The 57,098-nt window shown below is 64.5% G+C and carries 50 protein-coding genes (2 of these 50 cut by a window edge); 30 read left to right on the top strand and 20 right to left on the bottom strand.

The genetic code is table 11. The features are described from left to right. The 7 genes from AWB76_RS01870 to AWB76_RS01840 all read left to right on the top strand — a co-directional run. A protein-coding gene (locus AWB76_RS01870) for a DJ-1/PfpI family protein (RefSeq protein ID WP_061158410.1) crosses the window boundary here: on the top strand, positions 1 to 519 show its 3' portion. The gene continues 63 nt to the left of window position 1, outside the view; 519 of the gene's 582 nt are visible here — the last part of the coding sequence; its start codon lies off the left edge, out of view; its stop codon occupies positions 517 to 519. A 224-nt stretch (positions 520 to 743) separates the two neighbouring features. Next, complete coding sequence (locus AWB76_RS01865) at positions 744 to 1,043, top strand: hypothetical protein (RefSeq protein WP_157696035.1); 300 nt, start codon at positions 744 to 746, stop codon at positions 1,041 to 1,043. Positions 1,044 to 1,557: 514 nt separating this feature from the next. Next, complete coding sequence (locus AWB76_RS01860; RefSeq protein ID WP_061158408.1) at positions 1,558 to 2,391, top strand: IclR family transcriptional regulator; 834 nt, start codon at positions 1,558 to 1,560, stop codon at positions 2,389 to 2,391. A gap of 321 nt (positions 2,392 to 2,712) precedes the next feature. After that, positions 2,713 to 4,068, top strand: a complete 1,356-nt coding sequence (locus tag AWB76_RS01855) for an MdtA/MuxA family multidrug efflux RND transporter periplasmic adaptor subunit (RefSeq protein WP_061158407.1) — start codon at positions 2,713 to 2,715, stop codon at positions 4,066 to 4,068. Between the two features lie 15 nt (positions 4,069 to 4,083). Then, on the top strand, positions 4,084 to 7,203 hold the full coding sequence (locus AWB76_RS01850) for an MdtB/MuxB family multidrug efflux RND transporter permease subunit (RefSeq protein WP_061158406.1): 3,120 nt from the start codon (positions 4,084 to 4,086) through the stop codon (positions 7,201 to 7,203). A gap of 3 nt (positions 7,204 to 7,206) precedes the next feature. Further along, on the top strand, positions 7,207 to 10,542 hold the full coding sequence (locus AWB76_RS01845; RefSeq protein WP_061158405.1) for an efflux RND transporter permease subunit: 3,336 nt from the start codon (positions 7,207 to 7,209) through the stop codon (positions 10,540 to 10,542). A gap of 101 nt (positions 10,543 to 10,643) precedes the next feature. Beyond that, positions 10,644 to 11,321 (top strand): NAD(P)H-binding protein, encoded by a 678-nt coding sequence (locus tag AWB76_RS01840; protein ID WP_061158404.1) that lies wholly within the window; start codon positions 10,644 to 10,646, stop codon positions 11,319 to 11,321. On the opposite strand, the gene kdpE is transcribed toward AWB76_RS01840, so the two are convergent. Genes kdpE through AWB76_RS01820 form a run of 4 tightly spaced genes read right to left on the bottom strand, consistent with a single transcriptional unit; the run spans position 11,297 to position 14,251 of the window. Continuing rightward, positions 11,297 to 11,995 carry a two-component system response regulator KdpE gene (gene kdpE, locus AWB76_RS01835; protein ID WP_061158403.1) on the bottom strand — a complete coding sequence of 233 codons (699 nt, stop codon included), beginning with the start codon at positions 11,993 to 11,995 and terminating at the stop codon, positions 11,297 to 11,299. The two genes, AWB76_RS01840 and kdpE, sit on opposite strands and share 25 nt — an antisense overlap. Positions 11,996 to 12,039: 44 nt before the next feature. Next, positions 12,040 to 13,014 (bottom strand): quinone oxidoreductase family protein, encoded by a 975-nt coding sequence (locus tag AWB76_RS01830; protein ID WP_061158402.1) that lies wholly within the window; start codon positions 13,012 to 13,014, stop codon positions 12,040 to 12,042. Between the two features lie 52 nt (positions 13,015 to 13,066). Next, positions 13,067 to 13,456 (bottom strand): methylglyoxal synthase, encoded by a 390-nt coding sequence (locus tag AWB76_RS01825; RefSeq protein WP_061158401.1) that lies wholly within the window; start codon positions 13,454 to 13,456, stop codon positions 13,067 to 13,069. A 15-nt stretch (positions 13,457 to 13,471) separates the two neighbouring features. After that, complete coding sequence (locus AWB76_RS01820; RefSeq protein WP_061158400.1) at positions 13,472 to 14,251, bottom strand: SDR family oxidoreductase; 780 nt, start codon at positions 14,249 to 14,251, stop codon at positions 13,472 to 13,474. A gap of 210 nt (positions 14,252 to 14,461) precedes the next feature. On the opposite strand from AWB76_RS01820, the gene upp reads away from it, so the two are divergent. From upp to rng, 9 genes are all read left to right on the top strand, one after another. Then, positions 14,462 to 15,115 (top strand): uracil phosphoribosyltransferase, encoded by a 654-nt coding sequence (upp, locus tag AWB76_RS01815; RefSeq protein ID WP_061158399.1) that lies wholly within the window; start codon positions 14,462 to 14,464, stop codon positions 15,113 to 15,115. A 310-nt stretch (positions 15,116 to 15,425) separates the two neighbouring features. Continuing rightward, positions 15,426 to 16,154 (top strand): YebC/PmpR family DNA-binding transcriptional regulator, encoded by a 729-nt coding sequence (locus AWB76_RS01810; RefSeq protein ID WP_061158398.1) that lies wholly within the window; start codon positions 15,426 to 15,428, stop codon positions 16,152 to 16,154. A gap of 258 nt (positions 16,155 to 16,412) precedes the next feature. After that, on the top strand, positions 16,413 to 17,714 hold the full coding sequence (purD, locus tag AWB76_RS01805; protein ID WP_061158397.1) for a phosphoribosylamine--glycine ligase: 1,302 nt from the start codon (positions 16,413 to 16,415) through the stop codon (positions 17,712 to 17,714). A gap of 132 nt (positions 17,715 to 17,846) precedes the next feature. Next, the gene (gene hemF / locus AWB76_RS01800; protein ID WP_061158396.1) at positions 17,847 to 18,806 is read left to right on the top strand and encodes an oxygen-dependent coproporphyrinogen oxidase; all 960 of its coding nucleotides are present in this window, start codon (positions 17,847 to 17,849) and stop codon (positions 18,804 to 18,806) included. Next, complete coding sequence (locus AWB76_RS01795) at positions 18,797 to 19,474, top strand: nicotinate-nucleotide adenylyltransferase (RefSeq protein WP_061158395.1); 678 nt, start codon at positions 18,797 to 18,799, stop codon at positions 19,472 to 19,474. The genes hemF and AWB76_RS01795 overlap by 10 nt, the downstream gene beginning before the upstream one ends. A 2-nt stretch (positions 19,475 to 19,476) precedes the next feature. Beyond that, entirely contained in the window at positions 19,477 to 19,929 is a 453-nt protein-coding gene (rsfS, locus tag AWB76_RS01790) for a ribosome silencing factor (protein ID WP_061158394.1), read from the top strand. A 14-nt stretch (positions 19,930 to 19,943) separates the two neighbouring features. Next, positions 19,944 to 20,414 carry a 23S rRNA (pseudouridine(1915)-N(3))-methyltransferase RlmH gene (gene rlmH / locus AWB76_RS01785; RefSeq protein WP_061158393.1) on the top strand — a complete coding sequence of 157 codons (471 nt, stop codon included), beginning with the start codon at positions 19,944 to 19,946 and terminating at the stop codon, positions 20,412 to 20,414. Between the two features lie 66 nt (positions 20,415 to 20,480). Further along, a complete protein-coding gene (locus AWB76_RS01780; protein ID WP_061158550.1) occupies positions 20,481 to 21,095 on the top strand; it encodes a Maf family protein in 615 nt (204 codons plus the stop codon). A gap of 7 nt (positions 21,096 to 21,102) precedes the next feature. Beyond that, entirely contained in the window at positions 21,103 to 22,572 is a 1,470-nt protein-coding gene (gene rng / locus AWB76_RS01775) for a ribonuclease G (protein ID WP_061158392.1), read from the top strand. Positions 22,573 to 22,619: 47 nt separating this feature from the next. Here the strand turns inward: rng and msbA are convergent, their stop codons facing one another. The 3 genes from msbA to AWB76_RS01760 form a co-directional block, all read right to left on the bottom strand. Then, complete coding sequence (gene msbA / locus AWB76_RS01770) at positions 22,620 to 24,338, bottom strand: lipid A export permease/ATP-binding protein MsbA (RefSeq protein ID WP_374729904.1); 1,719 nt, start codon at positions 24,336 to 24,338, stop codon at positions 22,620 to 22,622. Positions 24,339 to 24,528: 190 nt separating this feature from the next. Then, on the bottom strand, positions 24,529 to 25,833 hold the full coding sequence (locus AWB76_RS01765) for an O-antigen ligase family protein (protein WP_061158390.1): 1,305 nt from the start codon (positions 25,831 to 25,833) through the stop codon (positions 24,529 to 24,531). Beyond that, positions 25,830 to 26,966, bottom strand: coding sequence for a glycosyltransferase family 9 protein (locus AWB76_RS01760; RefSeq protein ID WP_061158389.1), 1,137 nt, complete (start codon positions 26,964 to 26,966; stop codon positions 25,830 to 25,832). The genes AWB76_RS01765 and AWB76_RS01760 overlap by 4 nt, the downstream gene beginning before the upstream one ends. 345 nt (positions 26,967 to 27,311) lie before the next feature. Here AWB76_RS01760 and AWB76_RS01755 point away from each other — a divergent pair, with 345 nt between their 5' ends. Next, the gene (locus tag AWB76_RS01755; RefSeq protein ID WP_061158388.1) at positions 27,312 to 28,073 is read left to right on the top strand and encodes a glycosyltransferase family 2 protein; all 762 of its coding nucleotides are present in this window, start codon (positions 27,312 to 27,314) and stop codon (positions 28,071 to 28,073) included. A gap of 11 nt (positions 28,074 to 28,084) precedes the next feature. Here AWB76_RS01755 and AWB76_RS01750 read toward each other — a convergent pair whose 3' ends face one another. Both AWB76_RS01750 and dnaE read right to left on the bottom strand, forming a co-directional pair. After that, on the bottom strand, positions 28,085 to 29,146 hold the full coding sequence (locus AWB76_RS01750; protein ID WP_061158387.1) for a glycosyltransferase family 4 protein: 1,062 nt from the start codon (positions 29,144 to 29,146) through the stop codon (positions 28,085 to 28,087). Continuing rightward, positions 29,146 to 32,673: a DNA polymerase III subunit alpha gene (gene dnaE, locus AWB76_RS01745; protein ID WP_061158386.1), complete on the bottom strand. Its 3,528-nt coding sequence runs from the start codon at positions 32,671 to 32,673 to the stop codon at positions 29,146 to 29,148. The genes AWB76_RS01750 and dnaE overlap by 1 nt, the downstream gene beginning before the upstream one ends. 211 nt (positions 32,674 to 32,884) lie before the next feature. On the opposite strand from dnaE, the gene AWB76_RS01740 reads away from it, so the two are divergent. Both AWB76_RS01740 and gluQRS read left to right on the top strand, forming a co-directional pair. Next, a complete protein-coding gene (locus AWB76_RS01740; RefSeq protein WP_061158385.1) occupies positions 32,885 to 33,748 on the top strand; it encodes a sulfurtransferase in 864 nt (287 codons plus the stop codon). Continuing rightward, positions 33,748 to 34,617 carry a tRNA glutamyl-Q(34) synthetase GluQRS gene (gene gluQRS / locus AWB76_RS01735; protein ID WP_061158384.1) on the top strand — a complete coding sequence of 290 codons (870 nt, stop codon included), beginning with the start codon at positions 33,748 to 33,750 and terminating at the stop codon, positions 34,615 to 34,617. Before AWB76_RS01740 ends, gluQRS begins: the two co-directional genes overlap by 1 nt. A 55-nt stretch (positions 34,618 to 34,672) precedes the next feature. On the opposite strand, the gene AWB76_RS01730 is transcribed toward gluQRS, so the two are convergent. The 4 genes from AWB76_RS01730 to purT all read right to left on the bottom strand — a co-directional run bounded on the left by AWB76_RS01730 (position 34,673) and on the right by purT (position 38,442). Then, positions 34,673 to 36,163, bottom strand: a complete 1,491-nt coding sequence (locus AWB76_RS01730) for a DEAD/DEAH box helicase (protein ID WP_061158383.1) — start codon at positions 36,161 to 36,163, stop codon at positions 34,673 to 34,675. Positions 36,164 to 36,634: 471 nt separating this feature from the next. Then, entirely contained in the window at positions 36,635 to 36,991 is a 357-nt protein-coding gene (locus AWB76_RS01720) for an MliC family protein (protein WP_061158381.1), read from the bottom strand. A gap of 16 nt (positions 36,992 to 37,007) precedes the next feature. Then, positions 37,008 to 37,178 (bottom strand): DUF6726 family protein, encoded by a 171-nt coding sequence (locus tag AWB76_RS41485; protein ID WP_167357723.1) that lies wholly within the window; start codon positions 37,176 to 37,178, stop codon positions 37,008 to 37,010. 31 nt (positions 37,179 to 37,209) lie between these two features. Next, positions 37,210 to 38,442, bottom strand: a complete 1,233-nt coding sequence (gene purT / locus AWB76_RS01715; RefSeq protein ID WP_061158380.1) for a formate-dependent phosphoribosylglycinamide formyltransferase — start codon at positions 38,440 to 38,442, stop codon at positions 37,210 to 37,212. A 280-nt stretch (positions 38,443 to 38,722) separates the two neighbouring features. Here purT and AWB76_RS01710 point away from each other — a divergent pair, with 280 nt between their 5' ends. Continuing rightward, complete coding sequence (locus AWB76_RS01710) at positions 38,723 to 39,313, top strand: META domain-containing protein (RefSeq protein ID WP_082864338.1); 591 nt, start codon at positions 38,723 to 38,725, stop codon at positions 39,311 to 39,313. Positions 39,314 to 39,462: 149 nt separating this feature from the next. Continuing rightward, positions 39,463 to 42,960 (top strand): DNA translocase FtsK, encoded by a 3,498-nt coding sequence (locus AWB76_RS43230; RefSeq protein ID WP_082864337.1) that lies wholly within the window; start codon positions 39,463 to 39,465, stop codon positions 42,958 to 42,960. 24 nt (positions 42,961 to 42,984) lie between these two features. On the opposite strand, the gene AWB76_RS01700 is transcribed toward AWB76_RS43230, so the two are convergent. The 3 genes from AWB76_RS01700 to AWB76_RS01690 form a co-directional block, all read right to left on the bottom strand. Further along, entirely contained in the window at positions 42,985 to 44,037 is a 1,053-nt protein-coding gene (locus tag AWB76_RS01700) for a transporter (protein ID WP_063936294.1), read from the bottom strand. An 88-nt stretch (positions 44,038 to 44,125) separates the two neighbouring features. After that, complete coding sequence (locus tag AWB76_RS01695) at positions 44,126 to 44,689, bottom strand: antimicrobial peptide resistance and lipid A acylation PagP (RefSeq protein WP_061158549.1); 564 nt, start codon at positions 44,687 to 44,689, stop codon at positions 44,126 to 44,128. A gap of 31 nt (positions 44,690 to 44,720) precedes the next feature. Next, positions 44,721 to 46,037 carry a lactonase family protein gene (locus AWB76_RS01690; protein WP_061158376.1) on the bottom strand — a complete coding sequence of 439 codons (1,317 nt, stop codon included), beginning with the start codon at positions 46,035 to 46,037 and terminating at the stop codon, positions 44,721 to 44,723. Between the two features lie 202 nt (positions 46,038 to 46,239). Here AWB76_RS01690 and AWB76_RS38835 point away from each other — a divergent pair, with 202 nt between their 5' ends. Continuing rightward, a complete protein-coding gene (locus tag AWB76_RS38835; protein WP_074168899.1) occupies positions 46,240 to 46,392 on the top strand; it encodes a DUF3096 domain-containing protein in 153 nt (50 codons plus the stop codon). A gap of 157 nt (positions 46,393 to 46,549) precedes the next feature. Here AWB76_RS38835 and AWB76_RS01685 read toward each other — a convergent pair whose 3' ends face one another. Next, the gene (locus tag AWB76_RS01685; protein WP_061158375.1) at positions 46,550 to 46,798 is read right to left on the bottom strand and encodes a hypothetical protein; all 249 of its coding nucleotides are present in this window, start codon (positions 46,796 to 46,798) and stop codon (positions 46,550 to 46,552) included. 455 nt (positions 46,799 to 47,253) lie between these two features. Here AWB76_RS01685 and AWB76_RS01680 point away from each other — a divergent pair, with 455 nt between their 5' ends. After that, a complete protein-coding gene (locus tag AWB76_RS01680) occupies positions 47,254 to 49,128 on the top strand; it encodes a glycoside hydrolase family 15 protein (protein WP_061158374.1) in 1,875 nt (624 codons plus the stop codon). Between the two features lie 370 nt (positions 49,129 to 49,498). Then, the gene (locus tag AWB76_RS01675; protein ID WP_061158373.1) at positions 49,499 to 50,770 is read left to right on the top strand and encodes a polyhydroxyalkanoate depolymerase; all 1,272 of its coding nucleotides are present in this window, start codon (positions 49,499 to 49,501) and stop codon (positions 50,768 to 50,770) included. A gap of 91 nt (positions 50,771 to 50,861) precedes the next feature. On the opposite strand, the gene AWB76_RS01670 is transcribed toward AWB76_RS01675, so the two are convergent. Then, the gene (locus AWB76_RS01670; RefSeq protein WP_061158372.1) at positions 50,862 to 51,494 is read right to left on the bottom strand and encodes a TetR/AcrR family transcriptional regulator; all 633 of its coding nucleotides are present in this window, start codon (positions 51,492 to 51,494) and stop codon (positions 50,862 to 50,864) included. A 378-nt stretch (positions 51,495 to 51,872) separates the two neighbouring features. On the opposite strand from AWB76_RS01670, the gene rsxB reads away from it, so the two are divergent. The 3 genes from rsxB to AWB76_RS01655 all read left to right on the top strand — a co-directional run bounded on the left by rsxB (position 51,873) and on the right by AWB76_RS01655 (position 53,866). Beyond that, positions 51,873 to 52,718 (top strand): electron transport complex subunit RsxB, encoded by an 846-nt coding sequence (gene rsxB, locus AWB76_RS01665; protein ID WP_061158371.1) that lies wholly within the window; start codon positions 51,873 to 51,875, stop codon positions 52,716 to 52,718. Further along, positions 52,715 to 53,359 carry an endonuclease III gene (gene nth / locus AWB76_RS01660; RefSeq protein WP_061158370.1) on the top strand — a complete coding sequence of 215 codons (645 nt, stop codon included), beginning with the start codon at positions 52,715 to 52,717 and terminating at the stop codon, positions 53,357 to 53,359. The genes rsxB and nth overlap by 4 nt, the downstream gene beginning before the upstream one ends. Positions 53,360 to 53,434: 75 nt before the next feature. Next, on the top strand, positions 53,435 to 53,866 hold the full coding sequence (locus AWB76_RS01655) for a DUF1841 family protein (protein WP_061158369.1): 432 nt from the start codon (positions 53,435 to 53,437) through the stop codon (positions 53,864 to 53,866). A gap of 87 nt (positions 53,867 to 53,953) precedes the next feature. On the opposite strand, the gene AWB76_RS01650 is transcribed toward AWB76_RS01655, so the two are convergent. Then, on the bottom strand, positions 53,954 to 54,334 hold the full coding sequence (locus AWB76_RS01650; RefSeq protein WP_061158548.1) for a c-type cytochrome: 381 nt from the start codon (positions 54,332 to 54,334) through the stop codon (positions 53,954 to 53,956). A gap of 40 nt (positions 54,335 to 54,374) precedes the next feature. Further along, entirely contained in the window at positions 54,375 to 54,740 is a 366-nt protein-coding gene (locus tag AWB76_RS01645; protein WP_008350687.1) for a c-type cytochrome, read from the bottom strand. Positions 54,741 to 55,138: 398 nt separating this feature from the next. On the opposite strand from AWB76_RS01645, the gene AWB76_RS01640 reads away from it, so the two are divergent. The 3 genes in view from AWB76_RS01640 to AWB76_RS01630 are tightly spaced (at most 21 nt apart) and all read left to right on the top strand, a layout consistent with a single transcriptional unit that may run on beyond the window. After that, entirely contained in the window at positions 55,139 to 55,981 is an 843-nt protein-coding gene (locus tag AWB76_RS01640; protein WP_061158368.1) for an AAA family ATPase, read from the top strand. Positions 55,982 to 55,990: 9 nt separating this feature from the next. Then, a complete protein-coding gene (locus tag AWB76_RS01635; RefSeq protein ID WP_061158367.1) occupies positions 55,991 to 56,581 on the top strand; it encodes a GNAT family N-acetyltransferase in 591 nt (196 codons plus the stop codon). Between the two features lie 21 nt (positions 56,582 to 56,602). Continuing rightward, on the top strand, positions 56,603 to 57,098 hold the 5' end (the start) of the coding sequence (locus tag AWB76_RS01630) for a vWA domain-containing protein (protein ID WP_061158366.1). Its footprint extends 680 nt past the window's final position; 496 of the gene's 1,176 nt are visible here — the first part of the coding sequence; it begins with the start codon at positions 56,603 to 56,605; its stop codon lies off the right edge, out of view.

The following is a 57,098-nucleotide window of genomic DNA, read 5'->3' as shown; positions in this document are numbered from 1 at the left end:
CCGTTCCAGGCGCTTCAGGCCGTCGGCCATACGGTCGATGCGGTGTGCCCCGGCAAGCAGCGCGGCGACACCATTAAGACGGCGATCCACGATTTCGAAGGCGACCAGACTTACACCGAGAAGCCGGGCCACCGCTTCACGCTCAACGCGAGCTTCGACGAGGTCGATCCCGCCCGTTATGACGCGCTCGCCATCGCCGGCGGCCGCGCGCCGGAATATCTGCGCCTGAACGATCGCGTGCTGGAACTGGTGCGCCACTTCGCGGAGGCGAACAAGCCGATCGCCGCCGTCTGCCACGGCGCGCAGCTGCTCGCGGCGGCGGGCGTGATCGAGGGACGGCGCATTTCCGCCTATCCGGCATGCGCGCCGGAGGTGCGGCTCGCGGGCGCGACCTTCGCCGATATCGCCGTCGACGACGCCATCACCGACGCCAACTTCGTCACCGCGCCCGCATGGCCCGCTCATCCGGCGTGGATCAGGCAATTTCTCGCGCTGCTCGGTACACGAATCGAACTCTGAACCTTGCATCGCAGGGGAACCTCGCTGGCGCGCGTACGACGCGCCAGCATTCGATCGAAGCCGATGGGAACGGCATCGCATCGCATCGCATCGCATCGCATCGCAAATGCAGGGAATAGAACTTTCCCTCTACATTTAAGACACTTCTGGTTTTGGCAAAATTTCAGGTCGCATATATTCGCCAGCGTCCCTCAGCCTCCACGAAGTCTCGCACGATGCTTTTCATGAATGTCGCTATCGCCCTGGCCGCCGGGCTGATGCTTTTCGAGCCGTTCACGCGCGCCCCCGCATCCCGCTTCACGACTCCCCGCCTGCGACGCAACCTCGCCCATCGCGCTTTCTATCAGGCGGGCGCGGCATTCCTGGCGGCCCTGCTCATCGCGACGAGTCCGCCTGCGCCCGACCGCATTTCTCCGCTCGTGGTCTATGCGGTCGCTGCGTTGCTCGTCTGCGCGGCACTCTACTGGATCGGGCGCGGCAAGCGCCTGCTCAAGCAGCCGCGCGTATTCGCCGACCTGTATTGATTCATCCCGCGCGGCGCCCTCGCGCCGCGTGTGCTGTTCGCTTCCTTTCCCCGCTGCACCTCTTCCTTCCGGCATCCGTGCAACCACCGCGCGCGTCGTCCGCTGCGGCCCGCGCGCCTTCAGGTATATTCGCGCCAAGGCATTGTGGCGAACGCACGGACGAAAAAAAAGGCGCTACGTTGCCGTAGCGCCTTAAAAGTTCTAGCCATTCCGAGGGCCGTGCTAGAACCTGAGAGCCTGTATTTCGAGCCCGCGCGGCAAGCGCCAAACGCGCACATCACTTCCGGTTTCGAAATTCGGTTCCATTTTTTCCGGGATCGCTGCCCAAGTCAAGCAAAATCTCGCGGTCCGGGCAAGTGCCCAAGTTTCGTTCAACACGCAACGATCGCCCTAAAAGTTTCATCGCGGATGCTGCTTATCGCGAAGGCTTGCATGATTTGCAAGTTTCTCGATTCGGCCTTGTAGAATTGCGCCACGTCATCAAACAAAACGATGTTTCACAAAACAAACGCCTATGCAGAATGAACCGTCGACCGGCAGGGAACGCGTCCGGGAAAAGGACGGCGAGGAAGTCACCGCGCTCGCTCGCGGACTCGACGTTCTGCGCCGGATCGCCGCCGCAGACGCGCCCGTCAGTAATCGGGAGCTGACCGACTGGACAGGAATTCCGAAGCCCACGGTTTCGCGGATCACGGCGACGCTCGTCGGCGCCGGCTTGCTGCATCGCCTGCCCGACAGCGAGCGGTTCGTGCTGACCGCATCCGTGCTCGAACTGAGCAACGGATTCTTACGCAATTTCGATATTCGTGCGCGGGCGCGCCCGTTCCTCATCAAGCTCGCCGAGCACACCGGTTTGTCCGTGCACCTCGCCGTGCGCGATCGTTTGGACATGGTTGTAATCGATGCCATTCGGCCGCGATCCGCCGTGCTCGTATCGCGGCTCGAAGTCGGCGGCAGGATGGATCTGAGCCGCACGGCGGTCGGGCGCGCGTATCTCGCGGTGTTGTCGGAGGCGGACCGGCGCGCGCTGATCGGCAGTTTGCAGACCGCATCGGGCGACGACTGGCCATCGATCGCGGGTGGCTTGCAGCGCGGCCTCGACGATGCATTGCGCCTGGGTTTCGCGATTTCCGTCGGCGAATGGCATCAGGGCCTGAATGCGGTCGCGGCGGGCTTCGTCGGGCCGTCCGAGGAACGCTATTCGGTCAACTGCGGCGGCGCCGCGCATCAGTGTCCGCGCGATATATTGATCGATGAAGTCGCGCCGGCCCTGCTCGATTGCGTCGGGCAGATCACGCGCGAGATCGGCGGCACGCACGCCACGAACGCCACGCGCGCCGCCGGCTGACCACGCTTCGGCTGCCGGGCCGCCGAAGCGCGTCGAAAGCACGCATCGATGTGCGTGTAACAGTCGTAATCAACAGAAAGAATGGCCGGTGGACGGCCTCGGGTGCGGGACGTAGCATCATGCTTCGCGCGCATAGGGGCCGTGCCGGATCGCTCGCCTGACTTGAGCAGGCAATCTTTCCAGCCGCTTTCGACGGCCCCGCATCATTCACGGCCTCCGCTTCGGGAGCGGTTCATGCGCGCAGCGCGACGCCCGCGCCTGAACCGTGACCGCCGCCCGCCCACGCTTCGAACAGATTTGAAAGACCCAGCCACCGAACCGATGGACGACCAAAAGAATCCCCCAGGGCAATCGCGCCCGACGCCTCCCTCGCCTGCCGCCATCGAACCCGCGCCGCGCCGGCGCCGGATCGTTCCGCTCATCGTTGCGATTTTGATCGTCGCAGGAGCGCTCGCGTGGTGGCATCCGTGGAACCGCGGCGAGAGCGGCGGCACGAGCGGCACGCCGGAAGCGCGTCAAGGCGGACGGCGCGGCGCACCGAACCCGATGAACCAGCCGCAGCCGGTGCACGTGGCGAGCGTCACGCAAGGCGAGATGCCTGTCGTCATCAATTCGCTCGGTACGGTCACGCCGCTTGCGAACGTCACGGTCAAGACGCAGTTGAACGGCACGCTCGTCGACGTCGCGTTCAAAGAAGGCCAGATGGTCAGGAAGGGCGACGTGCTCGCGCAGATCGATCCGCGCCCGTATGAAATCTCGCTGCGCAACGCGGAAGGCGCGCTCGCGAAGGATCAGGCGCTCCTGCAGACCGCGCGGCTCGACTTGCAGCGGTATCAAACGCTGCTTTCGCAAGATTCCATCGCGAAACAGCAGGTCGATACGCAGGCGTCGCTCGTGAAGCAGTACGAAGGCGCGGTGAAGTCGGATCAGGCCAACGTCGACACGTACAAGCTCGATCTGACCTACGCGCGCATCACGGCGCCGGTGTCGGGGCGCGTCGGCCTGCGCCAGGTCGATCCGGGCAACTACGTGACCACGGGCGACACGAACGGCGTCGTCGTCATCACGCAGTTGCAGCCGATCAGCGTGATCTTCACCACGTCCGAAGACAATCTCGCCGCCATTCTCAAGCCGCTGCACGCGGGCACGAAGATGTCGGTCACGGCGTATGACCACGCGAACACCACGTCGCTCGAAGCAGGCTATCTCGAAACGGTCGACAACCAGATCGACACGACGACCGGCACCGTCAAGCTGCGCGCCACCTTCGACAATAAAGAAAGCATGCTTTTCCCGAATCAGTTCGTGAACACGAAGCTGCTCGTCGATGTCATCAAGAACGCGACCATCGTGCCGACGCCGGCGGTGCTGAACGGCTCGTCGGGCGCGTTCGTGTACGTGGTGAAGCCGGACAACACCGTCACCGTGCGCAACGTGAAGACCGGTCCGGTCGATGGCGAGCGCACCAGCATCAAGTCCGGCCTGGAAGTCGGCGAGCGCGTGGTCATCGACGGCTCCGACCGCCTGAAGGAAGGCGCCAAGATCACGATTCCGGCCGAGAAAGCGAAGGCGGCTTCCGGTGCCTCGGGCGCTTCGGGCGCATCCGCGACCGTGCCAGCTTCGGCGGCATCGGGCGCGCGCCACGGCGGGCATCGACGTCAGCAACCGCAGCAGTAAGTCCAAGCACGACGCATGAATCCATCCCGCATTTTTATTCTGCGCCCGGTCGGCACGGCGCTCCTGATGGCGGCGATCATGCTGGTCGGCCTCGTCGCGCTGCGCTTTCTGCCGCTCTCGGCGCTGCCCGCCGTCGACTATCCGACGATCCAGGTCCAGACCTTCTATCCGGGCGCGTCGCCGGACGTGATGACATCGAGCGTCACCGCGCCGCTCGAAAAGCAGTTCGGGCAGATGGCGAGCCTGAACCAGATGTCGTCGCAGAGCTCGGCGGGCGCATCGGTCATCACGCTGCAGTTCAGTCTCGATTTGCCGCTCGATATCGCCGAGCAGGAAGTGCAGGCGGCGATCAACGCGGCGGGCAATCTGCTGCCGTCCGACCTGCCCGCGCCGCCGATCTACGCGAAGGTGAATCCCGCCGACGCGCCGATCATGACGCTCGCGGTCAGCTCGAAAACCTTGCCGCTGACGCAAGTGCAGGATCTCGCCGATACCCGTCTCGCGCAGAAAATCTCGCAGGTGGCGGGCGTGGGCCTCGTCTCGGTGAGCGGCGGCAATCGCCCTGCCGTGCGCATTCGCGCGAACACGCGGGCGCTTGCGTCGTATGGCCTCAACATCGACGATCTGCGCACGACGATTTCCAACCTCAACGTCAACACGCCGAAGGGCAACTTCGACGGCCCGACGCGCGCCTACACGATCAACGCGAACGACCAGCTCACCGACGCCAACGCCTACAAGAGCGCGGTCGTCGCGTATCGCAATGGCCGTCCGGTGATGCTGACGGATGTCGCGAGCATCGTCGAGGGACCGGAGAACACGAAGCTCGGCGCGTGGGTCGACTCGACGCCCGCGATCATCCTGAACGTGCAGCGTCAGCCGGGCGCGAACGTGATCGCCGTCGTCGACGGCATCAAGAAAATCCTGCCGCAATTGCAGCAGTCGCTGCCCGCGGCGCTCGACGTGCGCGTCGTCACCGACCGCACCACGACCATCCGCGCATCGGTTCGCGACGTGCAGTTCGAACTCGCGCTATCCGTCGTGCTGGTCGTGCTCGTCATCTATCTGTTCCTGGCGAACGTCTACGCGACCCTCATCCCGAGCTTGTCGGTGCCGCTGTCACTGGTCGGCACGCTCGCGATCATGTACCTGTGCGGCTTCTCGCTCGACAACCTCTCGCTGATGGCGCTGACCATCGCGACCGGCTTCGTCGTCGACGACGCCATCGTGATGATCGAAAACATCGCGCGTTACGTCGAGGAAGGCGAATCGCCGCTCGAAGCGGCGCTCAAGGGTTCGAAGCAGATCGGCTTCACCATCATTTCGCTGACAGTCTCGCTGATCGCCGTACTGATTCCGCTGCTCTTCATGGGCGATGTCGTCGGCCGCCTCTTCCACGAATTCGCGATCACGCTCGCGGTGACCATCGTGATTTCGGCGATCGTCTCGCTCACGCTCGTGCCGATGATGTGCGCGAAACTCCTGCGCCACACGCCGCCGAAGGAAAGCAAACGCTTCGAGGCGCGCGCGCATCAGTTCATCGATTACGTGATCGGGCGCTATGCGGTCGCGCTGAACTGGGTGCTCGAACGGCAACGCGCGACGCTCTTCGTCTTCGTGCTCACGCTCGTGTTGACCGCCGTGCTGTACGTGTTCATTCCGAAGGGCTTTTTCCCGACGCAGGACACCGGCGTCATTCAGGCGATCACGCAGGCGCCGCAGGCCGCGTCGTATCAGGCCGTCGCGGACCAGCAGCAGGCGCTCGCGAAGAAAATTCTGCAGAACCCGGATGTCGAAAGCCTGACTTCGTTCGTCGGCGTAGATGGCTCGAACATCACGCTCAACAGCGGGCGCATGCTCATCAACCTGAAGCCGCGCGACGACCGCAGCAACACGTCGAGCGACATCATCCGCACGATCCAGAGCGAAGTCGCCGATATTCCCGGCATCAAGCTGTATATGCAGCCGGTGCAGGATCTGACGATCGACTCGACCGTCAGCCCGACGCAATATCAGTTCATGCTGACGGACCCGAACCCGTCCGAGTTCGCGGAATGGGTGCCGAAGCTCGTCGAGCGGCTGCAACACACGTCGGTGCTCACCGACGTCGCGACCGATCTGCAGCAGAACGGTCAGTCGGTGTACATCGAGATCGACCGGGAAACGGCCGCGCGCTTCGGCATCACGCCCGCGACCGTCGACAACGCGCTCTACGACGCCTTCGGCCAGCGCATCATCTCGACGATCTTCACGCAGTCGAACCAGTACCGCGTGATTCTCGAAGCCGAACCGTCCGACGCGCATTACAGCGAAACGCTCAACGGCATCTATCTGCCCTCTTCCACCGCGACGAACGGTCAGGTGCCGCTCTCGGCCATCGCCAAGTTCCACGAACGCGCGGCGCCCTTGCTTGTCACGCACCTCGGCCAGTTCCCGGCGACGACCGTGTCCTTCAATCTCGCGAAGGGCGCGTCGCTCGGCGAGGCGGTGAAAGTCATCGAGCAGGCGAAGCAGGAAATCGGCTTGCCCGCGTCGTTCCAGATCCGCTATCAGGGCGCGGCGCTCGCGTTCCAGGCGTCGCTGTCGAACGAGCTGTTCCTGATTCTCGCGGCCATCGTGACGATGTATATCGTGCTCGGCGTGCTGTACGAGAGCTTCATCCATCCGATCACCATTCTTTCGACGCTGCCGTCCGCGGGCGTCGGCGCGCTGCTTTCGCTGATGGTCACCGGGCACGATCTGGACATCATCGGCATCATCGGCATCGTGCTGCTGATCGGCATCGTGAAGAAGAACGCGATCATGATGATCGACTTCGCGCTCGAAGCAGAGCGCGATCAGGGCAAGCCGCCGCGCGAAGCCATCTTCCAGGCGTGCCTGTTGCGCTTCCGCCCGATTCTCATGACGACAATGGCAGCACTTCTCGGCGCGCTGCCGCTGATGCTCGGCTGGGGCGCGGGCTCGGAGCTGCGGCGTCCGCTCGGCGTGGCGATCGTCGGCGGTCTGATCGTGTCGCAGTTGCTCACGCTCTTCACGACGCCCGTCATCTATCTCGGCTTCGATTCCCTCGCCCGCAAGCTGCGCGCGCGTTTTCACCGTGACGCGCCGCCGGCGCCCGCCAGCGAGGGCCGTTGAGTCATGAACATGTCGCGCCTCTTCATCGGCCGGCCGGTCGCTACGACATTGCTCGCAATCGGCATTGCGCTCGCGGGCATGTTCGCGTTCGTGCGGCTGCCGGTGGCGCCCTTGCCGCAGGTCGATTTTCCGACCATCTCCGTGCAGGCGTCCTTGCCGGGCGCGAGCCCGGAGACGGTGGCGACGAGCGTCGCGAGTCCGCTGGAGCGGCATCTGGGCACCATCGCGGATGTCAGCGAAATGACGTCGATGAGTTCCGTCGGCACGACGCGCATCACGCTGCAATTCGGCCTGAATCGCGACATCGACGGCGCCGCGCGCGACGTGCAGGCCGCGATCAACGCCGCGCGCGCCGACCTGCCGACCGCGCTGCGCCAGAACCCGACGTACCACAAGGTCAATCCCGCCGACGCGCCGATTCTCGTCCTCGCGCTCTCCTCGCCCACGCGCACGGCGGGCGCGCTCTACGGCTCCGCCGCGACCGTGCTGCAGCAGACGCTGTCGACCGTGCCGGGCGTCGGCGAAGTCGATGTGAGCGGCTCCGCGAATCCGGCCGTGCGCGTCGAGCTGGAACCGGGCGCGCTCTTTCACTACGGCATCGGGCTCGAGGATGTGCGCGCCGCGCTCGCGTCGGCGAATGCGAACAGTCCGAAGGGCGCGATCGAATTCAAGGGCACCCGCGTCCAGCTCTACACCAACGATCAGGCGAGCAAGGCGGCGCAGTACAAGGATCTCGTGGTCGCGTACCGCAACGGCTCGGCGGTAAAGCTGTCCGATGTCGGCGAAGTGGTCGATTCGGTCGAAGACCTGCGCAATCTCGGCCTCATCAACAACAAGCGCGCGGTGCTCGTGATCCTGTATCGCCAGCCGGGCGCGAACATCATCGAAACGATCGACCGCGTGAAGTCGATGCTGCCGCAATTGCAAGCCGCCCTTCCCGCCGACGTCCAGATCACGCCGACCGCCGACCGCTCCACGACGATCCGCGCGTCGCTGCACGACACCGAACTCACGCTCGCGATCGCGGTGGCGCTCGTCGTGATGGTCGTGTTCCTGTTCCTGCGCAACTGGCGCGCGACGCTGATACCGAGCGTCGCCGTGCCGATATCGATCATCGGCACCTTCGCGGCAATGTATCTGCTCGGCTTTTCGCTCGACAACCTGTCGCTGATGGCGCTGACCATCGCGACGGGCTTCGTCGTCGACGACGCGATCGTCGTGCTCGAAAACATCACGCGGCATGTGGAGAAAGGCGTGCCGCGCATGGAGGCGGCGATCATCGGCGCGCGCGAAGTCGGCTTCACGGTGCTGTCGATCAGCGTGTCGCTCGTCGCCGTGTTCCTGCCCATTTTGCTGATGGGCGGTATCGTCGGGCGGCTCTTCCGCGAGTTCGCGCTCACGCTGTCGCTTGCGATCGGCGTGTCGCTCGTCGTATCGCTGACCGTCACGCCAATGATGTGCTCCCGTCTGCTCGAAGAGCCGCACGAGCGCAAGCAGGAAGGCCGTATCGCGCGTTGGCTGGAACGCCAGTTCGACCGCATGCAGCGCGGCTACGCGCGCACGCTCGGCTGGGCGCTCGCGCATCCGCGCACGATTTTGATGATTCTGTTCGCGACCATCGGGCTGAACGTGTTTCTGTACATCATCGTGCCGAAGGGTTTTTTCCCGCAGCAGGACACGGGGCGCATCATCGGCGGCATTCAGGCGGATCAGAGCACGTCGTTCCAGGCGATGAAAGTCAAGTTCGCGGAAATGATGAAGATCGTCGAAGCGGACCCGGCCGTCGACAGCGTCGCGGGCTTCACGGGCGGCCGCTCGACCAACTCGGGCTTCATGTTCATTTCGCTCAAGCCGAAGAGCGTGCGCAAGGTTTCCGCCGATCAGGTGATCAACCGCCTGCGCAAGCCGCTCGCGGATGTCGCCGGCGCGCGCACGTTCCTTCAGGCCGTGCAGGACATTCGCGTGGGCGGGCGGCAGTCGAACGCGCAGTATCAGTTCACGCTGCTATCGGACTCCACCGCCGATCTCTACAAGTGGGGCCCGATTCTCACCGACGCGTTGCAAAAGCGCCCCGAACTCGCCGACGTCAACTCCGACCAGCAACAAGGCGGTCTCGAAGCGATGGTCACGTTCGACCGCGCCACCGCCGCGCGTCTGAACATCAAGCCGGCGCAGATCGACAACACGCTCTACGACGCGTTCGGCCAGCGCCAGGTCTCGACCATCTACAACCCGCTGTCGCAGTATCACGTGGTGATGGAGCTCGCGCCGAAATACTGGCAAGACCCGGAGATGCTCAAGCAGATCTACATCAGCACGTCGGGCGGCACGGCGAGCGGCTCGGCATCGACGCAATCGACCACGACGTCGGGTGCGACGACGACCGCGTCGACATCCGCGACGGGATCGACCGGCGCGGGCGGCTCGTCGACGAGCACTTCCGACACCACCGCCGCCCTCGCGCTCGCCGCCGTGAAGAACTCGGCGACGAACGCGATCTCGGCAACGGGCAAGGGCGGTTCGTCATCGGGCGCGGCAGTGTCGACGTCGAAGGAAACGATGGTGCCGCTCTCGGCCATCGCGAAGTTCGGGCCGGGCAACACGCCGCTCTCGGTGAATCACCAGAGCCAGTTCGTCGCGTCGACGATTTCGTTCAATCTGCCGCCGGGCAAGTCGCTGTCCGACGCGACCGCCGCGATCTACGAAACGATGGCCACGCTCGGCGTGCCGCAGACCATCCACGGCACCTTCCAGGGCACGGCGCAGGCGTTCCAGCAATCGCTCAACGACCAGCCGCTCCTGATTCTCGCGGCGCTGGCGGCGGTCTATATCGTGCTCGGGATTCTGTACGAGAGCTACATCCATCCGATCACGATTCTTTCCACTTTGCCGTCCGCCGGCATCGGCGCGCTGCTCGCGTTGCTGCTGTTCAAGACGGAGTTCAGCATCATCGCGCTGATTGCGGTGATTCTGCTCATCGGCATCGTGAAGAAGAACGCGATCATGATGGTCGACTTCGCCATCGAGGCGACGCGCCACGGCGCGCAGACGCCGCAGGACGCGATCCGCGAGGCGTGTCTCTTGCGCTTCCGCCCGATCATGATGACGACGGCGGCCGCCCTGCTCGGCGCGCTGCCGCTCGCGTTCGGCACCGGCGAAGGCTCGGAGATGCGTGCGCCGCTCGGCATCGCGATCGTCGGCGGGCTGATCGTGAGTCAGATGCTGACGCTCTATACGACGCCCGTCGTCTATCTCTACATGGACCGCTTCCGCATTCGCGCGGAAGAGCGGCGTGCGCGCCGTCAGGGCCGCGCGCGTCCCGCGAACGCGGCTGAATAAGCCGATGAGAAAATGCTGCGGGCGCACACGCGTCCCGCGGCATATCGCTCGAAAATCGCCTACTTTGTCGGGTAGAGACCCACGGCGAAGGAGCGTTGCGCATGAAAACGCTGAAGGTTCTGCTGATCGGCGCGCACGGCCGCACCGGCCGGCTCATCGCCAAACGCCTGCATCACGACGCCGTGCCGTTTCGCGCGATGCTGCGCAAGTCCGCGCACAAGAGCGAGTTCGCGGCGATGGGCGCCGACATCGTGCTCGGCGATCTGACCCAGGACTTTTCCCACGCCTTCGACGACATCACGCACGTGATCTACGCAGCCGGATCGGCGGAAAACGAGGGCGTGCACGAGGAGCGCGCGATCGACCGCGACGCCGTCATGCGCACCGCCGATTCCGCGAAGCGCCGGCGTGTGCGGCAGCTCGTCGTCGTGAGCGCGTTGTCGGCGTTTTATCCCGAGCGCAGCGGATTTGCGCTGCGCCACTATTCACGGATGAAGCGTGAAGCCGATGAATACGTCGCGCATCGCGGCGTGCCTTTTGCGATTCTTCGGCCCGGACCGTTATCGGATGAACCGGCGCACGGCGCGATCGCGCTCGCCGACGAACTCACGGAACACAAGCCCGAAGTCGCGCGCGCCGATGTCGCGCGCATCGCGGTGCGCTGCGTGACGCTCGGCATCCGCGACCGGATGATCGCGTTCGTCGGCGGCGACGAGCCCATCGATAGCGTGCTCGATGCGCTCAACGCCGTCCATCACGCCACGCCGACGAGCCTGTAACCGACACCCGTTTCCGTCACGATATGCTCCGGCTGCGCGGGATCGCGCTCGAGCTTCTGGCGCAGATGCGCCATGTAGATGCGCAGATAATGCGGGCTTTCGACATGCGACGGCCCCCACACTTCCACCAGCAATTGCCGATGCGTGAGCACGCGCCCGGCGTGCCGCACGAGCGTCGATAGCAGCCGGTATTCGATCGGCGTCAGATGCACGTTCTCGCTGTTTTTTGTGACGCGGCGCAACGCGAGATCGACGGTGACATCGCCGAAAGTGACAACCGGCGTTTCGCTCGCCGACGCCTGATTGCGCCGCCGCAAATGCGCGCGAATCCGCGCCATCAGTTCGGAAACGCCGAAGGGCTTCGTGAGGTAATCGTCGGCGCCGGCATCGAGCGCGGCGACTTTCTCTTCCTCTTGCGTGCGCGCCGACAGCACGATGATCGGCAGCTCGGTCCAGCCGCGCAGTTCGCGAATGACGTCGATGCCGTCGGTATCGGGCAAGCCGAGATCGACGATCACGAGATCCGGCTTGCGCGTCGCGGCTTCGACGAGGCCTTTCTGCCCTGTTTCCGCTTCATGGACCGTCATGCCCTGCGCTTCGAGCGACACGCGCACGAAGCGGCGAATCTGCTTTTCGTCCTCGATCAGGACGACGGTGAAGGACGGCTCGCTCATGTTTTATTGGATCGTTAGTTTCACGAACCGCCCCACGCCGCGTGTCAGGGCAGAAAAATCGTCGAGCCGGTCGTCTTGCGCGCCTCGAGGTCTTCGTGCGCGCGCGCTGCATCGGAAAGCGGATAACGCTGGCGCACGTTCGTCTTCACCTTGCCCGACGACACGACATCGAACAGTTCCGCGGCCATCGTGTCGAGATCGCTGCGTTTGGCGATGTAGCTGAAGAGCGTCGGCCGCGTGAAATAGAGGGAGCCGCGTCCGGCAAGCTCGGACGAGTCGAGCGGCGGCAACGGTCCCGACGAATTGCCGAAGCTCACGAACAGTCCGAGCGGCGACAGGCAATCGAGCGATGCGATATACGTGTCCTTGCCGATCGAATCGTAGACGACGGGCACGCCCGCGCCGTTCGTGATTTCGCGCACGCGCTGCGTGAAGTTTTCGCGCGTGTAGACGATCGGATGATCGCAGCCATGCGCTTTCGCCAACTCGGCTTTTTCGTCGGAGCCGACCGTGCCGATCACCGTCGCGCCGAGCGCCTTCGCCCACTGGCACGCGAGCATGCCGACACCGCCCGCCGCCGCGTGAATCAGCACCGTGTCGCCCGCCTTCACGCGATACGTCCGCCGCAAAAGATACTGCGCGGTCAGGCCTTGCAGCATGATCGACGCGGCGTCTTCATAGCCGATCGAATCCGGCAGCTTGACGACATACTCCGCCGACATCACGCGCTCTTGCGCATAGGCGCCCGGCGGCCGCGATGCATACGCGACACGATCGCCCGGCTTGAACTGCGCGACGCCCTCGCCCACCGCCGTCACCTCGCCCGCGGCTTCCATGCCGAGGCCGCCCGGCAGCGGCATCGGATAGAGGCCGGTGCGGAAATACACGTCGATGAAATTCAGCCCCACCGCATGATGCTTCACGCGAATCTCGCCCTTGCCGGGCGCGCCCACGTCCACGTCGACCCACTTCATGACTTCCGGGCCGCCTGCCTTGTCGAATCGGATTGCCTTGGTCATCGCTCGTTCATCTCCTTTCGTGCGTCAGGATGCGTGCTTCAAGATGCGTGCTTCAGGACGCCCGCGCAAAGCGCAGGCGCAAGTCGTCGAGAATCATGCGCGCCGTCGCGATGTTCGTCGCGCACGGCACGTTGTGCACGTCGCAGGCGCGCACGAGCGCGTTGATGTCGGGCTCGTGCGGCTGCGGGGTCATCGGATCGCGCAGGAAGATCACGATATTCACGCGCCCTTCCGCCAGTTCCGCGCCGATCTGCAGGTCGCCGCCGTGCGGACCGGACAGCTTGCGTTCGATCTCCAGCCCGTGCGCCGCCGCGACGCGCCCGCCGGTCGTGCCCGTCGCGACGAGACTGCATTGCGCGAGCGTGTCGACGAACTCGCCCGCGAGCGTGACGATGTCGTCCTTCTTCATGTCGTGCGCGATCAGCGCGACGCGTGTGGTCATGTGCATGCTCCTCGATCAGTACGTGCCAGGATAAGCGCCGCCATCGATCAGCAGATTCTGACCGGTGATGTAGCCCGCATGCACGCTGCACAGGAACGCGCAGGCCTTGCCGAACTCTTCCGACGTGCCGAATCGGCCCGCGGGCAGGCTTTGCGCACGGCGCGCGCGCATGTCGTCGATCGAGATGTTCTGCGCCTTCGCCTGCGCTTCCATCGTCACGGCGATGCGGTCGGTGTCGAACGTGCCCGGCAGCAGATTGTTGATCGTGACGCCGGTCGATGCGACCTTGCGCGCGACGCCCGCGACGAAACCGGTCAGGCCCGAGCGCGCGCCGTTGGACAGGCCGAGCACGTCGATGGGCGCCTTCACCGACGAACTCGTGATGTTCACCACGCGCCCGAAGCCGCGCTCGATCATCCCGTCGATGGTTGCCTTGATCAGCTCGATCGGCGTCAGCATGTTGCCTTCGAGCGCCTTGATCCACATGTCGTGCGTGAAGGTGCGGAAGTCGCCCGGCGGCGGGCCGCCCGCGTTGTTCACCAGAATGTCTGGCGCCGGGCATGCGGCCAGCGCGGCGGCGTGGCCTTCGGGCGTCGTGATGTCGCCCGCGACGGTCGTCACCGTGACGCCGTACGTCGAGCGGATGTGCGCCGCCGTCGCTTCGAGCGTTTCCGCCGTGCGCGCGGTGATCACCAGATTCACGCCTTCGGCGGCGAGCGCTTCGGCGCATCCGCGTCCGAGCCCCTTGCTCGCCGCGCACACCAGCGCGGTGCGGCCCGCGATTCCCATGTCCATCGTCCATCCTCCTTGTCGTTGTCGCGATCGGCGTGAACACGCCTCTCGCGCAATTCTAGAAGAATCGGGGCGGCAACGTCGGCGGCCCTCGCGGCGCGCGCGATTCTTCTTAGGCACGGGCGGGCTTTTGGGTAAACTGTCGCCACTGTGCGCTCACCGAGCGTCAGAGGCAGAACATCACACGAGCAGGACGCGCCGCGCGCGAGACCCATGAAACAAGACAGCCGCTTTCCCAATCTTTTCATCACCGATCACCCGCTGATCCAGCACAAGCTCACCCACATGCGCGACAAGGACACGTCGACGCGCACGTTCCGCGAGCTCCTGCGGGAAATCACGCTGCTGATGGGCTACGAAATCACGCGCAATCTGCCGCTCACGACCAAGCGCGTGGAAACGCCGCTCCTCGAGATCGACGCGCCGGTGATCGCCGGCAAGAAGCTCGCGATCGTGCCGGTCCTGCGCGCGGGCATCGGCATGTCGGACGGCCTGCTGGATCTCGTGCCCTCGGCGCGGGTCGGGCATATCGGCGTGTATCGGGCGGACGATCATCGTCCGGTCGAGTATCTCGTGCGCCTGCCGCCCGATCTCGAAGAGCGCGTCTTCATCCTGTGCGATCCGATGGTCGCGACGGGCTATTCGGCGGTGCACGCCGTCGACGTCATGAAACGCCGCAACGTGCAAAGCGAAAATATCGTGTTCGTCGCGCTGGTCGCGGCGCCCGAAGGCGTGAAGGTGTTCCAGGACGCGCATCCGGACGTGAAGCTGTACGTCGCATCGCTCGATTCCCACCTGAACGAGCATGCGTATATCGTTCCGGGTCTCGGCGACGCGGGCGATCGTCTGTTCGGCACGAAGAATTAAGCGTCTGCCTGAATCGCCCCGACCGCCGCGCCATTCGCGCGGCGGTTTGCGTTTACGGCCGCTTTCGACGCGATTCGACGGAATTTCGCACGGTTTGCGCCGATTTTCACGTTCCTGCCCGCGCCGCGCGGCATTGAGAGCGCGTGCTGCCATGCTAAAATTTCGGTCTGTTCCTATTCGGGTTGCGCCGGATCCAGCGATCCCCGGGCGAACCCGGCTGCCGCCGCAAAGCGCGCGCCGGACAGACACATTCAGCACGACAGCACACTAGGCGCACGGCTTATAGCCCCGCGCGCGATGGAGAAAGGTAATGGCGGGTCATTCCAAATGGGCCAACATCAAGCATAAGAAAGCCGCGGCCGACGCGAAGAAAGGCAAGGTCTGGACGCGCCTCATCAAGGAAATCCAGGTTGCTGCGCGCATGGGCGGCGGCGAGGTCGATTCGAACCCGCGCCTGCGGCTCGCCATCGACAAGGCCTACGACGCCAACATGCCGAAGGACAACATCAACCGCGCGATCCAGCGCGGCGTCGGCGGCGTGGATGGCGCGAATTACGAGGAAATCCGCTACGAAGGCTACGGCATCGGCGGCGCGGCGATCATCGTCGACACGATGACGGACAACCGCACCCGCACGGTCGCGGAAGTGCGCCACGCGTTCTCGAAATTCGGCGGCAACATGGGCACGGACGGCTCGGTGTCGTTCATGTTCGACCACGTCGGCCAGTTCCTGTTCGCGCCCGGCACGCCGGAAGACAAGCTGATGGACGCCGCGCTCGAAGCCGGCGCGGACGACGTCGTGACGAACGAGGACGGCAGCATCGAAGTGGTGTGCCCGCCGAACGATTTCCAGAAGGTGAAGGACGCGCTCGAAGCGGCCGGCTTCAAGGCGGAACTCGGCGAAGTCACGATGAAACCGCAGACGGAAGTCGAATTCAGCGGCGACGACGCGGTGAAAATGCAAAAACTGCTCGATGCGCTCGAAAATCTCGACGACGTGCAGGAAGTTTATACAAACGCCGCGATCAACGAAGACTGAGCTTCGGATCGCGCCGGGCGCGGCGGCATCGAAAGCCGCTGCGCTCGCGCATGGAACATCTTTCGCTTCGGCTCGCATGCCGGAGCAGCGCCGCGCGATCATCGCGGCGCCGCATCGCCCCTGGAAGGCGCGTGACGCAGCCGATGTCAGCGCGAGCCGCCTTCGCGACGTTATGACGAATGTCATCTGCGCGCTTTACGGTCGATGCACCCGCCGCTTTTTCTCAAGCCGCTTTTTGTCAGGATTTCGGGGATTCACATGAAGTTACTCGTCGTCGGTTCCGGCGGCCGCGAACACGCGCTGGCCTGGAAGCTCGCGCAATCGCCGCGCGTGCAGATCGTCTATGTCGCGCCGGGCAACGGCGGCACCGCGCAGGACGAGCGCCTGCGCAACGTCGACATCACGGACCCGGCGGAACTCGCCGATTTCGTCGAGAAGGAACATGTCGCGTTCACGCTCGTCGGTCCGGAACAGCCGCTCGCCGCGGGCATCGTCAATCTGTTCCGCTCGCGCGGGCTGAAAATCTTCGGCCCGAGCAAGGAAGCCGCGCAGCTCGAAAGCTCGAAGGACTTCGCCAAGGCGTTCATGAAGCGCCACAACATCCCGACCGCCGAATACGAGACGTTCTCGGAGCCGGCTGCCGCGCACGCCTACATCGACGCGAAAGGCGCGCCGATCGTCATCAAGGCCGACGGCCTCGCCGCCGGCAAGGGCGTCGTCGTCGCGATGTCGCTGGAAGAAGCGCACGCGGCCGTCGATTCGATGCTCGCCGACAACAAGCTCGGCGATGCGGGCGCGCGCGTCGTGATCGAGGAATTCCTCGCGGGCGAGGAAGCGAGCTTCATCGTGATGGTGGACGGCAAGCACGTGCTGCCCCTCGCGTCGAGCCAGGACCACAAGCGCCTGCTCGACGGCGACAAGGGTCCGAACACGGGCGGCATGGGCGCGTATTCGCCCGCGCCGATCGTCACGCCGCAACTGCACGCGCGCGTGATGCGCGAAATCATCCAGCCGACGGTGCGCGGCATGGAAAACGAAGGCATCCGCTTCACCGGCTTCCTGTACGCCGGCCTGATGATCGACGCGAACGGCAATCCGAAAACGCTCGAATTCAACTGCCGCATGGGCGATCCCGAAACGCAGCCGATCATGGCGCGTCTGAAGGGCGATTTCTCGAAGGTCGTGGAAATGGCCATCGACGGCAAGCTCGACACCATCGATCTCGACTGGGACCGCCGCACGGCGCTCGGCGTCGTGCTCGCGGCGCACAACTATCCGGACACGCCGCGCAAGGGCGACCGCATCAGCGGCATTCCCGCGGAAACCGAGAATTCCGTCACTTTCCACGCGGGCACGACGCTGACCGACGGAAAGCTCACGACCTCGGGCGGGCGCGTGCTGTGCGTCGTCGGATTGGCGGATTCCGTGCGCGGCGCGCAATCCGTGGTCTACGATACAGTCAACCAGATTTCGTTCGACGGCATGCAGTATCGGCGGGACATCGGCTATCGGGCGGTGAACCGCAAGCAGTCGGCGGACAAACCTGGCGACAAGCACTGAATTGACGCGGCTCACGCCGCACGAGCCCACACGCTGCCGGACCTCGTGTCCGGCAGCGTGCTTTTTAGAGATTCGAGACGAAGGGTTAACCCCGCCTATTTCTGGCCGCCCTCAGGACGCACGCAGCAATCGATGAGTGAACCGAACCGCAGCGCGGAACAACGCAACGAACATGACGCAGCCCACGATATCGCAGCCGTGCGCGACTATCTGACGGGTCTGCAGACGCGCATCGCCGATGCGCTCGGCGCCTTCGACGGCACCGCCTTCGCCACCGACGCCTGGACCCGCGAACCCGGCGCGCATCTGCGCGGCGGCGGCGTGACGCGCATGCTCGAAGGCGGCGGCTTTTTCGAGCGCGGCGGCATCGGCTTTTCGGATGTGCAGGGCGACGCGCTGCCGCCGTCCGCGAGCGCGGCGCGTCCGCAGCTCGCCGGGCGTGGTTTCGAGGCGCTCGGCGTATCGCTCGTCATGCATCCGCGCAATCCGCACTGCCCGACCGTGCACATGAACGTGCGCATGCTCACCGCGACGAAGGAAGGCGAAGCGCCCATCTTCTGGTTCGGCGGCGGCATGGATCTCACGCCGATCTACGGCTACGAAGACGATGCGCGGCATTTCCATCGGGTGTGCCGCGATGCGCTCGATCCGTTCGGCGCGGACCTGTACCCGCGCTTCAAGACGTGGTGCGACGAGTACTTCTATCTCAAGCACCGCAACGAGCAGCGCGGCATCGGCGGCATTTTCTTCGACGATGTCTCGGAGCCCGGCTTCGAGCGCTCGTTCGCGATGATGCGCAGCGTCGGCGATGCGTTCCTGAACGCGTATCTGCCGGTCATCGAGCGCCGTCGCGACACGCCCTATGGCGAGCACGAGCGTGAATTCCAGGCGTACCGGCGCGGCCGCTATGTCGAGTTCAATCTCGTGTTCGATCGCGGCACGCATTTCGGTCTGCAAAGCGGCGGACGCACCGAATCGATCCTGATGTCGATGCCGCCCGTCGCGAACTGGCGCTATGACTGGAAGCCGGAGCGCGGCACGCCGGAAGCGCGGCTGTACGACGACTTTCTGGTGCGCCGGGAATGGCTGTGACGCCCTGCGCGAAGCGCGTCGGCCTTTTCGGCGGCACGTTTGATCCGATTCACAACGGGCATCTCGCGCTCGCGCGGCGCTTCGTCGAATTGCTGCAACTGACCGAGCTGGTGCTATTGCCCGCCGGTCAGCCGTGGCAGAAGGCGGGCGTATCGGCGCCGGAGCATCGCTTGGCGATGACGCGCGCGGCGGCGGCCTCGCTCTCGCTCGACGGCGTGCGGATCACGGTCGCCACCGACGAGATCGATCGCCAGGGCGACACGTACACCGTCGACACACTCGCGCACTGGCGCGAACGCGAAGGCGCGAACGCGTCGATCTCGCTTTTGATGGGCGCGGATCAGCTCGTCAAGCTCAATTCGTGGCATCAGTGGAAGCGGCTTTTCGACTACGCGCACGTCTGCGTGGAAACGCGCGCGGGCTTCGACGTCGCGACGCTGCCCGCTGAAGTCGCGGCGGAATTCGCGGCACGCGGCGCATCGCCCGAGGTTTTGCGCGCGAGCCCGCACGGCCATATGCACATCGACGAAATGCTGCTGCTCGACGTATCCGCCACGGCGATCCGCGAGGAAGCACGTTCGATGAACGGCACGACCGGCGCCCGCGCTCAGGTCCCATCGGCCGTATGGGACTATATTGTTCAACATCACCTGTACCAGACACCGTAACTATGGAACTTCAGAAGCTTCAACGCGCGATCATCGACGGTCTCGAAGACGTCAAGGCGCAAGACATCAAAGTGTTCAACACGACCCACCTGACCTCCCTCTTCGACCGCGTGGTCGTGGCGAGCGGCACGTCGAACCGGCAGACCAAGGCGCTCGCCAACAGCGTGCGCGAGAAGGTCAAGGAAGCGGGCGGCGACATCATCAGCACGGAAGGCGAAGAGATCGGCGAATGGGTGCTGGTCGACTGCGGCGACGCGGTCGTGCACATCCTGCAACCGGCGCTGCGCCAGTACTACAACCTCGAGGAAGTCTGGGGCGACAAGCCCGTGCGCGTGAAGCTGCAAAAGCCGAACATGTTCGGCGGCGCGAGCGTCACCGCCGATGAAGACGAGGACGAAGAAGACGACGCGCCCGCCGTCAAACGTCCCGCGCGCAAGACCGTGCGCAAGCACTGAAGCCGCTTCGTTCGATGAAGCTGGTCATCCTCGCCGTCGGGCACAAGATGCCCGACTGGATCACGAATGGCTTCGACGAATACGCGAAGCGCATGCCGCCCGAGCTGCGCATCGAGCTCAAGGAAATCAAGCCGGAGCAGCGCTCGTCGGGACGCAATGCCGAGAGCGTGATGGCGGCTGAAAGGCAGCGCATCGAAGCCGCCTTGCCGAAGAACGCGCGCGTCGTCGCACTCGATGAACGCGGCCGCGACTGGACCACGATGCAACTTGCGAACGCCCTGCCCGGCTGGCAACAGGACGGGCGCGATGTCGCGTTCGTGATCGGCGGCGCGGACGGGCTCGATCCCGCCGTGAAGGCGCGCGCCGAACTGCTGCTGCGCGTATCGAGTCTCACGCTGCCGCATGGCATGGTGCGCGTGCTGCTCGCCGAACAGCTTTACCGCGCGTGGAGCATCACGCAGAATCATCCCTATCATCGCGCGTGAGGCGGCTTCGACGTTGGATCGACGTTGGATCGAATGCCTCGCGCGCCATTCGAATCCGACTTCAAGATGCCGACTCATCCCTACGTTTATCTCGCCTCGCAAAGCCCGCGCCGTCAGGAGCTGCTTCGTCAGCTCGGCGTGCAGTTCGAACTCCTGCTTCCCCGTGCCGATGAAGACGCCGAAGCGCTCGAAGCCGAGCTGCCCGGCGAAGCCGCCGATGCCTACGTCGTGCGCGTGTGCACGTTGAAGGCGCGCGCGGCGCGTGCACGGCTCGTCGCGGGCGGCTTCGCTGCCGCCCCGATTCTCGTCGCCGATACGACCGTCACCATCGACGGAATGATCCTCGGCAAGCCGCTGCACGAAGACGATGCCGTCGCGATGCTCGAACGCCTCGCGGGCCGCGAGCACGAAGTGCTGACGGCGCTCGCCGTCGTCGATGCCGATGGCGCGCTGCTCGAACCGGCCTTATCGCGTTCGCAGGTGCGCTTTTCGAACGTCGACCGTGCTGCGCTGCAGCGCTACGCGGCATCGGGCGAGCCGCTCGGCAAAGCGGGCGCGTACGGCATTCAAGGCCGCGCGGCGGAGTTCATCGAGCGAATCGACGGGTCCTATTCGGGTATCATGGGTCTGCCCCTTTTCGAGACCGCAGCGCTCTTGCGCGTGGCGCGCGTCGCATTCTAAACAGGCCATGAACGAAGAAATCCTGATCAACGTCACACCGCAGGAAAGCCGCGTCGCACTGGTTCAGCAAGGCGCCGTTCAGGAACTTCACGTCGAGCGCACGCTCTCGCGCGGGCGCGTCGGCAACGTCTATCTCGGCAAGGTCGTGCGCGTACTGCCGGGCATGCAGTCCGCGTTCATCGACATCGGGCTCGAACGCGCTGCGTTTCTCCATGTCGCGGATATCTGGCATCCGCGCATCGCGGGCGAGCCGCATAACTCGCAACCGCATACGCCGATCGAAAAGATCGTCTTCGAAGGTCAGTCGCTGATGGTGCAGGTCGTGAAGGATCCGATCGGCACGAAAGGCGCGCGGCTGTCGACGCAAGTGAGCATCGCGGGGCGCACGCTCGTGTATCTGCCGCAGGAGCCGCACATCGGCATCTCGCAGAAGATCGAGAGCGAAGCGGAGCGCGAGGCCGTGCGCGCGCGTCTGACCGCCGTCCTGCCCGCCGATGAAAAAGGCGGCTATATCGTGCGCACTATCGCCGAAGATGCGACGAGCGAAGAGCTCGCAGCCGATGTCGCGTACTTGCGCAAAACGTGGGCGACGATCGTGGCTCAGGCGCAGCGCGTGCCGCCCACCACGCTGCTCTATCAGGATCTGAACCTCGCGCAACGCGTGTTGCGCGACTTCGTCAACGACGAGACCACGCGCATTCAGGTCGATTCGCGCGAAACGTTTCAGATGCTCTCGGATTTCGCCGCGGAGTTCACGCCGGCGGTGGCGTCGCGTCTGCATCACTACACCGGCGAGCGGCCGCTCTTTGATCTCTACAACATCGAGGCGGAGATTCAGCGGGCGCTGTCGCGGCGCGTCGATCTGAAGTCAGGCGGCTATCTGATGATCGACCAGACCGAAGCGATGACGACCATCGACGTCAATACGGGCGGTTATGTCGGCGCGCGCAATTTCGACGACACGATCTTCAAGACCAATCTCGAAGCGGCGCATACCATCGCGCGGCAACTGCGCTTGAGGAACCTCGGCGGGATCATTATCATCGATTTCATCGACATGGAGAATGTCGAGCATCGGGATCAGGTTCTGGGCGAGTTGAAAAAGGCGTTGTCGCGCGACAGAACGCGCGTGACCGTGAACGGCTTCTCACAACTCGGGCTCGTCGAGATGACGAGAAAGCGCACGCGCGAGTCACTGGCGCATGTGTTGTGCGAGCCGTGTCCTACGTGCCAGGGAAAGGGTCAGGTGAAGACGCCGCGCACCGTGTGCTATGACGTGCTGCGCGAAATCATGCGCGAATCCCGGCAGTTCAATCCGCGCGAGTTTCGCGTGGTGGCGTCGCAGCAGGTCATCGATCTGTTTCTGGAAGAGGAGTCGCAGCATCTGGCGATGCTGATGGACTTTATCGGGAAGCCGGTTTCGTTGCAGGTGGAGAGCAACTTGTCGCAGGAGCAGTACGACATTGTGTTGATGTAGCCTCGGCACCCACCTCGCTCGAACCCGGTTCGAGCGAGGCTGAAACCTCAAGCCGCCTGCTGCTGGTACTGAATCCGATGCAAATGCGCGTACAGCCCGTCTTTGCGCAGCAACTCGGCATGACTGCCCTGCTCGGCGATCTTCCCCGCTTCCATCACGAGAATCCGGTCCGCGCGCTCGATGGTCGACAACCGGTGCGCGATGACGAGCGTGGTGCGCCCCTTCATCAGCGTTTCGAGCGCCGACTGCACATGCCGCTCCGATTCAGAATCCAGCGCTGAAGTCGCTTCGTCGAGAATCAGGATCGGCGCGTCCTTGTAGATCGCGCGCGCGATCGCGAGACGCTGACGCTGCCCGCCCGACAAGCGCATGCCATTGCCGCCGATCAGCGTATCGATGCCTTCCGGCAGTGAAGTCACCACGTCCGTGAGATTCGCCGCCGTCAGCGCTGCCATCACGCGCGCGCGATCCGGCGTCTGCCCGTATGCGACGTTCGCCGCGATCGTGTCGTTGAAGAGCACGACATCCTGGCTGACCATCGCCAGCTGGCCGCGCAGATCGTGCAGGTTGTACTCGCTGATCGGCACGCCATCGACGAGCACCTGACCGGCGCGCGGATCGAAGAAACGCGGCAGCAGATTCACGAGCGTCGTCTTGCCGCTGCCCGACGGCCCCGCCAGCGCGACCATCTCGCCCGGCGCGACCTTGAACGACACACGATCGAGCGTCGGCCGGTCGACCGAGCCGTAGCTGAACGTCACGTCGCGGAATTCGACTTCGCCGCGCGCGCGCTCCAGGCGACGTCCGCCGCCCTCCGGCTCGGCCGGTTCATCGATCAGGCCGAAGATCAGCTCGGCCGCCGTCATGCCGCGCTGCATCGGCTGATTGATGTCGATCAGATGCTTCAGCGGCGAAATCACGAGCAGCATCGACGTGACGAACGCAACGAATCCGCCGACGGTCGTCTGGTCGTTCGCCGACTGCACGACCGCGATCGTGATGACGATTGCGAGCGCGATCGACGCGAGAAACTGCGTGAGCGGCTGCGCAAGCCCGCCCGACACCTGCATGCGCATCGAATAGCCGCGCAGGCGATGGCTCATCTCCGTGAAGCGGCCCATCTCGTACGGCTCGCCGTTATGCACCTTCACGACCTTGTAGCCGCCGACCGTCTCCTCGACGATGTACGACAGTTCGTTGGTCAGACTCTGATGCTCGCGGTTCAGGCGCCGCAGCCGCCGGTTGATCTTGCTGACGAGCCAGCCGATGGCCGGCAGAATCACCGCGACGATCAGCGTGAGGCGCCAGTTGAGAATGAACAGATAGCCGAGCAGAAACACGACCGTGAGCGAATCGCGCACGAGCGTGACGACCACGCTTTGCAGCACGCTCAGAATCTGGTTGACCTCGAAGACGACCGCGTTGATGACCGTGCTCGCGGTCTCGCGCTGGAAAAAGCCCGCGCTCGTGTGGATCATGCGCTGGAACATCTCGAGCCGCAGTTGCAGCAGGATCTTGTTCGTCACGTACGAGAGAAAATAGCCCGACGCGTATTGCGCCCCGCCACGCACGAGCGCGAGGCCGATGACGGCCGCCGGCACGAGCCATTTCGCGTGATCGCTGCTCTTCGAGCCGAAACCGTGGTCGAGCAGCGGCTTGAGCAGCATCGGGATGCCCGCTTCGGTCGCCGCGACGATGCCCATCGTCACCAGGCCGAGCATCACCATGCCGAGCAGCGGACGAATGTACGGCCAGAGCCGTCTCATGACGGCCGTCGGCGAGCTGGCTTCGCCCACGCCGATGGTCTTGCGCAATGTCTGCTTCTCGCTCAAATCTTTCCTCGGTGTTCGGTTTGCATGAAAGTGCGCCGGTTCGATTCGCGATGCGGATCAGCACGCGAGAATCCGACATTCTAATCCTCTGGGCGACGCGCCCGAGGAATCGCGCAAGCGGCGGCTATTGCGGCTTGTGCGCGTTCTTATCCGGCGTTGCGCGATGCGGCGGCAGCCGGCCCGTGAGCCTTTCGCCCCGGCCGAGCATCAGACCGGCGAAGCACCAGAACGCGAGCGCGGTCGTCTGCCACATGAAATCGTCGGTGGAGTTTTTGGCGATCATGCCGCCGACGAGCGCGATGCCTCCCGCAGCGAGCCACGGCACCTCGCGCCGCAAGCGCCAGAAGCGGATGACGAGCGCCGCGAACAGCACCCCTTCCAGCACGACGCCGACGATGCCCGTTTCGAGCCACGTGTTCAGAAACAGGTTGTGGGCGTGCGTCAGCGCTTGCGGCTCGGCAGCGAGCAGACGAGGCGGCATTTCCTTCTTGTACACCTCGCCCGGCAGCGGCTTGCCGAACCCGACCCCAGTCCACCAATGGGACTCGCCGGCCTTGCTATAGAACGCCCAGAGGCGCGGACGGGTATCGGCGGCGAGCGTATCGGCGATGCCCGGCAGGAACGACGGCACCGGAATGCGATCACCCTCGATCGTCACGCCGTGCGCGGGCAGCGCGGGCGGATTGAGCGCAATTCGACTGCGCGAACTGAATTCGAGCGCGCCGATCACCGCCACGGCCGCGATCAGAAGCGCGACTGTCGCGAGTCGCATGTGGCGCCGGTAGAGCGGATACACCGCGATCACCAGCGTGACGAACGCGGCGAGCCCGAAAAACCGGTTGAGCGTCGCAACGCCGATGAACACGCTGAGCAGCACGCCCGTCACGCCGATCACCCGCCATTTGCCGGGCATCATGCCAGTGAAGAGCGCCATCGCGAAGAGCGCAATCGTGCTCGTATGACCGACGCGATTGTAGTAGTGCAGCATGAACGTGTCGGCCGTGGGCGGCTGCAGTTGCCCCCAATAGACGACGCTGATCACCGCGACGAGCACGCAGCCGAGCCAGTGCGCGACGACGAAGCGCTCCGGATGGGCTGTGCGTGCGCCGAGCAGCCAGAAGCCGAAGAAGGCGAAGAGCGGATAGAAGACTTCGTCGAGCCATGCGTGCATGCTCTCGGCCGGATAAGCCGACCACGACACCGACGCGAGCGCCCATGCGGCCCAGAGCGTCGCGGGCAGGAGAAGCGGCCAGCGCAGCGGCGCCGGCGCAGTACGCGTCGCGGCCAGCGCGATCGTGCCGACCCCGATGAATCCGAGCGCGATATTCTCGAGCGCCGTCATGTGGGCGAAGGCCACGACGAACAAAATGACGGGCGCACCAATCCAGAGGAACAGGTCAGGCTGAAAACGAAACGTTTTTGTCGTCATAGACCTTCCGTCAACATCGCCTCGAGCGCCCGGCTGACCGCGTCGAGCGAGATGAGGCCCATGCACTCGGCGTGATCGCCGCGCCACGCGACACACGTCGATTCGTTCCGATCGCAGCGGCGGACCCACGATACCTTCCGCCGAAAGATGTCCGGTTCGTCGCGGCACGGCATGTCGACGATGGTAACCGGCGTGAAGGGCGCGTCGCGCCAGAATTCGCCTGCGCCGTGGATCATCGCGTTGCCGGGTCCGAAGAGCGTGACCGTCGGCACGCCGACCATGCGCCCGAGGTGCGCGACGCCCGTGTCCGGGCACACCACGGCGCGGGCGCGCGCAAACAGATACCACAGCTCGCCGAGCCCGACGCGGCCCGCGAAACTCACGTACCGCGCTTGCGGGTCGATCGCACGGATCAGCTCCACTTCGCCCGGGCCGCCGCTCCAGACCGGCGTGTAACCCAACGCCTCGACGCGTGCGGCGAGCGCGCGCCACCGATCCTGCGGCCAGCGCTTGACCGACGTGCTCGCGCCCGGATGCAGCACCACATAAGGCTTCGCGAGCACGGCCGCGTCCGCCGGCGCGAGCGCCGCCGCCGCCGGGGCCGGCCAGTCGTCCGGGCGATAACGCGCCGGCGCCGGGCCGTCGATCAGTGTCGCGGCGATATCGGCCCAGGCGGCGGGTGTCGATGGATAAGGATGCGGCTCGTCGATCGGCCAGTTCTTCCACGCGGGCGTGTCGTCGCCATGACCGACGATCCAGCGGCATTTCGCGGCAATCGCGAGCCACGCATGACGGTTATCACCGACGACGATGCCGAGATCGTACGGGCCGGACCTCAGCACGGCCGAGACGCTCGCGGCATCGCGCGGATCGAACGGCAGCGCCTCTGCGCCATAAGGGCGTCCGGCGTAGAGCGGCACGATGGCCTTCGGGCATGTGAGCGCGATGCGCGCGTGCGGATAGCGCACGCGCAGCTTGGCGACGAGCGGCGTCAGCAGCAAGGTGTCGCCGAGCAGCAAGTGATGCGCGATCAGGATGCTCGACACGTCGGTCGGTCTGCGGCGAAACGCCTTGAGCGCAAGCTTGGGTATCGCTCGGGCAATGATGCGTATGCGCCCCGAAAATCGGCTCATAGAATCAAAACAGGAATGCTCGCGGGCAGCCGACCGGTGAAACAGGCTTTGCGCGCTCCCGCCTGGGGATGAAGTTCGCCAGGCCGCGTGTGTCCGAATGGATGTCGATGCGACTCGCGAAGAGAAAACCGGTGCTGGATGACGGATGTGCTGGGAACCAAACTCGCCTCGATCGATCTTTTGCTACGTGCTTCCGTCAGGCACACTATCGGCCTCGCTTCACCCCGACAACAAAAAGAGGCCCGCGGCCTCTTTACGCTCGGTGCGGACACTGCGAAAATCCCGCCGCGCGCACCAAACCAGTATTCAATAATTATACCAACACGCACGCCGGTCCAACGCTCCATGCCCCGCCCAACGCTCGGTATCGCCATCATCACCCACAATGCGGCAGCGCGCCTCGCGCAATGCCTGCAAGCCGTCTCCTTTGCCGATGAAATCGTCGTCGTCGATGGCGGCAGCACCGATGCAACCGTGGGCATCGCCGAGGCGCATCGCGCGCGCGTGATCGAGGCGCGCGACTGGCCCGGCTTCGGCCCGCAGAAAAACCGCGCGCTCGACGCGCTCTCGACCGACTGGGTGCTCTCCATCGACGCCGACGAAATCGTGTCGCCGGAGCTGGCCGCGTCGATCCGCGCCGCGATCACCGACGCGCAGGCGGACATCTACGCGGTGGACCGTCTTTCGAGCTTTTGCGGCGTGTGGGTGAAGCACAGCGGCTGGTATCCGGACTGGATCCCGCGGCTCTTTCGCCGCGGCACCGCGCGCTTCTCGCCCGATCTCGTGCACGAGCGACTGGTGCTGTCGACCGGCAAGCCCGTCGCGCGTCTCTCCGGCAAGCTGATGCACTACTCCTACGAGGATTTCGAAACGGTGTTGCGCAAGCTGGACGCGTATTCGACGGCGGGTGCGCAGCAACGTCACGCCTCGGGCAAGCGCGGCAGCTTCGGCATCGCGCTCACGCGCGGCGCGTGGGCGTTCGTGCGGACTTACGTGCTGCGGCGCGGATTTCTGGACGGCAAAGCCGGTTTCATGATCGCGGTATTCAACGCGCAGACGGTCTATTACCGGTTTCTGAAACTCGCCCACATGAACGAAATGCGCTGACAGTCTTTGCGTCAGCGTTTCGCGTCGATGTCACGCGCGAGATCGATCAGCGCGCGCACGTGCGCGTCGACGCTCGTGTCGTAGCGCACCGCGTCGGCGCCGAGCTGGGCGTCGCGCCGCGTTTCGATGGCGCCCTGCACCGTGCGGCGCAGATCGTCGGCATCGCCGGATTTGAAGACGTGCTTCGCGTGATCCGCAATCGCGTCGCAGCAGCCGATGCACGCCGGAAAGATCACGGGCGTACCGCACATCACCGATTCGATGCCGACAAGCCCGAACGGCTCGTAGCTCGACGCAAGAATGGTGAAATCCGCCGCGCGATACGCATCTTCGATGTTTTTCGCATAACCGAGATAGCGCACGTTCGCCGCCGGCCTCTCCGGCGCGCGGCCCGCGACGGCGATCACCACGTTCAAGCCGGCGAGCGCCTTCTCGATCAGCGGCAAGCCCTTGCGCTCGTGGCTGCTCGACGGAAACAGCAGCACGGTTTCATCGGCCTTGAAGCCGAACTGTTCGCGCAGACGCGCGCGCGTGGCGGCATCAACGGGAGAGAATCGCGCACCGTCGACGGGCGGATACAGCACGCGAATCTTGCGCACGTCCACGCCGTACAGCGCGCGCAGTTCGTCGCTCATCATGTCCGAATGCGCGACGATCACGTTCGCCCGCGCATACTGCCGCCGCTCCAGCTCGATCTGCCGCGTGTCCGAGCGCTTCTCGCGCCGCCCCGTTGCGCGCAAAAATCCGATATGCGTGCCGCCGCAAATGGCGATCTCGGAGCCTTCCACGCGATTGCAGCCGATGAGCACATCGACCTTCGCCTTCTTGCGGGCGCGCTTCAACGCCCACGAGAAATACGCGTCGCGCAGCTTGCCCGGCAGAAACGACACCTTGATGCGATACGGCTCGACGAGCCGGCTCTCGGGCAGCGACGCATCGATCTTGCGCGCGAAGAACGCGGGCTTACGCTTGCCTTCGAAGCCCGCGGCGGCGAGGCCGCGCACGAGATCCATCGCGTAGCGTTCGAGTCCGCCGGAATGCTTCAGCGCATTCGCCGAGATGCCGATGCGCATCAGTAGACGATTTCGATGGCGCTGCCCGCGAATTCGCCGCGCAGCGCCGTGATGAGCTCGTCGGTCGGCTTGACGCGCCAAGCGTCGCCGAGGCGCACTTCGCCTTCGGCATGCTCGCTGCGATAAACGATGCTCACGTTCAGGCCGTTCGGAATCGGCGCGCTTTGACGCTGGCGGCCGTTGTCTTTCGCAGGCATCGGCGGCGGCGCTTCCTGCGCGCCCGCTGCGTGCGCTTCGAGCACGCGGCGCAGACGCAGGGCGTCGGCGTTGCCGTTCATCTCGACCTTCACCGATTGCGCGTAACGGCTGCGCGCGCGTTCGAGGTCCATCGCGGTATCGACGGTGAAGCGAATGCCGCCCGTGAATGCGTCGTTGCGCGCCATGCCTTGCACGACGAGCAACTCGTCTTCCTTGAAGAGCGCCTTGTTGGCTTCGAACTGTTCGTTGAAGACGGTGACTTCGCACTGGCCGCTGCCGTCGTCGAGATTGACGATCAGCATCTTGCCGCGCTGGGTCATCTGCGTGCGCATCGCGGAGATCACGCCCGCGACGAGTTTGTCGCGCCCTTCCTTCAGCTCGCCGATCTTCTGGCGCACGAAGCGGCGCACTTCGCCCTTGTAGGCATCGAACAGATGGCCGGACAGATAGAAACCGAGCGCAGTTTTCTCTTCCTGCAAACGCTTCTTGTCGGACCACTCGGCTTCGTCGACGTATTCGTGCTTCGCGAGCGGCGCGTCGCCCATGTCGAAGAGGCCGGCTTGCATGGCGTTGGCGGCGGCCTGGTCGGCGGCTTCCATTGCCATCGGCACGGAGGCGAGCAACTGCGCGCGATTCGCGTGGACCGTGTCGAACGCGCCCGAGCGGATGAGCGCTTCCACCGTGCGGCGATTCACGACACGGCGGTCGATGCGCTCGCAGAAGTCGAACAGGTCGACGAACGGACCGTCTTCACGCGCGCGCAAGATTTCTTCGATCGCGTTCTGCCCGCTTCCCTTCACCGCGCCCAGACCATAGCGAATGGTTTTCGAGCGCTTGCCATCGGCTTCCGCGACCGGCTCGAAGCGATACGCCGACTGGTTGATATCGGGCGGCAACACGGCCATGCCGTTCGTCAGGCAGTCCTCGAACAGGATCTTGACCTTGTCCGTGTCGTCCATCGCAAGCGACATGTTGGCCGCCATGAATTCCGCCGGATGATGCGCCTTCAGCCACGCCGTGTGATACGCGAGCAACGCATAGGCCGCCGCGTGCGACTTGTTGAAGCCGTAGCCGGCGAACTTCTCCATCAAGTCGAAGGTCTCGTCCGCCTTCGCGCGCGTGAGACCGTTCTTCGCCGCGCCTTCCGCGAAAATCTCGCGATGCGTGGCCATTTCCTCGGGCTTTTTCTTGCCCATCGCACGACGCAGCAAGTCCGCGCCGCCGAGCGAATAGCCGCCGATGATCTGCGCCATCTGCATCACCTGCTCCTGATAGACCATGATGCCGTAGGTCTCTTTCAGAACAGGTTCGACGCGCGGGTCCGGATACTCGACGATCTCGCGCCCGTGCTTTCGTGCGCAGAAGCTCGGGATCAGGTCCATCGGGCCCGGCCGATACAACGCCACCAGCGCGATGATGTCCTCGAAGCGGTCCGGCTGTGCGTCCTTCAGCATGCCCTGCATGCCGCGGCTTTCCAGCTGGAACACGGCGACGGTGTTCGCTTTCTTCAGAATGGAGAACGACGCGGGGTCATCGAGCGGCACCTGCGCGAGGCTCCAGTCCTTCTTCGACGGATCGAGGCGGCGAATGTAGCGCTCCGCCCAGTCCAGAATCGTGAGCGTGGTCAGGCCCAGAAAGTCGAACTTCACGAGGCCGACGGCTTCGACATCGTCCTTGTCGTACTGACTGACGACGCCTCCGTCTTCGCCCTGCGTGTAGAGCGGGCAGAAATCCGTGAGCTTGCCCGGCGCGATCAGCACGCCGCCCGCGTGCATGCCGACATTTCGCGTCAGCCCTTCCACACGCTGCGCGAGTTCGAGCAGCTGATGCACTTCGTCTTCGGAATCGAAGCGCTCCTGAAGCGCCGGCTCTTCCTTCATCGCGTCCGCGATGGTCACGTGCTTGCCCGGTTTGAACGGAATCAGCTTCGCGATGCCGTCGGTGAACATGTAGCCGAGATCGAGCACCCGGCCGATGTCGCGCACCGCCGCCTTCGCCGCCATCGTGCCGAAGGTCGCGATCTGCGACACGGCGTCCGCGCCGTACTTGCCCTTCACGTATTGAATGACGCGATCGCGCCCTTCCTGACAGAAGTCGATGTCGAAGTCGGGCATCGACACCCGTTCCGGATTCAGGAATCGCTCGAACAGCAGGTTGTAGCGCAGCGGGTCCAGATCCGTGATGCCGAGTGCGTACGCGACGAGCGAGCCCGCGCCCGAGCCACGGCCCGGCCCGACCGGCACGCCATTGTTTTTCGCCCACATGATGAAGTCGGCGACGATCAGGAAGTAGCCCGGAAAGCCCATCTTGATGATGGTGCCGCACTCGAAGTCGAGCCGCGCGTAATAGGTTTCGCGCTGCGCCTCGCGTTCGGCTTCATCGGGATAAAGCTGCTGCAGACGAACTTCGAGGCCTTCCTTCGACAACTGGATGAGGTAGTCGTCGAGCGACATGCCATCGGGCGTCGGGAAAAGCGGCAGCTTCGGCTTGCCGAGTTCGAGCGTCAGATTGCAGCGTTTCGCGATCTCGACCGTGTTCGCGAGCGCCGATGGAATGTCCGCGAAAAGCGCGCACATTTCATCCTGCGTGCGGAAAAACTGGTCCTGCGTAAAACGCTTCTGCCGACGCGGATTCGCGAGAATATCGCCTTCGGAAATGCACACGCGCGCTTCGTGCGCGGTGAAGTCGTCGGGCGTCATGAACTGCATCGGATGCGTGGCGACGACCGGCAGCTTTAGCTTGGCGGCAAGCTTGACCGCTTCCTGCACATACGCCTGCTCGCCCGGCTGACCCGCGCGCTGCAATTCGATGTAGAACGCGTTCGGAAAGAGCTTCATCCAGCGTTCGGCGTTCCGTTGCGCGGATTGCGCGTTGCCCGCGGCGAGCGCCATGCCGATATCGCCCGTCTGCGCGCCCGAGAGCGCGAGCAGCCCGGTTGCCAGCCCTTCTTCGAGCCATTCCACCAGCACCTCGGCGCGGCCGCGATACTGGTTCGTCAGCCACGCGCGGCTCAACAACTCGCACAGATTGAGATAGCCCTCTTTATCGCGCACGAGCAAAAGGAGGCGCGAAGGCTTGTCGCGATCGGCGGCATTGGTGATCCAGACATCGCAGCCGGCAATCGGCTTCACGCCCATGCCACGCGCTTCCTTGTAGAAGCGCACGAGACCGAATGCGTTGCCGAGATCGGTCAGCGCGAGCGCGCCTTGCCCGTCTTTTGCGGCAGCCTTGACGACGTCGTCCAGCCGCACGATGCCGTCGGCGATCGAGAATTCGGAGTGGACGCGGAGATGAACGAAGCGGGGATCTGACATGGCGGTATTGTACATGCGGGCCATCGTCCGAACCGGCATCGGAACGCGCGTTAGCCGAACGGATAAGGCCTCCGGGGCGCCGGAAATTGCGCACGCGCAAGGCTTCGGCGATGCGCCGCCGGGAATCGGGCGAAGGTGCGGGCCGTTTGCGGGATAATACGTCTTTCGTGCGCGATTTTTATCCGCATTTCTTACCCGTTACGGCCGTTTTGCGCGTCATCCGATCATGAGCATTCTGAATCTCTCCGCCTACAAATTCGTCACCATCGAGGACGGCCCCGCGTGGCGGCCGCTCGTCACCGAACGCTGCAACGCGCTCGGCCTGAAGGGCACGATTCTGCTGGCGCCGGAGGGCATCAACCTTTTCATCGCCGGGCCGATTGCCGAAGTTCGCGAATTCATCGACTACATCCATACGGACCCGCTCTTCGGCGGCCGTTTCGCCGATCTGGAATTCAAGGAGAGCCTCTCCGCCAAGCAGCCGTTTCGCCGCATGCTGGTCAAGCTCAAGCGCGAAATCATCACGATGAAAAAGCCCGCGATCAAGCCGGAACTCGGCCGCGCGCCTTCCGTCGACGCGCCCACGCTCAAGGCCTGGCTCGACCGCGGTTATGACGACGAAGGCCGTCCGGTCGTGATGCTCGACACGCGCAATGCGTTCGAAGTCGATGTCGGCACGTTCGACAACGCGCTCGATTACCGCATCACGAAATTCAGCGAGTTTCCGGAGGTCATCCAGCAGAATCGCGCGGATATGGAGGGCAAGACGGTCGTGTCGTTTTGCACCGGCGGAATTCGCTGCGAAAAGGCCGCGATTCACATGAAGGAAGTCGGCATCGAGCACGTTTATCAGCTCGAAGGCGGCATTCTGAAGTACTTCGAGGAAGTGGGCGGCGCGCATTACAACGGCGAATGCTTCGTGTTCGACTACCGGACGGCGCTCGATCCGAACCTGCAGCCGACCGCGACCGCACAATGTTTTGGCTGCCGCGCGGTGGTATCGATCGACGATCAGACGTCGCCGTTCTACAAGCCGGGCGAGACATGCCCCGCTTGCCATCCTGACGCGAAGGTCAGCGCCGCCGCGTAATGAGTTATCGGGGACGATTCGCGCCCTCGCCCACCGGCCCGCTGCACGCGGGTTCGCTCGTCAGCGCGCTCGCGAGTTTTCTCGATGCCCGCGCGCATGGCGGACGCTGGATCGTGCGCATCGAAGATGTCGACGCCCCGCGAACCGTGTCCGGCGCAGCCGATGAAATTCTGGCGACGCTCGATCACTTCGGCATGCATTCCGACGAACCGCCCGTGTGGCAAAGCGAGCGCGGCGCGGCTTACGCGGCCGCGTTCGCGCGTCTTCAGGCGACGGGGCTGATCTATCCGTGCGGCTGCACGCGGCGCGAAATCGCCGATTCGCTCGTGAACGCACATGCGCGTCATGCGACGCTAGCCTATCCGGGCACCTGTCGCAACGGTCTGCACGGCAAGCCCGCGCGCGCGTGGCGGCTGCGCGTGCCGGATGGCGATGCCACGATCGTTACGTTCGAGGATCGCTGGCAAGGGACGCAAACGCAGAATCTCGCGACCGAAGTCGGCGATTTCGCGTTGAAGCGCGCCGATGGCCTGTGGGCCTATCAGCTCGCGGTCGTCGTCGACGATGCCGACGCCGGCATCACTCACGTCGTGCGCGGCGCCGACCTGCTCGATTCCACCGCGCGGCAGATCTATCTGCAGGAGTGCCTCGGTGTGCCGACGCCGGCATATCTGCATGTGCCCGTCGTCAACAACGACATCGGCGAAAAGTTGAGCAAGCAGACGGGCGCGGCGCCGCTCGATCGCAATGCGCCGCTTGGTGCGCTCGTCGAGGCGGCGCGGCATCTGGGCATCGACGTGCCGGCCGGATCGCTCGATACGTTTTACAGCGCCGCGACGGCCGAATGGGCGAAACGCTTCGCGCGCTAGACGCAAAAAAGGCAGCCACGCGGGCTGCCTTTTTCTTTTCCAGGCTCAACGGCGATTACGACTTACGCGGCATCCCAAGACCGCCGAGCAACGCGGCGAGCGGCTGCTTCGGCGCGCTCTTGCGCTCGGGTTCAACCGTTTCCTCATGACGCTTCATCGCCGAGGGCGACGGCTCGTACGGCTTCAGGAAGAATTCGTCGATGGGCTGCTGACGGCCGCGCGGGCGATCGTGCGTGCCCGCCGTGCGGCGGCGCGGTCCCGATTCATCGCGCGACGTATGCCGACGCTCCGTGCGCTCCGGGCGCTCCGGGCGGCCGAAACGCTCGTCACGACGCGGCGCCGTACCGTCGCGGCGCGCGCGCATCGTCACTTCGAGCGGCTCGACTTCGAGCGGACGCTTGATCAGCTTCTCAATATCCGCGAGCTGCTTGCGCTCGTTCGCGCTACACAGCGACAGCGCATCGCCCGATGCGCCCGCGCGCCCCGTCCGGCCGATGCGGTGCACGTAATCTTCCGCGTTGAACGGCAGATCGAAGTTGATGACCGCCGGCAATTCGGCGATATCGAGACCGCGCGCGGCGACGTCGGTGGCGACGAGCGCCTCGATTTCGCCGCGCTTGAACGCGTCGAGCGCCTGCATGCGTTCGCTCTGCGAGCGGTCGCCGTGAATCGCCGTCGCGACGATGCCGTCTTTTTCCAGCACGCGCGCAAGCCGGCTCGCGCCGATCTTGCTGTTGCAGAACACGATCACCTGCTTCAGCTCGCGCTCGCGAATGAGCTGCGCGACCGCGCCGGATTTGTCGCTCTCGTGCACCTCGTAGACGATCTGACGCACATTGGCGTTGGTCGAATTGCTGCGCGCGACCTCGATGGTTTGCGGATTGCGCAGATAAGTCGACGCGAGCTTCTTGATTTCCGGCGAGAACGTCGCCGAGAACAGCAGCGTCTGACGTTCCTTCGGCAGCAGATTCAAGATGCGCTGGAGATCGGGCAGAAAGCCCATGTCGAGCATGCGGTCGGCTTCGTCGAGCACGAGCATCTGCACCTGACCGAGATTCACCGTCTTTTGCTGCACGTGATCGAGCAGACGGCCCGGCGTCGCGATGAGAATTTCGACGCCACGGCGCAGCGCGTCGGACTGCGGGTTCATGTCGACGCCGCCGAACACGACCGTGCTGCGCAGCGGCGTGTGCTTCGAGTACGTCTGGACGTTGGCGGCGACCTGGTCGGCGAGCTCGCGCGTCGGCGTGAGCATCAGCGCGCGCACCGGATGACGCGCGGGCGATGCGCTCGTGTTCGCGTTCGGCAACAGGCGCTGGATGATCGGCAGCGAGAAGCTCGCGGTCTTGCCAGTGCCGGTCTGCGCGGCGCCCATGACGTCGCGGCCCGCGAGGACGACGGGGATCGCTTGTGCCTGAATGGGCGTGGGCGTCGTGTAGCCGGACTCACGCACCGCTTTCAGGATGTCGGCGGACAAACCGAACTGGTCGAACGTCGGCTCGGTGGCCTCTGCGGTGGACGTGTTCGTGGCGACGGAATCGGACATGGTGACTTTATTGGCTTTCGCTAAAATGCCGCTCGTCGCGGCGCGCGTAAAAAATCGTTCGTTCGGTCGAATGTCGCGATTGCTTGCTTACGCGGATGGGTTTCATTGGCGCACGCGGCGCATCAGTCGGGCATCATTCAGACGCAAAGTGCGCGCTGGACGGGGCGGCCGGTCTATCGAGCATCACGCGCCCGCTCATTTGCTCGTTTCGATTCGCCGAGCCCGCACTCCGATGGAACACGGCTTCGATGACGCCTTCAAGGCACGCGGCATCGCGCGATGATCTCGCGCGGCGGCCCGGTCGAGGTCCGTGTTTCCGCTCGAGCCGGCACCGAACGGCGATGCCGGAAATTCCGAAATGGGTCCGGCGGCGATTTTCACAGCCGGAAAGCCGCACATTGTAGCACCGCGCGCAAATGCGCTCCGGCGACGCGAAAGCGCACCCGGACCACCTTGCAGCATGCGCCGCGCCTACTTCTTGCGCGCCTCGCAATCCGCGAGCAGCGGCGGCGAATCCTTCGCGGCCATCTCGTCGTAGAGATTGGCCTGCGGACCCTTGGTCCACCACGTGTATTGATCGGCGACGTACCGGGCGCCCGATCCCGCGAGCACGTTCACGAACAACAGTTTGCGTCCGTCGACGGTCAGCGCGGCGAAGCTCTGACGATTGCGCGTGTTCGTGTATTGCACGGACACGCTTTTGCCGTCCTTGCAGTCGTAGCGGGTCGTCTGCGTCGACGCCGTCTGGATTTGCGGCACCGTCAGCGGCATGGCAAAAGCGGCCTGCGCGACGAACATCGCCAAGATGAGTGTGATCAGTGTCTTCATCGTTCGATTCGCCTGTTCAAGGGTCGATCACCTCGGCGCACGCGTCGGTCGGCGCGGCCGCTACATGGCCGACGACCGGCACGATCTTCAGCCCCGCCGATGCGATGCGGCAGGGCGCCGCCGCAAGTCCGCAACCGGACAGCCCGAGAGACACCACGACGAGCGCGGCAACCCACTTCCAATTCACTTTCTCGCTCCCGCCGGCGCCCGCGCGCCGGTCAACTGGCCGATACCGGCCGCACTTTCGATGCCGCGAGCTTCGCGCGTTCGCGTGCTTCGCCGATGTCCGCGCCCGTCGCGAGCGCAACGCCCATGCGGCGCTTCGCGAAACTTTCAGGCTTGCCGAACAGGCGCAGATCCGCGCCGGGCACGGCGAGCGCCTCGACGACGCCCTCGAACGCGATGCCCGCCTCGTCCAGCCCGCCATAAATCACCGCCGACGCGCCCGGCGCGCGCAAAGCGGTGTCGACGGGCAAGCCGAGAATCGCGCGCGCATGCAGTTCGAACTCGGAGAAGCGCTGCGTCGCGAGCGTGACGAGGCCGGTGTCGTGCGGACGCGGGCTCACTTCCGAGAACCAGACGTCGTCGCCTCGCACGAAGAGCTCGACGCCGAAGAGTCCGCGTCCGCCGAGCGCGGTCACGACCTTCGCGGCGACCTCGCGGGATTTCGCGAGCGCGGCTTCGCTCATCGGCTGCGGCTGCCATGACTCGACATAGTCGCCCGCGACCTGAACATGGCCGATCGGATCGCAGAAATAGGTTTGCGTCTCGCCGCTCGCGGGGTCGGCTGCACGCACGGTGAGCTGCGTGATTTCGTATTCGAAGTCGATGAAGCCCTCGACGATCACGCGCCCGCGATTCACCCGTCCGCCCGCCATCGCGTAGTTCCACGCGGGCTCGACGTCGGCGTCGCTTCTCAACACAGATTGCCCCTTCCCCGACGACGACATCACCGGCTTCACGACGCACGGAAAACCGATGTTCGCGATCGCCGCTTTCATCTCGTCGAGCGATTGCGCGAACGCGTAGGGCGAAGTCGGCAGACCCAGTTCCTCGGCGGCGAGGCGGCGGATGCCTTCGCGGTTCATCGTGAGCTGCGTGGCGCGCGCCGTCGGAATGACGGTCGCGAGTCCGGCCGCTTCGATCTCCGCGAGTGCTTCGGTCGCGATCGCCTCGATCTCCGGCACGATCAGATGCGGCTGCTCCTTCTCGACGAGCGCGCGCAGCGCGGCGGCATCGGTCATGTCGATCACATGCGCGCGATGCGCCACCTGATGCCCCGGCGCGTTCGCATAGCGATCCACCGCGATCACTTCGACGCCCAACCTTTGCAGCGCGATGATCACTTCCTTGCCCAGCTCGCCCGCGCCGAGCAGCATCACGCGCGTGGCGCTGGGAGAAAGCGGCGTGCCGATACGCGTGGCGCCGGCGCGAAGTGGATCGGTCTGCATGAGAGCTCCAGAATCGGGTGATGAGGTCAATGAGGCGGAAAGCAGCGAAATTGGGCGCGATGTTAACACGCAGCGCCAACGGCGACACTTGGCCGTCCGGTCTATTGACAGCGTCGTCACGAACGGTATTGACTCGCGAATGCGCGTCGGAATTCCCGGCGCGTTTTCACGTCGATGGCAGCCTGGAAAACGCCGCCAATCATTTTGTTGCATTGCGGTGCTAGACAAATCAGAGGGCCCGTGCGATACCCTTACGGTTTCGCCCGCTTCAGGATCATCGATGCCCACGTCCCTCTTTCGCGCGCCCGCTCTTCGTTTGGCGCGCTCATCGTCAACACTCCTGTCGCGCCGCGAGCGTACGCTTTCGCTGGCTTCGCGTGCGTGCGCGCTCGTCGTCGCGGCGGGCATCGTCGCTGGCTGCGCAATGCCGCAACACCCCGATGCGAGCGCTCCGCCCACCGATCCCTATAATCCCGCCGCCACGCAATTGCTCGACGACACGCAATGGCAGCTCACGAGCTGGACCGATGCAAGCGGCCAGCCGCGCGCCGTTCCGCACGCAGGCGATAACAACGCGCAACCGCTCACGCTCGATTTCTCGACCGCGAACGGACATCGCCAGGCAAGCGGCTTCTCGGGCTGCAACCGCTTCGCCGGCACGTACGAGCTGAAGAACGGCAAGCTCACGTTCGGCCCGCTCGCCGGCACGCGCATGGCGTGTCTGTCGGGCACGGGCGCGGCGCTCGAGCGGCCCTATCTCGATGCCCTCGCGCATATCGCGAAAAGCGGCGTGCAGATGAATCCGCCGCAAGCGTTGCAGCTGACGCTCGACGACGGTCAGGTGCTCACCTTCACGCCGCGCGCGAAGTGATGTGTTGCTTCCTTGCGGCAGGGTCGTCGCGCGTGCGCGGCACCCGTTAAACTGCTCGATCGAACATGCCCGGCTGCCTGCGAAATCGGCGCGGCCCGGCAGCAGTCTCATTCGTTTCACCCAACATTGATTCAATCTCAAGCATGCACATGGTAGTTCTCGGCTGGTTCGGTGCATCGGTCGTCTGGTTCCTTCCGCTCTTCTGGCGCATCGTCAAACAGGTGCTGCCGGGCGGCGCAGGTGTGCGCGGCCCCGGCACGATCCGGCTCTGGATCGGCTTCGTCGCCGTTTTGCTGTCGAGCAGCACGCTCGAAGGCGCGCTCGCCAATTCGCTCGAATCGCAGGCGGATATCAATCGCGCCGGGCTCGCGCTCGCCGCGGCGTTGAGCGGGCCGGTGCATCTGGCCGGCGCGGGCGTCATCGCGGCCATCGTGCTCGCGATCTTTCTGCCCTGGCTGATCGAATTCAGCTGGCGTTCGGTGCTCGCGTGGGCCGACGAAGCATTCGGCTTCGGCCTGCCGCAAAGCTGGCTCACGGCGCGCGAGCGCGAAAGCGAGCCACGCCAAAGTTCGTCCAGCCGAGACAAGTCCGCCAGTTGGTTCGAGCGGCGCGCCCGCGCAAAGGCCGCGCGCGAATCGCAGGAGCGTTCGCATCGCGCCGAGCGTTTCGATACCCCGACGCCGCGCACGCTGCCCGACGAGCCGACGATCGGTCTGCCGACCGGCAATCGCAGCACCCGCTATCAGCGTCCCACCGCATGGCGTCCGCCCGCGACCGGCAAGAGCGCCGCGAAGCGCACCGTCGAGGCTACCGCGAGCGCCGTCGCCACCGCCGAGGCTTACGCCAAACGCCCTGCGTTCGAGGCAGCCGGCGTCGCGCCACCGGTCCCGCATACGGAGCCGGTCGCGCCGGCCGGATGGTTGAATTCGTCCGCGTCTGCCGCGAATCGTGAAGGAGGCGCGCCGTTCGCGCCGCGTCAGGCGTCGGCGTTCGAGCCTTCGGGTTCGGGCCTGCGCGCTTCTCTCGCCACCGACCCGCCGCGCGTCCAGACGCCGCCGCCCGCGCCGCGCATGGATCGCCCACGCAATCCGGCGACATCGATGCCCGCGCAACGATCGCCGGGTGCTTCGAGCACGTCCACATCCGTCGCGGCGGCGCCGGGCGTTGCGCGCCGGCCGCCTCAGCCGCAGACGCCGCAAGGCTTCAGACGTCCTGCCGCGCGTCCGGCCACGGTTGCCGCGACCCGTGAGTTCGCGCCCGCTCCACTCGCCGCGCCGGCGTTCTCGCGCCCGGCCACACCGCTCGGACCGCCTTCGCCGCCGCCCGCGCCCGACACCATTCAGGCAACGCTGCGTTCCATCGAGGAAAAGACCGCAATGTGGACGTCGCTCGCCGGCGCGAGTCTCGCGCGCGGCCATGTGGCGATGGCGCGCGCCGCACAGCCCGAGGTTCAGCCGGTCATCGACGTGCCGGAGACGGTCAAGCCCGTCGAGCACATCGTTGAGACGGCGCCGGAAGTGGCGCCGTCCGTGGAACTGCAAAAGGTCGAAGAGCGCATCGAGCCGCCGCTGATCGACGCGCACGTGATCGCGCCCGCGCTCGTCGAGCCGCCGCCGCGCTTCGACTTGCGCCTGCCCGAGCCGTCGATCCTCGATGCCGCGCCCGCTGAGCCTGTCATCGCTCCGGCCGAAGAGGAAATCGAAGAACACGCGATGCCCGAGCCAGCGCACATCGAATTGCCGTCCGAGCCGCCGATGTTTCATGCGAACGTGACAGCGACGACGCCCGAACCGCGGCCCGAACCCGAGCCGGACTTTCACGTTCCCGAGCAGACACCGCCGTGGCTCGATGCGCCCGAGGCCATCGAAAACCGGAGCGCTCCCCCTGCCCCGCCGCAATTGCGCATCGTCGATGAACCGGACATCGCGCTCGACACGCCCGAGGGAGAGGAAGAACGCCAGGCAGCGGGCGACGAATTCGCGTCGCCGTCGAACATCGTGCGCTTTCCGGGCATCGCCGCCGCGCCGGCCGTGCCGCCGTTGCCCGTCGCAGCGCCCTCGCCGAGTCAGCCGCCGGCGACGCCGCCCTCCCCGCCCGAAGCGCGCCCGCCCGTACGCGGCTGCGCGCCGACCGAATTCGAGTTCCACGCGCCGCACGCCTCGGCGGTGGAATTGCCGACGCTCGATCTGCTCGAACCCGCGTCGGGCGAAGTCGAGCCCGTGTCCGAAGAGCGCCTGAATGAAACCGGCCTGCTGATCGAACAGCGTCTTCAGGAATTCAAAGTGCCAGTGACGGTCGTCGGCGCGTCGGCGGGACCGGTCATCACGCGCTTCGAAGTCGAGCCGGCGCTCGGCGTGCGCGGCAGCCAGATCGTCGGGCTGATGAAGGATCTGTCGCGCGGCCTCGGCCTCACGTCGATCCGCGTCGTCGAAACGATTCCCGGCAAGACCTGCATGGGCCTCGAACTGCCGAATGCGAAGCGCCAGATGATCCGTCTGTCCGAGATTCTCGAAGATGACGTGTACCGCTCGTCGAAGTCGAATCTGACCATCGCGATGGGCAAGGACATCGTCGGCAATCCGGTCGTGACGGATCTCGCGAAGGCGCCGCACATGCTCGTCGCGGGCACCACGGGTTCGGGCAAGTCGGTCGCGATCAACGCGATGATCCTCTCGCTGCTCTACAAGGCGAAGCCCGAGGACGTGCGTCTCATCATGATCGACCCGAAAATGCTGGAGCTTTCCGTCTACGAAGGCATTCCGCATCTGCTCGCGCCGGTCGTCACCGACATGAAGCTCGCGTCGAACGCGCTCAACTGGTGCGTCGGCGAAATGGAGAAACGTTACCGGCTGATGTCGGCGGTCGGCGTGCGCAACCTCCAAGGCTTCAACCAGAAAATCCGCAACACCGAAGCCGCGGGCAAGAAGCTCACGAACCCGTTCTCGCTCACGCCCGACGCGCCCGAGCCGCTTTCCACGCTGCCGCTCATCGTCGTGGTCATCGACGAACTGGCCGACCTCATGATGGTCGCGGGCAAGCAGATCGAGCAATTGATCGCGCGTCTCGCGCAAAAGGCGCGCGCGGCCGGCATCCATCTGATTCTCGCGACGCAGCGGCCGTCGGTGGATGTGATCACCGGGCTCATCAAGGCGAACATTCCCACGCGCGTGGCGTTCCAGGTGTCGTCGAAGATCGATTCGCGCACGATTCTCGACCAGATGGGCGCGGAATCGCTGCTCGGCGCGGGCGACATGCTGTTCCTGCCGCCCGGCACCGGCTATCCGCAGCGCGTGCACGGCGCGTTCGTCGCGGACGACGAAGTGCATCGCGTGGTCGAGTATCTGAAGCAGTTCGGCGAGCCGGAGTACGAGGAAGGCATTCTCTCCGGACCTACGGGCGAAGGCGGCGGCACGTCGGATCTCTTCGGCGAAACGCCCGATGCCGAAGCCGATCCGCTCTACGACGAAGCCGTTGCGTTCGTCGTGCGCACGCGGCGCGCGTCGATTTCGTCGGTGCAGCGGCAGTTGCGCATCGGCTATAACCGCGCGGCGCGGCTCGTCGAGCAGATGGAAGCGGCCGGCCTCGTCTCGTCGATGGGCAGCAACGGCAACCGCGAAGTGCTGGCGCCTCCCGGCCCGGCGGACTGAGCCGCGGACCAGGCGGGCCGGGCGTCACCAGAGCCGCAGGCGGCGCAGCAGCAAAATCGTGATGGCGGCGCAGCCCGTCATCACGCCGACCACGATCCAGAACGACGCCGGATCTTTCGTGCCGGGCAAACCGGCCACGTTCATGCCGAAGATGCCGGTGACGAGCGTCGCGGGCAGCAGCAACGCGGACATGATCGCGAGCCACAGCAGCTTGCGGTTGATGTCCTCGGACAGCGCCGCGGCGATTTCATCCTGCAGCAGCTTCGCGCGTTCGTAGAGCCCTTCCAGGCCGCCGCCGAGGCCGTTCAGCACCTGTATCGCCTGCACGAGCGCTTCCATCGAACGCGGCTCGGCCCATTCGAGCTTGCGCAAGACGAGTTGCGTAAGCGCATTGCGCTCGGGGTCGATGAAGCGCCGCACTTCCACCAGACGCCGCCGCGCGTCGCCCAGCACGGAGCGGCACTTCACGTGGCCGCCTTCGAGCACGCTTTCCTCGACATCGTCGAGACAGTCGCCGATTTCGTCGATGCGATCCGCGAAGGTATCGTTCAACGCGCGGATGAGGCCCGCAAAGAGATCGACGGTATCGCGGAATATCGCGCCTTCGAGCACCGCGTGACGCAGCCGGTCGGTCGATTCCAGCGGCCGCGCGCGCACCGTGACCATGCGATGCCGGTCGACGTAAAAGCGCAGCGCGCCGGTCGCGCGGTTCGCCTCGCGCGCGCCGGGCGCGGCGGAATCGGGCGTCTTCGCGACGAGTTCCAGATCCGCGACCACGCCATACATGAAGTTCGTGCCGATATGCACGCGCGGACGCTTGTCCTCGCCGTTCAGGAACTCGCGCGCGATATCCGGCATCGACGTGACGCCTTCGAGCCAGCCTTCCACGGTGTCGTCGTTCGCGGACAGATGCAGCCACGTCGGGCCGTCGCCCGCGACGGCTTCGCGCGCTTCGTCCCAGGTCAGCCGCAGCGCCTCGCCGCCAGCGAAGCTGAATGCGCTGATGAATCCCGGCGGCGCCGGCTCGTTGCGCTTCGACGGGCGTTCGCGGTTATCGAATGTGTGAGTCGTTTCCAATCTTGCTTTCCCTGCTATTGCCTTTCGATTTCCTCAGTACACCTTTCATTTCGATGCGAAACAAAGGCGCGTCAAAAGCGGCATCGTACTAGAACTCATAGCGGCTCCAGAAGAACGCGACATCGCCGTCGTTGAGACCCGGGATGCGCGGGATGATCGTCGCCATGATCGATGCGCGCCCGTAGCGTATCGAGCCGATTGGCAGCGCGAGCGGCAACGGCAGGTAATGCGCGATGTCGCTGCGCGCCGTGAAGCCGACGAAATATCCGCCGCCCGCCTGCAAGCCGCCGAGCACGGGCTTCGTGTACCACTGGCGCGCATAACCGCCGATCGGCTCGAAGTTGTGATGCGAATCCGAAAACGCGAAGGCGAACAGGATGTCGTCGTTGCCGTTCGCATCGGTCCAGTGCTTGCCCGCGCCGCCGCCCCACGACCACGGATTCAGCTCGCTGCGATCGTTGAAGCCGTCGATATGCCAGCCGTAGCCGGTCACGTAGAGGTCCCACGTGCCGTCGTGCGCGACGCGCATCACACGCTGGCACGCCGACGACATCCAGTCGCGCTTGTAATCGCATTCCTTGTCATCGGCGTGGGCCGCGAGCGACGCGCACAGCATCGAGATTGCGACCGCCCTGACCAGTGTTGTTCGCATCGCCGTGCGTTCGATCGTTCCGATCAATGCGTCACGATGGCGACACGAACTTGAAATCCACCGGTGAGCCGATCGACAGCCGTTTCGGGTCCGACGCCAGCTCGCCCGTTTGCGGATCGCGGCGGAAGAAATATGCGCTGTCGCTCTCCTGATTGCCGACGATGAGCCAGCGGCCGGTCGGATCGATCGCGAATTCGCGCGGCGTCTTGCCGAGCGTCGGATATCGCTTGACGAGCTTCAGATGGCCGTTCGCCGGATCGATCGAAAACTGCACGAGCTCGTTCGCATCGCCGCGATTGGTGGCGTAAAGAAAGCGCCCGTCCGGCGACAGATGGATCGCGCCGCCGCCGATCTTGCCGCGAAAGCCCGGCGCGATCAGCGATGCGGTCTGGACTTGCGTGAGGTTGCCGTCGCGGTAATCGAACACGAGCACCGATGCGTTCAGTTCGGTCGTCAGATAAGCGTGCTTGCCGCTCGAATCGAAGACCAGATGGCGCGGGCCGGAGCCTGCCTTGATCGACGTGTAGCGCGCCTCGGTCGGACCGAAGAGGCCACGGCTCGACGCGGACGGATCGGGCGTGTAGCGATACGCGAACACCTTGTCGACGCCGAGATCCTGCGCGAAGAGATATTTGCCGTCGGGCGAAAAGACGGTCGAATGGACATGCGAGTTGTCCTGCCGTCCCTTCACCGGGCCGCCGCCTTCGTGATGCACGGTCAGCACTGAATTGCCGACGTGACCATCCGATGCAAGCGGAAAGACCGCGAAGCTGCCGCCCGGATTGGAGGCGACGGAGTAGTTGGCGGTCAGCAGATATTTGCCGTCGGGCGAGAGGGCGAGATAGCACGGATCGTTGCCGTCCGACGATACGCGATTGAGAAAGCTCAACTGGCCGCTCGCGCGATCGAAGCGAAAGGCGCTCACGCCGCCTCGCTGCGTCGGCGGGCCGTTGTCGCCGGGCAATTCGTTCACGGCATACACGTAATTCCGGTCGCGGCTCACGACGAGATACGACGGATTGACCGTCTGCGCCGACGCAATGCGCGACAGCTCGCCGCTGCCCGTATCGAAGCGATAGACATAGATGCCTTCGCTCTTACCGCCGCCCGTATAGGTGCCGATGAGCAGATCGTAGACTTCGCCGCTGGCCGCGCTGCGCGTGGCCGCATCGCTCGCGGCGGCGGGCATGGCAGGGCTGGACGCCGTTTGCGCGAACGCCTGCGCCGCCGCCATCGACAGCATCAGCGCGACACCTTTGGCCCACGTGATGCGCCGGACGTGCGCCGGGCGCGCGTCTTGCAACATGCGCATGAGCGGATGCGCGCCGCAGGGATGGCTCGGGTGCATGTAACCTCCTCTTCGTCTTCGATGCTTTTATCGGGGGCGACGCGCGGATCCGCCAACATCGCAAGGCCCAGAGACGTGCAGGAGCAAATTCCGCTCCAAATGGAGTAGACCGTGCTGACGCGCCGTGCGGCTCGCAGCCAAGATACACCACGCACGACAAGGCCAACCGACACAATTCGAACCAACAACAGGAGTTGCCGCGATGACTATTCACCTGAGCCTTGGCCCGCTGGTTTCGCTGATCGCCGGGATCCTCATTCTGATCATGCCGCGTCTGCTGAACTTCATCGTCGCGATCTATCTGATCGTGATCGGGCTGATCGGTCTGTTCGGCATGGGATCGGCCCATTTCTGACGGGCGCGCGACTTTCGATGTGACGCCGATTCACGCCGGCGGTTCCGCGCGGGCATGCGGATGGGCGAACGCACGCGCGCGGGGCGTCCCGCGCGCGTGCGCAAAGTGTCACGAAAGGAGGACACGCGGACGTGCCGCGTCGGACTGCGCCGCGTTGTCAGCCGTTCGCGAGCTGATCGAGCCGCAGGCGTCCCTGCAACGACAACGCGCCAACCGACACCCCGGCGACGCCGAAGCTATAGCGGTTGAAACAGCCGCGTTCGGTGAGAAAGGCGGCGGCGGTTTCCATCGCGTTGCGCGACAGGCCAAGGCGTTTGTGATCGAGCGCGAGGAGCACTTCGGCGTCCGACACGCGGCTCGCGGCGGAAAGAATGGCGATGCAGTCAGCTTTCGACGGATAGAGCATGGGGTTCCGTTCCTCGAAAACGCTACGTTGAAGGCCGGCAAGTACGTCGCGCGAAGCGTGTGCATGACCCGCGCGGAGAACGACCGGGAACACACTGAAAGACAAATGAAAGGTCACAAAGTTCAGCGCTGGCAGGAAGAAGAACGGCGGCGCCGAAGCCTTTCACGAAACTTCATTCTAAACATCAGTCGAATGATCTTTCAACCGTGCGAACGACGCTTGATGAGTGCTTTTCGGCCAGCGCGTCCCGAAACCGCGATGACCCACGGCCCGGTTTTCTGCTTTCGGCGAACGATTGCGGCAGAATGCGGCCAGAAAGCATGCGTAGCGCTCTTCGCTGCCAGCGCCGGCCTTGCCGCGCTTCGCTCGGGACGCGCGCGCACGTCCCGACTCTTTTGCTCAACCCGCAGCGCGTTTCGATCCGGCCCGCGCCGCCAGCAGGAAGATGTTCGCTTATGCCAGCACTGATCGAAGACTATGCGATGGTCGGCGACGGCCACACAGCCGCCCTCATTTCCCGCGACGGCTCCGTCGACTGGCTCTGTTGGCCACGTTTCGACTCCGGCGCGTGCTTTGCCGCGCTGCTCGGCACGCCCGAGCACGGCCGATGGCTCATCGCGCCCGCGATGCCCGACGGCGAGCGCCCCGTCATCACGCGCCGTTATCGCGAGGACACGCTCGTCCTCGAAACCGACTTCGAGACGCCGCAAGGCGCCGTGACGATCGTCGATTTCATGCCTTTGCGCAACGGCCATTCGGAGCTCGTGCGCATCGTGATCGGCCGTCGCGGCACGGTGCGCATGAAAATGGAACTGGTGCTGCGCTTCGACTACGGCTCGGCCGTGCCGTGGGTGAGCCGCCTGCCCGACGACAGCGGCATCCGCGCGATCGCCGGACCGGATCTCGCGGTGTTGCGCACGCCGGTCGATCTCGTCGGTGAAAACATGCACACGACCGCCTGCTTCGATGTGAAAGCGGGCGAGCGCGTGCCCTTCTCGCTGTGCTATTCGCAGTCGCATCTGCGGCTGCCGCACGCGTCCGACCCGCATACGCAGCTCGCGCGCACCGAAAATCACTGGCGCGAATGGTCCGGGCAAAGCGAGATCAACGGCCGATGGGCGAGCGCGATCCGCCGCTCGCTCATCACGCTCAAGGCGCTCGCCTACGAGCCGACGGGCGGCATCGTCGCTGCGCCGACGACCTCGCTGCCGGAGCAGCTCGGCGGCACGCGCAACTGGGACTATCGATACTGCTGGCTGCGCGACGCGACCATTACCCTGCTCGCGATGATGCGCGGCGGCTACTACGACGAAGCCCGTGCATGGCGCGCGTGGCTGGGCCGCGTGATGGCGGGATCGCCGGCGCAGATCCAGATCATGTACGGCATCGCCGGCGAGCGCCGCCTGCCCGAATGGGAAATTCCGTGGCTGCCGGGCTACGAAGGCGCGGCGCCGGTGCGTATCGGCAATGGCGCGGTCGATCAGTTGCAGCTCGATGTCTACGGCGAAGTGATGAACGCGCTGCACCTCGCGCGCATCGGGGGCCTGCAAAGCGATGAAACCGCGTGGTCCATCCAGTGCGCCATGCTGCAACACCTCGACACAATCTGGGAGCAACCCGACGAAGGCATCTGGGAAGTGCGCGGCGGCAAGCAGCACTTTACGTTCTCGAAGGTGATGGCGTGGGTCGCGTACGACCGCGCGATCAAATCGGCGGAGAAGTTCGAGCTGCCCGGCCCGATCGACCATTGGCGCGACATGCGCGCGCGCATCCGCGCCGAGGTGCTGAAGAAGAGCTGGAACGCGAAGCTGAACTCGTTCACGCAGGCATACGGCAGCGACGCGCTCGATGCGAGCCTGCTGCTCATCCCCTTGCTCGGATTTTTGCCGCCAAAAGATCCGCGTGTGACCGGAACCGTACATGCGATCGAGACCACTTTGACGCACGATGGGCTGGTCAAGCGTTATCACACCGCCGAGGTCTCGGACGGACTGCCGCCCGGAGAAGGCACGTTTCTGGCTTGTAGCTTCTGGCTGGTGGACAACCTGGCGTTGCAGGGCCGTATCGATGAAGCGCACCAGATGTTCGAGCGCCTCGTCGGTCTCGCGAACGATGTCGGATTGCTGGCCGAGGAGTACGACACGGTGGCGAAGCGCATGGTCGGGAATTTTCCGCAGGCTTTCACCCACGTGGCGTTGGTGCACACCGGAATGAACCTCATGCGTCACGAGGAAGGGATGGCGAAGGCGACCGGCCAGCCATCCGGCTCCGAAAATCACGCCGAAGCGGACGCCCAGGCCGAGATCGATGCTGCGGAAGGAAAATCTTAAATCTCTGTTTTGTTTGGCGAAATCGAGCGTTTAACGGTAATATTGGTGCAATGCACAAAACGTAAGATCGAAGGACGTGTCGTTCAATGTGTTGTTTCTAAGCAGGCAATTTCGACCGGTCAGTTGAATTGAATGTTTAATGCGCGGAAAATCTTGCATCGACTCAAGCTTGCACGCGCACGAGTCGATATCGCGCAGGTGGCAACACGCAAAGGCACGCAGGCAACATCGCACGAAAGACAGTGCCCCGGCAGCATGGCGTCAGCCCGCCGCGTTGCCGGGGATCATCGAATGCCGTTGAAACGCTTCGCCGGAAAGATTGCCGGGATCAACGGGCGTACCGGTTTCCACCGGAGTTACTGGGGCAACCATGCTCTATCAAATTCACGAATTCCAGCGAGCCATGCTGTCTCCCCTCACAGCATGGGCCCAGGCAGCATCGAAATCTTTCGTCAACCCGGCCAGTCCGCTCGCCTATGTTCCCGGTTCGAGCCGTCTCGCCGCGGGCTACGAGTTGCTCTACCGGCTCGGCAAGGACTATGAAAAACCCGAGTTCGACCTGCATCAGATCGTCAAGGACGGGCATAACATTCCGATCGTCGAGCAGACGGTGGTCGAGAAGCCGTTCTGCCGCCTGCTGCGCTTCAAGCGCTTCGCGGACGACAGCGCCACCGTCACCAAGCTGAAGAACGAGCCGATCGTGCTCGTGTGCGCACCGCTCTCGGGCCACCATTCCACGCTGCTTCGCGACACGGTGAAAACGCTGCTGCAAGATCACAAGGTGTACATCACCGACTGGATCGACGCGCGCATGGTCCCGACCGAGAACGGTCCGTTTCATCTGGACGACTACGTCGAGTACATCCAGGAGTTCATCCGTCATATCGGCGCGAAGGATCTGCACGTGATCTCGGTATGTCAGCCGACCGTGCCGGTGCTCGCGGCCATCTCGCTGATGGCGAGCCGCGGCGAAGACACCCCGCGCACCATGACGATGATGGGCGGCCCGATCGACGCGCGCCGCAGCCCCACGTCCGTCAATTCGCTCGCGAACGAGCACTCGTACGAGTGGTTCGAGAACAACGTCATCTACACGGTGCCGGCGAACTATCCGGGCGTCGGCCGCAAGGTTTATCCGGGCTTCCTGCAGCACGCGGGCTTCGTCGCGATGAATCCTGAGCGCCACCTCACGGCCCATTGGGACTTCTATCAAAACCTGCTGCGCGGCGACGATGAAGACGCCGAGCAACATCGCCGTTTCTACGACGAATACAACGCCGTGCTCGACATGGCCGCCGAGTATTACCTCGAAACGATCCGCATCGTGTTCCAGGAATTCCGGCTCGCCGAGGGCACGTGGGAAGTGAACGACGAGCTTGTGCGTCCGCAGGACATCAAGCACACTGCCCTCTTCACGATCGAAGGCGAACTCGACGACATCTCCGGCAGCGGCCAGACGCGCGCGGCACACGATCTGTGCACCGGCATTCCGGCGAAGCACAAGCGGCACTTCACGGCGGAGAAGGCCGGCCACTACGGCATCTTCTCGGGCCGCCGCTGGCGCACCATGGTGTATCCGCAATTGCGCGAGTTCATTCTCGAGCACGACAAGACGCCGAAGACCGAAGCGGTGCCCGCGTAAGCACGAACGCGGCGGGACCGATTCCATCGTTGCAAATAAAAACGTCGCGCCTTTCACGAGGCGCGACGTTTTTTCTTCAGACCGTGCCGGTTCAGCGGCGCGTCAGGAACGCCAGCAGCAATTCGGTATTCATCCGCACGATCTGGTCGCGCTGCGTCTGCTCGCTGAAATCGAGGCCGAACGTCGCCTCCAGCGTGAAGCGATTCGAAACGATGTAATAGCCGAGCCCCGACAGGATGATGTAGAACTTGAGCGGATCGACGTCGGTGCGAAACAAACCTGCCTTTTGGCCGCGATCGAGAATGGCCGTGAGCGTCGTGACGATCGGCGAAATGAGCTCGCGTATTCGATTCGATCCTTTGATATATCTCGCCTCATGCAGATTTTCGTTATTGATGAGGCGCAACAACTCCGGATGATCCCGGTAATAATCCCAGACGAAATGCGCGAGACGCGTCATCGCCTCGATGGGCGCAATGCCGTCGAGTTCGAGCGTGCGTTCGGCTTCGACGAGCGCGGACAGCGCATGTTCGAGCACGGCGGTGAATAACTGCTCCTTGCTACCGAAGTAGTAATAAAGCATGCGTTCATTGGTCTCCGCCCGGCGCGCTATCTGATCGACGCGGGCGCCGAACAGGCCGCCGGCCGCGAACTCTTCTGCGGCGGCAAGCAAAATACGGCGCCGGGTGCCTTCAGGATCTCTTTTGATTTTCGGCTGATTCATGGTGGCATGACTCGGGAGCCGCGTTGCCGGATTAGCGTCACGCGGCCCGCATTGGGGTACATGACGTGAACGGGCGCTGCCCAGGGTTAATGGGAAACACCGTCCTGCGGTCAAACGGAAAGCGCTTTGATTATGCGCACATCGAAGGACATTGGCAATTAGGATTGAAAGCCATTCGGCACGACTGTTGACGACATCGGCGATAATGTTGGGCAAAGCCGAGCGCGCGCCTGAAAAACGGGACGCGCGCCGAACAGGCAGCGTGCCCGTCGTCGTGGACGCCGAAGCGTTTTCATCGCATTCGAAGCGTGCCGCGCGATCACCGCCACGCGCTGCGCCCATGCTGCGCCCGTCCCCAAGGCATCATCGCAATTCCTCGTGACCGCAACCTTTTCCAAGACGCTCGCCGAGCGCATCGAAGACCTGCTGCCGCAGACGCAATGCACCAAGTGCGGCTATCCCGCGTGCCGGCCTTACGCTGAAGCCATCGCCGCGGGCGAGGCGAACTACAACCAGTGCCCGCCCGGCGGCGCCGAAGGCATCGCGCGTCTGGCGGCGCTGCTCGGCAAGCCCGATATTCCGCTCGATACGACGCACGGCGTGGAGCGCGCACGGCCGGTCGCGGTGATCGACGAGAACGTGTGCATCGGCTGTACGCTGTGCATGCAGGCGTGTCCGGTCGATGCGATCGTCGGTGCGGCCAAGCAGATGCATACGGTCATCGCCGGGCTGTGCACGGGCTGCGATCTGTGCGTGCCGCCCTGCCCGGTCGATTGCATCGCGATGGTGCCCGTCACCGGCGAGCGCACCGGCTGGGATGCGTGGAGCCAGCAGGAAGCCGATGCCGCGCGCGCACGGCACGACCGGCGCGGCGCCCGTCTCGAGCGCGAGCGCGCGGAGGCCGAAGCGCGGGCGAACGCGCGTCAGGCGGCGCGCGCGGCGCAAGCCGAACAGCCCGTGCGCGAGACGCCGCAGGCGCAAGCCGCCACGCCAACACCAACCGACGACGCAGAAGCGAAGAAACGCGCGATCATCCAGGCCGCGCTGGAGCGCGCGCGCAAGAAAAAAGAAGAGATGGCGCAGCTCGGCTCGGGTCCGAAAAATACCGATCACGTGAGCGCAGCCGTGCAGGCCCAGATCGACGAAGCGGAAGCGCGCCGCCGCCGTCTCGGTCTGACGGACGACGCGAACGCGTCCCATCCCGACAAAGGCGACGAACCATGAACGCCACGAAGCGCCGCGCCATCTACGAGACCTTGCAGAGCCTGAATCCGCATCCGGTGACGGAGCTCGAATACACCACACCGTTCGAACTGCTGATCGCCGTGATGCTCTCCGCGCAGGCCACCGATGTTTCCGTCAACAAGGCGATGCGCAAGATGTTTCCCGTCGCCAATACGCCGGCCGCGGTGCTCGCGCTCGGCGAGGAAGGCGTGTCGGAGTACATCCGGACGATCGGGCTGTATCGCACGAAGGCAAAGAACGTGATCGCGACGTGCCGCATGCTCGTCGACGAGCACGGCGGCGAGGTGCCGGACAATCGCGAGGCGCTCGAAGCACTGCCGGGCGTGGGCCGCAAAACGGCGAACGTCGTGCTGAACACGGCGTTCGGGCAACCGGCGATCGCCGTCGACACGCACATCTTCCGCGTCGCCAATCGCACCGGGCTCGCGCCGGGCAAGGACGTGCGCGCCGTCGAAGCCGCGCTCGAGAAATTCACGCCGAAGGAGTTCCTGCTCGACGCACATCACTGGCTGATCCTGCACGGACGCTACGTCTGCAAGGCGCGCGTGCCCGAATGCTGGCATTGCGCGATCGAGCCGCTGTGCGAATATCGGCCGAAGACGCCTGCGCCGGTCGAATGAGCCCGGTCCGGGCAGAACCAGTGCGTCGCGGTCTACAATAGCGGATTCGGAAACCCGCAATCGAATCAATACCTTATGTTCAATCCCAGCCGCGACGAAGTTCGCCAGTTCTTTACCGATACCTGGCGCAAGGAGCGCGCCGGCGAAATTCTCACGCCGCTCGAAAGCATGGCGGCGGATTGGATCGGCGAGCATCCCGAATATCACGACGCGCTCGTGAACCCGGAATCGCGCGAAGCCGATTACTCGCCCGACCGCGGCCAGACCAATCCGTTTCTGCACCTGTCGATGCATCTCGCGATCAGCGAGCAGCTTTCGATCGATCAGCCGCCGGGCATTCGCCGCGCGCACGACAAACTCGTCGCCCGCCTCGGCTCGCCGCACGACGCGCAGCACGCCATCATGGATTGCCTCGGACAGATCATCTGGGAAGCGCAGCGCTCAGGCACGCCGCCGGACACCGACGCCTACCTCGCGCTGATCGAGCGCCGTGCTTCGCGCGACTAAGCATCGAAACCGGACGCCGTAAAGCAAAACACCCCGCTCTCGAGCGGGGTGTTTCGTTCGGCCGCGGATCGACTGAAAATCGCGCGCTTACTTCTTCAGCACGAGGCTGCCGTCGAGCGATTCGATGTACGCCGCGAGATCCTTCAGATCGCTCTGCGACAGGCTCTGCACCTGCGCCGCCATGATGGCGTTGTTGCGGCCGAAGTTCGGATTGTTGCCGCCGATCTGATACTGGCGCAGCGCCCAGTAGATATACGTCGCGTGCTGACCCGCGAGACGCGGATACTCGCCGCTCACCGGCTTGTTGAGGCCGGGGCCGTGACAGGCCGCGCAGTTGTGGCTGTCGGAAAGCGCCTTGCCGTTGCTGACGTCGGCTGCGTGCGCGCTGCCGAACGCCGTCATGCCGATAAGCGCCGCTGCCGCGCATGCTGCCTTGAAGCTTGAGTGAAGTGCCTTGGACGGCTTCATGAATTCTCCTTCCCGTTGTCGCTTTGTGTTCACGCGCGGATCACTTGTCGGGATTGTTCTTCGATTGGGGAGTCTGCGCGGCGTAGTACGCGGCGATATCGGCGATATCCTGATCCGACAGCGTCGTCGCGATGGCGCGCATCGTGTCGAAATGACGGTCGCCCTTCTTGTAGGCGTGCAGCGCATTGGCGATGTACTGGGCGTTCTGGCCGCCCAGCATCGGCACTTCGTACACCTCGGGGTACGCGGTGCGATAGCCGGGGATGCCGTGACAGCCGATGCACATCGCGACCTTGCCCTCTGCGGCCTTCGCGTTGCCGACGACGTCGGCCGACGCCTCACTCGCGAAGCCGGCGAGACCGGACAGCGCTGCAATCACGGCACATTTGCCGACGAAATTGTTCATAGCTCTTCTAACCTGGCTTGAGGGGAAATCCGGCGCTCACAAGGCCGCGGCCCGCGCCGAGCGCAATACAACCTTCTCGGGACTGTTTGCTGCTGCAGGGTCTGTCGCCGCGCAGGCCAAAAAAATCGCGCTAATTGTACCGCGCGACCTACCCTCCGTCCACACGCGAACCGCGCGGAAGCCCTGCTGACAAGGGGAATCGGCTGAAAAGCAGGCGTTTGACCTGCGACAATTCGTCCCTGTACAGCCGATGAACCCGCTTGCGCGCACGCTCCACCCGCGTTCGGGCAGGCGACGGCAAGCCGCCGGTAAAGCGGCTCAAACGATACCCGGCGCGCCTCAATGCGGAAAGGTCTTCTGACTTATACTGGGATTTTTTTGCCAACCGGATCTTCGTCATGCGTTTCGAAGGCTCATCGCAATACGTCGCAACCGACGATCTCAAGCTCGCGGTGAACGCCGCGATGACGCTGCAACGGCCCCTGCTCATCAAGGGCGAACCGGGCACCGGCAAGACCATGCTCGCGGAGGAAGTCGCGGGCGCGCTCGGCATGCCGCTTTTGCAATGGCACATCAAGTCGACGACCAAAGCCCAGCAAGGGCTCTACGAGTACGACGCCGTCTCGCGCCTGCGCGACTCGCAGCTCGGCGACGAGCGCGTGAAGGACATCCGCAATTACATCGTGAAGGGCGTGCTGTGGCAGGCGTTCGAGTCGGACGAGCAGAGCGTGCTGCTCATCGACGAGATCGACAAGGCCGACATCGAATTTCCGAACGATCTGTTGCGCGAACTCGACCGCATGGAGTTCTACGTCTACGAGACGCGCGAACTGGTGAAGGCGAAGCATCGGCCGCTCGTCATCATCACGTCGAACAACGAGAAGGAGCTGCCCGACGCGTTTTTGCGCCGCTGCTTCTTTCACTACATCAAGTTCCCGGATGCGGAGACGATGAAAGCCATCGTCGAGGTGCATTTCCCGAACATCAAGCAGGATCTGCTCGCGGCGGCGATGCAGAGCTTCTTCGAGTTGCGCAACGTGTCGGGACTGAAGAAGAAACCGTCGACGTCCGAACTGCTCGACTGGCTCAAGCTGCTGCTCGCCGAAGACATTCCGCCCGAAGCGCTGCGCTCGTCCGATCAGAAGCAGATCGTGCCGCCGCTGCACGGCGCGCTGCTCAAGAACGAACAGGACGTCGCGCTGTTCGAGCGGCTGCTCTTCATGAACCGCAATCATCGCTAAGAAGACGACATGAGCCGCTGGATCGAACCCGTCACGCTGCAAGGCGAGCACGTGAAGCTCGTGCCGCTCGCGCTTGAGCACGAACAGGCCCTCACGGCCGCCGCGCGCGACGGCGAATTGTGGAAGCTCTGGTACACCTTCGTGCCCTCGCCCGACAAGACGCGCGCGTATATCGACACCGCGCTCGACATGCGCGAGCGCCTCGGCGCGCATCCGTTCGCCGTGATCGATGCGAAGAGCGGCGATATCGTCGGCTCAACGCGCTACTTCGCCGTGGACGAAGCGAACCGGCGGCTGGAGATCGGCCATACGTGGTACGCCAAACGCGTGCAGAAGACGGCGCTCAACACCGAGGCCAAGCTGCTGCTGCTCGCGCACGCGTTCGACACGCTCGGTGCGATCGCCGTGGAGTTCCGCACGCATTTCATGAACCACGCGTCGCGCACGGCGATCGCGCGGCTCGGCGCGAAACAGGACGGCATCCTGCGCAATCATCAGGTCGGCAAGGACGGCGTGTTGCGCGACACGGTCGTGTTTTCGATCATCCAGTCGGAATGGCCGGCGGTGCGCGCCAATCTGAACTACCGGCTCGACCGCTAAAGTCACGATGGAGAGCGCGCCATGCTGATCGACTTCTTCTATTCGCTGCGCGACGCGAAGCTGCCCGTCTCGGTGAAGGAATATCTGACCTTGCTCGAAGGGCTGAAGGCGCAGGTCATTTCGCCGTCGCTCGACGAGTTCTACTTCCTCGCCCGCATGACGCTCGTCAAGGACGAGAAGTATTTCGACAAGTTCGATCGCGCGTTCGGCGCGTATTTCCACGGCCTGACGCAGCTTCCCGACGAAGCCTTCGACATTCCGCTCGACTGGCTCAAAAAGCGGCTCGATCGCGAATTCACGGCGGAGGAAAAGAAGCGCATCGAGGCGCTCGGCGGCCTCGACAAGCTGATGGAACGCCTCAAGGAGCTGATGGACGAGCAGAAGGAGCGTCACGAAGGCGGCAACAAGTGGATCGGCACGGGCGGCACGTCGCCGTTCGGGCACGGCGGCTACAACCCGGAAGGCATCCGCATCGGCGGGGAATCGTCGGGGAATCGCACGGCGGTGAAAGTGTGGG

The sequence above is a fragment of the Caballeronia temeraria genome, assembly GCF_001544795.2.
Taxonomy (GTDB): Bacteria; Pseudomonadota; Gammaproteobacteria; order Burkholderiales; family Burkholderiaceae; genus Caballeronia; species Caballeronia temeraria.
This window is presented reverse-complemented; position numbering and strand designations above follow the sequence as displayed.

What these genes read in the sequence shown, in the direction of transcription:
- nth (WP_061158370.1), top strand. Translation starts at nt 52,715, where the DNA reads ATGAACGCCACGAAGCGCCGCGCCATCTACGAGACCTTGCAGAGCCTG.
- AWB76_RS01830 (WP_061158402.1), bottom strand. Translation starts at nt 13,014, where the DNA reads ATGACCAAGGCAATCCGATTCGACAAGGCAGGCGGCCCGGAAGTCATG.
- AWB76_RS01680 (WP_061158374.1), top strand. Translation starts at nt 47,254, where the DNA reads ATGCCAGCACTGATCGAAGACTATGCGATGGTCGGCGACGGCCACACA.
- rsfS (WP_061158394.1), top strand. Translation starts at nt 19,477, where the DNA reads ATGGAACTTCAGAAGCTTCAACGCGCGATCATCGACGGTCTCGAAGAC.
- AWB76_RS01690 (WP_061158376.1), bottom strand. Translation starts at nt 46,037, where the DNA reads ATGCACCCGAGCCATCCCTGCGGCGCGCATCCGCTCATGCGCATGTTG.
- AWB76_RS38835 (WP_074168899.1), top strand. Translation starts at nt 46,240, where the DNA reads ATGACTATTCACCTGAGCCTTGGCCCGCTGGTTTCGCTGATCGCCGGG.
- AWB76_RS01850 (WP_061158406.1), top strand. Translation starts at nt 4,084, where the DNA reads ATGAATCCATCCCGCATTTTTATTCTGCGCCCGGTCGGCACGGCGCTC.
- AWB76_RS01840 (WP_061158404.1), top strand. Translation starts at nt 10,644, where the DNA reads ATGAAAACGCTGAAGGTTCTGCTGATCGGCGCGCACGGCCGCACCGGC.
- AWB76_RS01740 (WP_061158385.1), top strand. Translation starts at nt 32,885, where the DNA reads ATGAGCATTCTGAATCTCTCCGCCTACAAATTCGTCACCATCGAGGAC.
- AWB76_RS01645 (WP_008350687.1), bottom strand. Translation starts at nt 54,740, where the DNA reads ATGAACAATTTCGTCGGCAAATGTGCCGTGATTGCAGCGCTGTCCGGT.
- AWB76_RS01855 (WP_061158407.1), top strand. Translation starts at nt 2,713, where the DNA reads ATGGACGACCAAAAGAATCCCCCAGGGCAATCGCGCCCGACGCCTCCC.
- AWB76_RS01670 (WP_061158372.1), bottom strand. Translation starts at nt 51,494, where the DNA reads ATGAATCAGCCGAAAATCAAAAGAGATCCTGAAGGCACCCGGCGCCGT.
- AWB76_RS01845 (WP_061158405.1), top strand. Translation starts at nt 7,207, where the DNA reads ATGAACATGTCGCGCCTCTTCATCGGCCGGCCGGTCGCTACGACATTG.
- dnaE (WP_061158386.1), bottom strand. Translation starts at nt 32,673, where the DNA reads ATGTACAATACCGCCATGTCAGATCCCCGCTTCGTTCATCTCCGCGTC.
- AWB76_RS01655 (WP_061158369.1), top strand. Translation starts at nt 53,435, where the DNA reads ATGTTCAATCCCAGCCGCGACGAAGTTCGCCAGTTCTTTACCGATACC.
- AWB76_RS01635 (WP_061158367.1), top strand. Translation starts at nt 55,991, where the DNA reads ATGAGCCGCTGGATCGAACCCGTCACGCTGCAAGGCGAGCACGTGAAG.
- rlmH (WP_061158393.1), top strand. Translation starts at nt 19,944, where the DNA reads ATGAAGCTGGTCATCCTCGCCGTCGGGCACAAGATGCCCGACTGGATC.
- AWB76_RS01765 (WP_061158390.1), bottom strand. Translation starts at nt 25,833, where the DNA reads ATGACGACAAAAACGTTTCGTTTTCAGCCTGACCTGTTCCTCTGGATT.
- purD (WP_061158397.1), top strand. Translation starts at nt 16,413, where the DNA reads ATGAAGTTACTCGTCGTCGGTTCCGGCGGCCGCGAACACGCGCTGGCC.
- AWB76_RS01810 (WP_061158398.1), top strand. Translation starts at nt 15,426, where the DNA reads ATGGCGGGTCATTCCAAATGGGCCAACATCAAGCATAAGAAAGCCGCG.
- AWB76_RS01820 (WP_061158400.1), bottom strand. Translation starts at nt 14,251, where the DNA reads ATGGACATGGGAATCGCGGGCCGCACCGCGCTGGTGTGCGCGGCGAGC.
- AWB76_RS01695 (WP_061158549.1), bottom strand. Translation starts at nt 44,689, where the DNA reads ATGCGAACAACACTGGTCAGGGCGGTCGCAATCTCGATGCTGTGCGCG.
- AWB76_RS01750 (WP_061158387.1), bottom strand. Translation starts at nt 29,146, where the DNA reads ATGCGCATCGGCATCTCGGCGAATGCGCTGAAGCATTCCGGCGGACTC.
- AWB76_RS01865 (WP_157696035.1), top strand. Translation starts at nt 744, where the DNA reads ATGAATGTCGCTATCGCCCTGGCCGCCGGGCTGATGCTTTTCGAGCCG.
- AWB76_RS01640 (WP_061158368.1), top strand. Translation starts at nt 55,139, where the DNA reads ATGCGTTTCGAAGGCTCATCGCAATACGTCGCAACCGACGATCTCAAG.
- AWB76_RS01755 (WP_061158388.1), top strand. Translation starts at nt 27,312, where the DNA reads ATGCCCCGCCCAACGCTCGGTATCGCCATCATCACCCACAATGCGGCA.
- AWB76_RS01650 (WP_061158548.1), bottom strand. Translation starts at nt 54,334, where the DNA reads ATGAAGCCGTCCAAGGCACTTCACTCAAGCTTCAAGGCAGCATGCGCG.
- AWB76_RS01730 (WP_061158383.1), bottom strand. Translation starts at nt 36,163, where the DNA reads ATGTCCGATTCCGTCGCCACGAACACGTCCACCGCAGAGGCCACCGAG.
- msbA (WP_374729904.1), bottom strand. Translation starts at nt 24,338, where the DNA reads ATGAGACGGCTCTGGCCGTACATTCGTCCGCTGCTCGGCATGGTGATG.
- AWB76_RS01860 (WP_061158408.1), top strand. Translation starts at nt 1,558, where the DNA reads ATGCAGAATGAACCGTCGACCGGCAGGGAACGCGTCCGGGAAAAGGAC.
- AWB76_RS01685 (WP_061158375.1), bottom strand. Translation starts at nt 46,798, where the DNA reads ATGCTCTATCCGTCGAAAGCTGACTGCATCGCCATTCTTTCCGCCGCG.
- AWB76_RS01675 (WP_061158373.1), top strand. Translation starts at nt 49,499, where the DNA reads ATGCTCTATCAAATTCACGAATTCCAGCGAGCCATGCTGTCTCCCCTC.
- AWB76_RS01760 (WP_061158389.1), bottom strand. Translation starts at nt 26,966, where the DNA reads ATGAGCCGATTTTCGGGGCGCATACGCATCATTGCCCGAGCGATACCC.
- upp (WP_061158399.1), top strand. Translation starts at nt 14,462, where the DNA reads ATGAAACAAGACAGCCGCTTTCCCAATCTTTTCATCACCGATCACCCG.
- AWB76_RS01720 (WP_061158381.1), bottom strand. Translation starts at nt 36,991, where the DNA reads ATGAAGACACTGATCACACTCATCTTGGCGATGTTCGTCGCGCAGGCC.
- purT (WP_061158380.1), bottom strand. Translation starts at nt 38,442, where the DNA reads ATGCAGACCGATCCACTTCGCGCCGGCGCCACGCGTATCGGCACGCCG.
- AWB76_RS43230 (WP_082864337.1), top strand. Translation starts at nt 39,463, where the DNA reads ATGGTAGTTCTCGGCTGGTTCGGTGCATCGGTCGTCTGGTTCCTTCCG.
- AWB76_RS01825 (WP_061158401.1), bottom strand. Translation starts at nt 13,456, where the DNA reads ATGACCACACGCGTCGCGCTGATCGCGCACGACATGAAGAAGGACGAC.
- AWB76_RS01710 (WP_082864338.1), top strand. Translation starts at nt 38,723, where the DNA reads ATGCCCACGTCCCTCTTTCGCGCGCCCGCTCTTCGTTTGGCGCGCTCA.
- AWB76_RS01795 (WP_061158395.1), top strand. Translation starts at nt 18,797, where the DNA reads ATGGCTGTGACGCCCTGCGCGAAGCGCGTCGGCCTTTTCGGCGGCACG.
- kdpE (WP_061158403.1), bottom strand. Translation starts at nt 11,995, where the DNA reads ATGAGCGAGCCGTCCTTCACCGTCGTCCTGATCGAGGACGAAAAGCAG.
- hemF (WP_061158396.1), top strand. Translation starts at nt 17,847, where the DNA reads ATGAGTGAACCGAACCGCAGCGCGGAACAACGCAACGAACATGACGCA.
- AWB76_RS01780 (WP_061158550.1), top strand. Translation starts at nt 20,481, where the DNA reads ATGCCGACTCATCCCTACGTTTATCTCGCCTCGCAAAGCCCGCGCCGT.
- rng (WP_061158392.1), top strand. Translation starts at nt 21,103, where the DNA reads ATGAACGAAGAAATCCTGATCAACGTCACACCGCAGGAAAGCCGCGTC.
- gluQRS (WP_061158384.1), top strand. Translation starts at nt 33,748, where the DNA reads ATGAGTTATCGGGGACGATTCGCGCCCTCGCCCACCGGCCCGCTGCAC.